General features: G+C 62.8%; 43 protein-coding genes and 1 tRNA gene (2 of these 44 cut by a window edge). 28 read left to right on the forward strand and 16 right to left on the reverse strand.

Features of this window, described 5'->3' with window-relative positions:
* The 8 genes from FIV42_RS19715 to FIV42_RS19750 all read left to right on the forward strand — a co-directional run.
* Positions 1-1,389 carry the 3' portion of a vWA domain-containing protein gene (locus FIV42_RS19715; protein WP_141199348.1) on the forward strand. The gene continues 315 nt to the left of window position 1, outside the view, so 1,389 of the gene's 1,704 nt are visible here — the last part of the coding sequence; its start codon lies beyond the left edge, outside the window; it ends in the stop codon at positions 1,387-1,389.
* A gap of 80 nt (positions 1,390-1,469) precedes the next feature.
* Positions 1,470-2,234, forward strand: coding sequence for an outer membrane beta-barrel domain-containing protein (locus FIV42_RS19720; RefSeq protein ID WP_168210783.1), 765 nt, complete (start codon positions 1,470-1,472; stop codon positions 2,232-2,234).
* Positions 2,235-2,282: 48 nt separating this feature from the next.
* The gene (locus FIV42_RS19725; protein WP_141199350.1) at positions 2,283-3,077 is read left to right on the forward strand and encodes an outer membrane beta-barrel domain-containing protein; all 795 of its coding nucleotides are present in this window, start codon (positions 2,283-2,285) and stop codon (positions 3,075-3,077) included.
* Between the two features lie 109 nt (positions 3,078-3,186).
* A complete protein-coding gene (locus FIV42_RS19730; RefSeq protein ID WP_168210784.1) occupies positions 3,187-5,151 on the forward strand; it encodes a tetratricopeptide repeat protein in 1,965 nt (654 codons plus the stop codon).
* 217 nt (positions 5,152-5,368) lie between these two features.
* Positions 5,369-8,827 carry a tetratricopeptide repeat protein gene (locus tag FIV42_RS19735; RefSeq protein WP_141199352.1) on the forward strand — a complete coding sequence of 1,153 codons (3,459 nt, stop codon included), beginning with the start codon at positions 5,369-5,371 and terminating at the stop codon, positions 8,825-8,827.
* 101 nt (positions 8,828-8,928) lie between these two features.
* Positions 8,929-10,272, forward strand: a complete 1,344-nt coding sequence (locus FIV42_RS19740) for a tetratricopeptide repeat protein (protein ID WP_168210785.1) — start codon at positions 8,929-8,931, stop codon at positions 10,270-10,272.
* Between the two features lie 114 nt (positions 10,273-10,386).
* Positions 10,387-10,644 carry a hypothetical protein gene (locus tag FIV42_RS19745; RefSeq protein ID WP_141199354.1) on the forward strand — a complete coding sequence of 86 codons (258 nt, stop codon included), beginning with the start codon at positions 10,387-10,389 and terminating at the stop codon, positions 10,642-10,644.
* 105 nt (positions 10,645-10,749) lie between these two features.
* The gene (locus tag FIV42_RS19750) at positions 10,750-12,816 is read left to right on the forward strand and encodes an AgmX/PglI C-terminal domain-containing protein (RefSeq protein ID WP_168210786.1); all 2,067 of its coding nucleotides are present in this window, start codon (positions 10,750-10,752) and stop codon (positions 12,814-12,816) included.
* Between the two features lie 85 nt (positions 12,817-12,901).
* Here FIV42_RS19750 and FIV42_RS19755 read toward each other — a convergent pair whose 3' ends face one another.
* Positions 12,902-14,425 (reverse strand): NFACT RNA binding domain-containing protein, encoded by a 1,524-nt coding sequence (locus tag FIV42_RS19755; RefSeq protein WP_141199356.1) that lies wholly within the window; start codon positions 14,423-14,425, stop codon positions 12,902-12,904.
* A gap of 90 nt (positions 14,426-14,515) precedes the next feature.
* Between FIV42_RS19755 and FIV42_RS19760 the strand changes: the two genes are divergently transcribed.
* From FIV42_RS19760 to FIV42_RS19770, 3 genes are all read left to right on the forward strand, one after another.
* Positions 14,516-15,304, forward strand: coding sequence for a tetratricopeptide repeat protein (locus tag FIV42_RS19760; RefSeq protein WP_141199357.1), 789 nt, complete (start codon positions 14,516-14,518; stop codon positions 15,302-15,304).
* A 44-nt stretch (positions 15,305-15,348) separates the two neighbouring features.
* Positions 15,349-17,577 (forward strand): L,D-transpeptidase family protein, encoded by a 2,229-nt coding sequence (locus FIV42_RS19765; protein WP_168210787.1) that lies wholly within the window; start codon positions 15,349-15,351, stop codon positions 17,575-17,577.
* 163 nt (positions 17,578-17,740) lie between these two features.
* Complete coding sequence (locus tag FIV42_RS19770) at positions 17,741-19,192, forward strand: hypothetical protein (protein WP_141199359.1); 1,452 nt, start codon at positions 17,741-17,743, stop codon at positions 19,190-19,192.
* A gap of 21 nt (positions 19,193-19,213) precedes the next feature.
* Here FIV42_RS19770 and FIV42_RS19775 read toward each other — a convergent pair whose 3' ends face one another.
* The 3 genes from FIV42_RS19775 to FIV42_RS19785 all read right to left on the reverse strand — a co-directional run bounded on the left by FIV42_RS19775 (position 19,214) and on the right by FIV42_RS19785 (position 21,777).
* On the reverse strand, positions 19,214-19,891 hold the full coding sequence (locus FIV42_RS19775) for a DNA-3-methyladenine glycosylase (RefSeq protein WP_168210788.1): 678 nt from the start codon (positions 19,889-19,891) through the stop codon (positions 19,214-19,216).
* A gap of 25 nt (positions 19,892-19,916) precedes the next feature.
* Positions 19,917-20,399: a hypothetical protein gene (locus FIV42_RS19780; protein ID WP_168210789.1), complete on the reverse strand. Its 483-nt coding sequence runs from the start codon at positions 20,397-20,399 to the stop codon at positions 19,917-19,919.
* A 232-nt stretch (positions 20,400-20,631) separates the two neighbouring features.
* On the reverse strand, positions 20,632-21,777 hold the full coding sequence (locus FIV42_RS19785) for a hypothetical protein (protein ID WP_141199362.1): 1,146 nt from the start codon (positions 21,775-21,777) through the stop codon (positions 20,632-20,634).
* Positions 21,778-22,006: 229 nt separating this feature from the next.
* Here FIV42_RS19785 and FIV42_RS19790 point away from each other — a divergent pair, with 229 nt between their 5' ends.
* The 4 genes from FIV42_RS19790 to FIV42_RS19805 all read left to right on the forward strand — a co-directional run bounded on the left by FIV42_RS19790 (position 22,007) and on the right by FIV42_RS19805 (position 27,108).
* Entirely contained in the window at positions 22,007-24,517 is a 2,511-nt protein-coding gene (locus FIV42_RS19790; protein WP_141199363.1) for an ATP-binding protein, read from the forward strand.
* On the forward strand, positions 24,510-24,875 hold the full coding sequence (locus FIV42_RS19795; RefSeq protein ID WP_222615273.1) for a response regulator: 366 nt from the start codon (positions 24,510-24,512) through the stop codon (positions 24,873-24,875). Before FIV42_RS19790 ends, FIV42_RS19795 begins: the two co-directional genes overlap by 8 nt.
* Positions 24,876-25,174: 299 nt before the next feature.
* Complete coding sequence (locus tag FIV42_RS19800; RefSeq protein ID WP_141199365.1) at positions 25,175-25,873, forward strand: DUF1641 domain-containing protein; 699 nt, start codon at positions 25,175-25,177, stop codon at positions 25,871-25,873.
* A gap of 47 nt (positions 25,874-25,920) precedes the next feature.
* A complete protein-coding gene (locus tag FIV42_RS19805; protein WP_141199366.1) occupies positions 25,921-27,108 on the forward strand; it encodes an NAD(P)/FAD-dependent oxidoreductase in 1,188 nt (395 codons plus the stop codon).
* 259 nt (positions 27,109-27,367) lie between these two features.
* Here the strand turns inward: FIV42_RS19805 and FIV42_RS19810 are convergent.
* Both FIV42_RS19810 and FIV42_RS19815 read right to left on the reverse strand, forming a co-directional pair.
* Positions 27,368-27,441, reverse strand: a tRNA-Arg gene (locus FIV42_RS19810).
* Between the two features lie 89 nt (positions 27,442-27,530).
* Positions 27,531-28,820 (reverse strand): HEAT repeat domain-containing protein, encoded by a 1,290-nt coding sequence (locus tag FIV42_RS19815; protein ID WP_141199367.1) that lies wholly within the window; start codon positions 28,818-28,820, stop codon positions 27,531-27,533.
* A 175-nt stretch (positions 28,821-28,995) separates the two neighbouring features.
* On the opposite strand from FIV42_RS19815, the gene FIV42_RS19820 reads away from it, so the two are divergent.
* Positions 28,996-29,868, forward strand: coding sequence for a PEGA domain-containing protein (locus FIV42_RS19820; RefSeq protein ID WP_141199368.1), 873 nt, complete (start codon positions 28,996-28,998; stop codon positions 29,866-29,868).
* A 5-nt stretch (positions 29,869-29,873) separates the two neighbouring features.
* Here the strand turns inward: FIV42_RS19820 and FIV42_RS19825 are convergent, their stop codons facing one another.
* Positions 29,874-30,083, reverse strand: coding sequence for a DNA gyrase inhibitor YacG (locus FIV42_RS19825; protein ID WP_141199369.1), 210 nt, complete (start codon positions 30,081-30,083; stop codon positions 29,874-29,876).
* Positions 30,084-30,353: 270 nt separating this feature from the next.
* On the opposite strand from FIV42_RS19825, the gene FIV42_RS19830 reads away from it, so the two are divergent.
* Positions 30,354-30,992, forward strand: coding sequence for a hypothetical protein (locus tag FIV42_RS19830; protein WP_141199370.1), 639 nt, complete (start codon positions 30,354-30,356; stop codon positions 30,990-30,992).
* A gap of 254 nt (positions 30,993-31,246) precedes the next feature.
* On the forward strand, positions 31,247-32,749 hold the full coding sequence (locus tag FIV42_RS30550) for a hypothetical protein (protein ID WP_174769517.1): 1,503 nt from the start codon (positions 31,247-31,249) through the stop codon (positions 32,747-32,749).
* A 93-nt stretch (positions 32,750-32,842) separates the two neighbouring features.
* Here FIV42_RS30550 and FIV42_RS19840 read toward each other — a convergent pair whose 3' ends face one another.
* A complete protein-coding gene (locus FIV42_RS19840; RefSeq protein WP_141199371.1) occupies positions 32,843-34,114 on the reverse strand; it encodes an NAD(P)/FAD-dependent oxidoreductase in 1,272 nt (423 codons plus the stop codon).
* A 209-nt stretch (positions 34,115-34,323) separates the two neighbouring features.
* Here FIV42_RS19840 and FIV42_RS30260 point away from each other — a divergent pair, with 209 nt between their 5' ends.
* Both FIV42_RS30260 and proB read left to right on the forward strand, forming a co-directional pair.
* The gene (locus FIV42_RS30260; protein WP_168210790.1) at positions 34,324-35,259 is read left to right on the forward strand and encodes a hypothetical protein; all 936 of its coding nucleotides are present in this window, start codon (positions 34,324-34,326) and stop codon (positions 35,257-35,259) included.
* On the forward strand, positions 35,256-36,395 hold the full coding sequence (gene proB, locus FIV42_RS19845) for a glutamate 5-kinase (RefSeq protein WP_168210791.1): 1,140 nt from the start codon (positions 35,256-35,258) through the stop codon (positions 36,393-36,395). Before FIV42_RS30260 ends, proB begins: the two co-directional genes overlap by 4 nt.
* Positions 36,396-36,422: 27 nt before the next feature.
* On the opposite strand, the gene FIV42_RS19850 is transcribed toward proB, so the two are convergent.
* From FIV42_RS19850 to FIV42_RS19860, 3 genes are all read right to left on the reverse strand, one after another.
* Complete coding sequence (locus tag FIV42_RS19850) at positions 36,423-36,809, reverse strand: thioredoxin family protein (protein WP_141199373.1); 387 nt, start codon at positions 36,807-36,809, stop codon at positions 36,423-36,425.
* 113 nt (positions 36,810-36,922) lie between these two features.
* Entirely contained in the window at positions 36,923-37,168 is a 246-nt protein-coding gene (locus FIV42_RS19855) for a hypothetical protein (protein WP_141199374.1), read from the reverse strand.
* 79 nt (positions 37,169-37,247) lie between these two features.
* Positions 37,248-37,613, reverse strand: a complete 366-nt coding sequence (locus FIV42_RS19860) for a TraR/DksA family transcriptional regulator (RefSeq protein ID WP_141199375.1) — start codon at positions 37,611-37,613, stop codon at positions 37,248-37,250.
* Between the two features lie 652 nt (positions 37,614-38,265).
* On the opposite strand from FIV42_RS19860, the gene pilM reads away from it, so the two are divergent.
* The 6 genes from pilM (at position 38,266) to FIV42_RS19890 (ending at position 45,861) form a co-directional block, all read left to right on the forward strand.
* The gene (pilM, locus tag FIV42_RS19865) at positions 38,266-39,327 is read left to right on the forward strand and encodes a type IV pilus assembly protein PilM (protein ID WP_141199376.1); all 1,062 of its coding nucleotides are present in this window, start codon (positions 38,266-38,268) and stop codon (positions 39,325-39,327) included.
* A complete protein-coding gene (locus tag FIV42_RS19870; RefSeq protein ID WP_141199377.1) occupies positions 39,324-39,974 on the forward strand; it encodes a PilN domain-containing protein in 651 nt (216 codons plus the stop codon). The genes pilM and FIV42_RS19870 overlap by 4 nt, the downstream gene beginning before the upstream one ends.
* A gap of 57 nt (positions 39,975-40,031) precedes the next feature.
* On the forward strand, positions 40,032-40,619 hold the full coding sequence (gene pilO, locus FIV42_RS19875; protein ID WP_141199378.1) for a type IV pilus inner membrane component PilO: 588 nt from the start codon (positions 40,032-40,034) through the stop codon (positions 40,617-40,619).
* A gap of 57 nt (positions 40,620-40,676) precedes the next feature.
* On the forward strand, positions 40,677-41,423 hold the full coding sequence (locus FIV42_RS19880; protein WP_168210792.1) for a pilus assembly protein PilP: 747 nt from the start codon (positions 40,677-40,679) through the stop codon (positions 41,421-41,423).
* Between the two features lie 171 nt (positions 41,424-41,594).
* Positions 41,595-44,936, forward strand: coding sequence for a type IV pilus secretin PilQ (pilQ, locus tag FIV42_RS19885; RefSeq protein WP_168210793.1), 3,342 nt, complete (start codon positions 41,595-41,597; stop codon positions 44,934-44,936).
* Positions 44,937-45,054: 118 nt separating this feature from the next.
* Positions 45,055-45,861: a hypothetical protein gene (locus tag FIV42_RS19890; RefSeq protein WP_141199381.1), complete on the forward strand. Its 807-nt coding sequence runs from the start codon at positions 45,055-45,057 to the stop codon at positions 45,859-45,861.
* 92 nt (positions 45,862-45,953) lie between these two features.
* On the opposite strand, the gene FIV42_RS19895 is transcribed toward FIV42_RS19890, so the two are convergent.
* From FIV42_RS19895 to FIV42_RS19905, 3 genes are all read right to left on the reverse strand, one after another.
* Complete coding sequence (locus FIV42_RS19895; RefSeq protein ID WP_141199382.1) at positions 45,954-47,699, reverse strand: carboxypeptidase regulatory-like domain-containing protein; 1,746 nt, start codon at positions 47,697-47,699, stop codon at positions 45,954-45,956.
* A 59-nt stretch (positions 47,700-47,758) separates the two neighbouring features.
* Positions 47,759-49,477, reverse strand: coding sequence for a DUF6178 family protein (locus tag FIV42_RS19900; protein ID WP_141199383.1), 1,719 nt, complete (start codon positions 49,475-49,477; stop codon positions 47,759-47,761).
* Between the two features lie 200 nt (positions 49,478-49,677).
* Complete coding sequence (locus tag FIV42_RS19905; RefSeq protein ID WP_141199384.1) at positions 49,678-51,273, reverse strand: lysine--tRNA ligase; 1,596 nt, start codon at positions 51,271-51,273, stop codon at positions 49,678-49,680.
* 283 nt (positions 51,274-51,556) lie between these two features.
* Between FIV42_RS19905 and FIV42_RS19910 the strand changes: the two genes are divergently transcribed.
* The gene (locus tag FIV42_RS19910; RefSeq protein WP_141199385.1) at positions 51,557-51,859 is read left to right on the forward strand and encodes a hypothetical protein; all 303 of its coding nucleotides are present in this window, start codon (positions 51,557-51,559) and stop codon (positions 51,857-51,859) included.
* A 9-nt stretch (positions 51,860-51,868) separates the two neighbouring features.
* Here the strand turns inward: FIV42_RS19910 and FIV42_RS19915 are convergent, their stop codons facing one another.
* The gene (locus FIV42_RS19915; RefSeq protein ID WP_168210794.1) at positions 51,869-54,856 is read right to left on the reverse strand and encodes a serine/threonine-protein kinase; all 2,988 of its coding nucleotides are present in this window, start codon (positions 54,854-54,856) and stop codon (positions 51,869-51,871) included.
* Complete coding sequence (locus FIV42_RS19920) at positions 54,843-56,480, reverse strand: sigma-54-dependent transcriptional regulator (RefSeq protein WP_246099105.1); 1,638 nt, start codon at positions 56,478-56,480, stop codon at positions 54,843-54,845. Before FIV42_RS19920 ends, FIV42_RS19915 begins: the two co-directional genes overlap by 14 nt.
* A 448-nt stretch (positions 56,481-56,928) precedes the next feature.
* Here FIV42_RS19920 and FIV42_RS19925 point away from each other — a divergent pair, with 448 nt between their 5' ends.
* A protein-coding gene (locus FIV42_RS19925; protein WP_141199388.1) for a hypothetical protein crosses the window boundary here: on the forward strand, positions 56,929-57,671 show its 5' end (the start). It continues 2,305 nt past the right edge of the window; only the first 743 of its 3,048 coding nucleotides appear in the window; it begins with the start codon at positions 56,929-56,931; its stop codon lies off the right edge, out of view.

Genomic DNA, 57,671 nt, shown 5'->3' on the forward strand with positions numbered 1-57,671 from the left:
GACTCGGTGGTGCTGAGCAACGGGGCGCTGATGCAGGTCGACGAGCTGCAAGCCCCGTGTGCCGACAGCACCTGCGACGCGAGCAACGGCTTTACCTGCGGGACCGCGCCCGGGCTGGAGTCCTCTAGCACCGACGACATCACGCAGTGCGTCAAAGTCGATCAGGGGCTGACCGTGAAGAGCGAGTCCAGCGCCGTGCAATTTGTCGCCGATAACGACGAGCACCAGGTTTTCGGTGTGCTTCTGGAAAATGCGGGCAGCCTCGACGGCGCCCCGCCTCCCGGCAGCCGCGGCTACTGGGATAAGAACGGCAACGGCGTGACTGGCGACTCCGAAGATCTCGGGACGGCCAGCTTCGCCATTCGCGAAACGGCTACCGACGCTGACTACGAGCGTACAGGCGCGGTCTCCGGCGTCTACACCGCTTGGCAAGAGGCCTACAAGCTGGCCTTTGGCGAGCGCCGCAAGACCTATTTCGGCCTGTGGGGCTTTGACGAGTCGACCACCGCGAGCCCGACCTCCTACATCGAGCAGGCCCGCGGTGGAGGCAGCGAGTGGAGCAACGACAAAGGTGAGATCGAGTCGGCCGTTTACCTCGAGTATTCGGACGCGTCGCCTGCACGTGAGCAGCGCGCCAACGTCTACGAGTCGATCAACTCGGTCATCAACAACCAGTACTCCACCGACAAGATGAACGAACTCGGGTTGGACCGCGCCGATTCGGTCGACAAGCAACTCGTAGTCTTCGTCGACGGTTACGACGAGATGCGCGAGAACGACGGCGTCGACATCGAACAGGTGATCCAGACTGCCAAAGAGAATAACGTTCGTCTCTTCGTCGTCCACCTCGACCCCAAGCTCGAGGATCCGGAGTTGCTTCGCGAAGACCCGATGTATCCCGAAGGTCAAGACCCCTGCTCGGACAACTCCGAGTGCAAGAACTACGAGGAGTGCCGCCAGCCGCGAGGCTACACGGATAACCCGGGTGAGACTCCCACCTCGCCGGGCACCTACGCGATGGATCAGACCTACTGCATCCCCAAGCGTGACGAATTTGGCCGCACCGGCCCCATCCACGACTACTCGCGAATCGCGTGCGAGACGGGCGGCGGCTATATCTACGTCAGCTCGACCAAGTCGCTGCGAAGCCGCATGGAGTGGACCCCCTACGCCCTCGACGGGTTGTGGGAGGCGCGCGTGACCTCGGGTGAGATTTTCCGCGGTAAAGTTCCCTTCGGTGAAGCGCTTCGCGTGCACTCCGACATGACCGTGACGGTCTCGGGTGACAGCCGTACTTACTCGTTCAGCCAGATCGGCAGCTTGGAGACCGGCGGCGACTCGAACGCCGACGATTTCGATACCCGAGGCGTCGTGTTCGCGACTGAGTAATTATCGGTGGTAGTCAGGGCGAACGATTTTCGTTAGTTTTCATGAAGTTACAAGCTCTTCGGCGTAAGCAGGAGAAAGTGGTGAAGTTTCACACCCAGTCATCCAGACTCATCGGCCTGCTCGTTTTCGCGGCCCTTCTTGTCACCCTGTCGCCGGCTTCGGCGCAGGAAGAAGGGGCCAGCGAGGGCGATAGCAGCGAGGCCGCGGCGACCGAGACCTCCCAAGAGGAGGCGCTCGATCCGAACGACCCCGACTACTGGGCCAAGACGCGCGACATCTTTACGGTGCAGAAGCGTCCGTTCCAGAAGCAGGGCCGTTTCGCGGCGACCGTCTACACGGGCATCATCCCGAACAATATCTTCGAGCAGTATTTTCCGGCCGGTGTGCGCCTGAACTACTACGTGCTCGAGAATATCGGCCTGGAGTTGTCCGGCTCGTACGCCTTCAAGGTCGACACCGGCCTGCAGGACACCATCGAGGAGAAGGACGGCGTCGGCGCTCAGCAGGTGCTGATCGGCGACACCCAGGTCTTCCACAGCAACTTCGGCGTGGTCTGGAGCCCGTTTTACGGCAAGACCGCCTTTTACAACACGGTGCTCAACTACTTCGACCTGTACCTGATGGGCGGGGCGGGGCTGGTGATCACCGAGACGCAGACCGACTTCAACGCCGAGACCTCGGCTGACTACAAGCCCGAGGGCGTCCTCGGCGCCGGCCTGGCGTTCTACTTTGGCGAGAACGCTTCGGTTCGCGCCGACTTCCGCCAGTTCGTCTTCCAGAAGACCAACGGCGGCGGCGTCGCCAACCCCTCCGAGGTCAGCCTCGGGTTCGGTTGGTTCTTTTAAAGCTTAAAAGCAATCCTCCACGATAGATTCGCATAAGGGTTTGCAGTAATGATTTCGCTCAATTCCAAACGTCGGTCGGCAAAGGCTTCCGGACGCCTGCGCGCACTGCTCGTCGCGCTGGTCGTGGCCCTCGTGACTCTGGCAGGCGCCACTGCGTCCGCCGAGGACAACAAGGGCGAGGACAAGTCGCTCGACGAGAAGCTCGACACCTACTGGTCGGTCGATCGCGAACTGCCGGCGGTCCAAGAGCGCACTTTCACGCGTGAAGGACGCATTGGCCTCGGATTGTATGCCGGACTGCTCTCCAGCGAGCCGTTCTACTACTACTATCCGGTGGGCCTGCGCGGCTCGTATTTCTTCAATAACTTCCTGGGAATCGAGGTCGAGGGCTCGTTCATGGACGCCCCGGGCGTCCTGACCCACGACACCGAGTTGACCGACTTTCTCGAGATCGCTCGAGAGGACTCGTTCGACAAGGCGATCGACACCGAGGATCGGTTTTTGTGGCGAGCCAACGTGCTGCTGACCTGGCACCCGCTATACGGCAAGCTGGCGTTTTTGCAGCGCAAGCTGACGCATTTCGATTTCAACCTCGCCCTCGGTGCCGGGCTGGTCGGCGTCGACCGTCCGGACGATCTTCGCCAGGACCACAGTTCGTCGGTGGCTCCGGAGCTCGTCTTCGGCGGCGGCATCCAGTTCTTCGCCACCCACGACATCGTGCTGCGCCTCGAAGGTCGCGGCTATGTCTACCAGGGAGCCAAGACGCCCTCGAACGAAGATAGCTTCGTCAAGCAGCTGCAGGTCCCCACCGAGTTTCTGCTCGGTGCGTCGTACATGTTCTGAGAGAACCCCATTCGCCGGCCACCATCGGTCGGCGCCGTTGATACTCGTGCCGCACTCGTCGCCTATGGCGGCGGGTGGCTGTACCTAACGCAAGTCGGGAATGATGTTTATGCGATCGCAGATTCAGAAAGCTGAGACCGGACGGGCCGTTCGTCGGCGGTTTCGCCTTCTCAAGCGCGTGCTGATGTGCCTTCTGGTCGCGGCCATGTGGACCGCTCCGGTGAGCAGCGCGCACGCGCTCGACAAAAACCAGATCATCCAGATGAGCAAGCTCGGGATGGAGACCAATGCCATCAAGGGCGCCATCGATGGTGCTGGCAGCGAGCTCAAGCTCAGCCCCGAAGAGGTTGGCGAGCTGCGCGCGGCGGGTGTCGATGAAGAGGTCATCAAGTACCTCGAGGCGACCGGCCATGTCGAAGGCGGCGATGAAGCCGACGGCGGCGAAGAGGCTCCGGCCCCGGCCGACGACGAGGCCAGCGGACCGGCTCCGGCTCCTGCTCCCGGCGAGGAAGAGGAGTCCAAGGAGTACACCGAGGAGGAGCTCGAGAAGCTCGCCGAGGAAAAGGCCAAGGAGATCAACGAGGAGAAGAAGGCCGAAGAGGCGCGTCAGCGCAAGATTCAGGCCGAAGCTCGCAAGCTCCCACAGGCCAAGCGCGCGGTCGAAAGCGGCGACAACATGTCCGCCGCCAAGACCTACCTGAAGTTCCTGTCGCTCAACCCCGATCCGGAGGGCGACGACTTCTACGCAGCCAAGTTCGGCTTGGCCAAGGCGCTGTACCAGGAAGGCATCTTGTCGGGAGCGGCTAACCCGCTGCTCGACGTGATCATGGCCGGCGCCCAGCGCCCGCACTTCAAAGAAGCCTTCTACATGCTCGAGGAGCTCACCAAGCGCATCGGCTTCCAGCCGCCGCTTCTCGAGGAGATGACCAAGTTCTACGTCGGCGACATGAACGCCAAGTTCAAGAACGACTTCCACTACTATCTCGGGAAGTTCTTCTTCGACTACGGCCGTGGCGACCTGGCGATCGAATATCTGGACAAAGTCGAAAAGGGTGCCGCCGATTATCCCGAGGCGCTGTACCTGAAAGGCGTCGCGCAGCTCGAGCAGCAGAAGCAGGGTGAAGCCCTCAAGAACTTCGAGCGCGCCATCGTCGCCGGTGAGCAGGAGCCGGGCGGTAACGAGGAGATCTTGCAGCTGGGCTACATGGCTCTGGCTCGTGTCTTCTACGAGGTCGGCTACTACGACGTCGCGCTGTACTACTATCAGAAGATTCCGTCCAAATCGGCTCGCAACGCCTCGGCGACCTTCGAGACCGCTTGGACGTACTTCATGAAGAACGACTACAAGCGTGCCCTGGGTACCTTCCACACGCTGCACAGTCCGTACTACTCGGAGTGGTACTTCCCCGACCTCTACATCCTGGAGTCGGCGGTCTACCTGAACCTGTGCCAATTCGACAAAAGTAAAGAGGCGCTGGCTAAGTTCCAGCAGACCTACCTCGACAAGCGCCCGGTGCTCGAGAAGTTCCTGCAGGAGACGACCGAGCCGAAGGCCTACTGGACCGCGCTCACGGGTATCTACCAGAAAGACAAGCCCAAGGCCGCGCGCAACCTGCCGCCGATGTTCGCCAACGCGGTGCTCGACGAACTCGAGTTTTACAACGTCTACGGTGTCATCCAGACGCTCAAAAAGGAGCGCGACGCGCTCAAGCAGAACGTCTCGGCACTCGGCGAGTTCGGCCAGCAGGTGCTCGGCAGCGTGGAGAGTCAACTCGACACCAAGATTGAAGAGGGCGGCATCCTCGTCCAGCAGAAGCTCAGCGAGGTCAACAAAGAGCTGCAGGACTGGGACCTCAAAGCGACCCAGATTTCGTTCGACATTGGCAGCGAAGAGGAAGCCCAACTCGAGCGTCGTCTTCGCAACCAGAGCGTCGAGGAAGAAGGCGTCGAGCAGGGCACCACGTTGCTCATCGTCGCCGACGACTTCACCCCGTGGCCTTTCGAAGGTGAGTACTGGGCTGACGAGGTCACCAACTACCGCAGCCGACTGCGTTCGAGCTGCAGCGCGGAGTAAGGTGGGTTAGCAGACTCCACTTGCGCCAAACCCCCGTCGGACGTCGTTCAACGGGGGTTGGCGCGTGCAGGAACAACATTTCGGAATCGGGCTGCTGCTCAAGGTGTTTCCGAGATGAACATACAGAGAAACCAGAAACCGCAGCGACGACAGGAACCTTACGTCGTGGGCGTGGTCTAACTGGAACGAGTAGCCAAGGCTCCAAGTGTATAGAGCGATGAATTATAGAAAAACCATCAAGCGTACGATCTGCCTCGCATGTGTGGCGGCTGTTACCGGCCTCGCCGGCCCGGCCTTCACCCAGGACGTCTCCAAAGGCCCGCGCAAAGAAGCGGTCTCGAAAGACACCAAGGAAGAGGCGTCCAAGCGTGCGGAGGAACTCTCCAAGCGTCTCGACCAGGACCGCACGAAGAAGGACGGCGGACCCAAGGGGCCTGGTAAAAGCCTCGAGGAGTTCCAGGACGAGCAGCAACAGATGACGCCCGAGCAGATCGATGCGCTCAAGCGCAAGATCGAGGCGAAGAACCGCAAGCTCATCAGCCAGCTCGACAAGCTCATCCAAAATGATCCGTACAACGAGCAAAAGCCTTCCTGGATGTTCCAGAAGGCCGAGCGGATGTGGAAGCTGCGCAACATGGAGTACCTGCGCGCTCGCGCTCAGTACAACCAGTGCTTGGCCGCCTCCGATCAGGGCACGGCCGGCGACTGTGAAGAGCCGCAGCCCGAGTATGGCGAGGCTCAAGAGATCTACAAAGAGATCTTGACCCAGTATCCCGACTACGCTCGCCTCGACGAGGTCATCTTCCGTCTCGGAAGTGGCTTGATCGAAGCCGACAAGGGCGCCCAGGCGGTCAGCTACTTGCAGCGTTTGGTCAAGAACTACCCGAACTCGAAGTACCAGCCGGACGCGAACCTCGCGCTGGCCGAGTTCTTCTTCAAAAAGGAGATGCTCGGAGCCGCGCGCGACAAGTACCAGGCGGTGCTCAAGCACAAGAACAACGACAACTACGACTTCGCGCTCTACAAGCTCGGCTGGGTCTTCTACAACCAGGGCGAGTACCAGAAGAGTGTCGACACCTTCAAAAGCGTCGTCGAGCGCACCAACGAGAAGCTCGGTTTCCAAAACCAGGCGATCAACGACCTGGTCGTGGCCTACGCCGAGATCCCGGACGGCTGGAAAAAAGTCCGCGAGTACTTCCTGAAGAAGCGTGACCTGGAGTTCACCTACAAGAAGCTCGGCCAGATGGCCGGCCTCTATGAGGGGCAGGGTAAGGACGATCAAGCGATCGCCATCTACGAGTACTTCATTAAAGAGCGACCCAACCACAAGAATATCCCCGAGTGGATGGAGTCGATCATCGTCGCCAAGAAGAAGATCAACGACTTCGAGGATCTCGAAAAGACGATGACCACCTATGTCTCCTACCTCGACCCGGATGGAACCTGGGCGAAGAAGAACAAGGAGAACAAAGGTGCGCTTCACAACGCCGGGATGCTCTCCCAGGCGTCGCTGGCCTTCCTTGCGAACACCTATCACCGCAAGGCCCAGAAGCACGACACCACCGAGGACTACCAGGCAGCGGTCAAGTACTACACCGAGTTCATCGAGCGGTTCCCGACGGCGCCGTACTCGTTCGACATGAACTTCTTCGTCGCCGACATCTACCTTCTCGAGCTCAAGAACTACGAGAAGGCCGGCGAGTACTACCAGAAGGTCGTCAACCTCTATAAGGACGACAAGACGCCCAAAGACGCCAAGAAAGAGGACGTCGAGGCGATCGTCAAAGACTCGGCCTACGGTGTGGTCAACGCCTACAACGAGCTGGTCAAAAAGCACCACGAGGACAGCATCCTCGTCGAGATGGCCAAGTACCAGGAAGAGCACGGCGACCGAGAGTTCAAAAAGGACACGGTCGACTCGACCACCGAGTCGAAGCCGAATCCGAAGGTCGACCTGCTCAAGTACGAGAAAGGCTTCGTGGAAGCCTCCGACCAGTACTCGGAGATGTACCCCGACGACGAGATTACCCCGACGATCGACTACGTCGCCGCCGAGGTCTACAAGGCGCGCGGCCACTACGACAAGTGTGTGCCGCGTTACGAGAACATCATCGAGAACGCTCCCAAGCACCGCTACGCCAGCTACGCCGGCGGAAGTCTCTTGGTGGCCAACTACGTGCTCAAGAACTGGGACGAGGTCGAGAAGTGGGCGCGCTACATGATGGAAAAGAAGATTTTCCACGTGACGCCCAAGGAAGACCTCAAGCAGGCAATCGCCCTGGCGATCAACGAGCGCGCCAAAGAGCTCAAGGAAGCAAAGAACTTCGACAAAGCGACCGCCGAGCTGCTGCGACTGGCTGAGGAGTTCCCCAAGTCGGACCTGGCGCCGGGCGCCCTGTTCAACGCCGGCGCCATCTACGAGGCCGGCGAGCAGACCAACAAGGCTGTGGAGGTCTACGAGCGCGTCGTCAAAGATTACCCCAAGAGCCTGCAGGCTCCCGAGGCGCTGTTCGTCATGGGCGCGATCTACAAGACGCGCGCCGACTTCACCACCGCCGCCGATTACTTCGCCCGCATGGGCTCGACGGCCAAGTACAAGAACGCCGAGGGTGACGAGGTCGAGTACCGCGACCACCCCAAGGCTGCCAGCGCCGTCTACAACGCTGCGTTCCTGCGCGAGAACATGGAGCAGTGGGACAAGGCGATCGAGACCTACGACAAGTACGTGAAGCTCTACTCGGACCGCGAGGAAGAGAAAGAGCAGGTCAAGAAGGTCAAGCGCGTGCTTCCGTACCTCGAGATGGAAAAAGAGGACTGGAAAGCCGCTCTCGACCGCTTCAAAGACTACGCCAAGCTCGACAGCGTCGAGAAGAAAGAACACGTCATGCTCAACAGCGAGATGGGCGTCTTGGTCGAGAAGATCGAAGGCCGTCGCTGGGAGAAAGAGTCCAACGACTACTTCGACAAGGCGCTCGAGACGTGGAAGTCGCTCGAGGAGAAGGAGCAGAAGCAGATGCGCTACTACGCCGCGCAGGCTCGCTTCCGCCAGGCCGAGCGTATCTACAATGAGTTCAAAGAGGTCAAACTGCAGTTCCCGATGAACAAACTGGTCAAGGGAATGCAGAAGAAAGGTCAGCTCGAGCAGGATGCCGAGAAGATCTACAAAGAGGTCATCGAGATGGGCAGCAAGAAGTGGCTGGCTGCCGGTGCGTATCGCATCGGTCAGATGTACCGCGACTTCGCCGACCAGCTCGAGAACCTGCCGATTCCCGAAGGCCTGACCGAGCGTCAGCGCATGGACTACGAGTTCACCCTTCAGGACCGCATCATGCCCCTGAAGGACAAGGCGCTGGGCGCCTTCCAGTACGCCGTCAAGTTGGCCCTCGAGGCCCAGGCGTACAACGAGTGGTCCAAAAAGTCGGCCGAGCAGATCGCCAGCATGGAGCCGGACACCTATCCGATCCAGGAGCAGCAAAACGTCGAGACCGAGCACGGACGCATCAACTTCTTCGTGCCCAAGCCGCTGACCGACCTCGAGGCGATCGCCGAGCGCGTCAAAGAGCGCAAGGCGGCCCAGCCCGAGCCGCAGCCGGCTCCGGGCGAGACCGGCCCGGACGGCGCTCCCGCAAAGGACGCGCCCGAAGGTGAAGCCGACGCTCCGCAGGCAAAGAAGTAAGGATACTGGCTCGAAGACGCCGCGCGGCGTAGCCTCGCTCGAGGAGCCAAGGCAAGCCGCCGCGCTCAGTCATAGATCATTGAGAGATGGGAAACACACCCATGAAGATGTTGCTACAATCCAAGAGTCGCCTTCTCCCGAAACTTCTGGTGCTCGTCTTTGCCGCGACCCAGATGTGGGCCTGCTCGACGAGCAAGCCCAAAGAGGACAAGAAGGTCGAGGAAGTCCAAAAGGCTCAGGCCGAAGTGCTCGCTGAAGAGATGGGCATGGACGTCGAGACGGTCAAGACCTTCCAGAAGGCCCTGGCTGAACTCCAGAAGACCAAGCCCGACGTCGCCAAGGCGGAAGAGCTTTTGGTCAGCGTGCTCGAAGCCGAGCCGGACTTCGCCGAAGCCCACTACAACCTGGGCGTGCTGTACTCGAACGCGCTTCGTTACGACGAGGCGACCGAGCATCTCGAGAAAGCCCGCGAGATCGAGCCCGAAGAGCTCGACCACACGGTCGCTCTGGCGCAGGCTTATGCCGTCACCGAGAAGTACGACAAGGCCCAGACGCTCTTTGAAGAGGTCGTGGCTCGCCAGCCCAAGAACCTGACCGCCAAGAACAACCTGGCGGTCCTGGCGCTCAAAGCCGGCGACGACAAGAAGGCTATGGAGTACGTGCGTGACGTGCTTCGCGAAGACTACGAGAACGTCGGCGCGCTGAGCACGCTGGGCCTGATCAACAAAAAGCGAGAGAATATCTCGCTGGCCAAGTTCGCGCTCAAAGAGGCGATCAAGCTGTCGAAGGACAACCCGGATCCCGATCTGCACAACAACCTGGGTCTGGTCTACATGATGGAAGACGACGTGCCCAACGCCGTCGAGCAGTTCGAGAAGGCCAACAAGGCCGGCCCGAACTACTTGGAGAGTCGGCTGAACCTGGGCGCCATCCTCATCGAGTATTTGGCCTACGAGCGCGCCTCTACGCAGTTTGCCGAGGCCGTGCGCATCGCGCCGCAGCACTGTGTGGCGCGCCTGGGTAAGGCGGCCGCAGACTACGGGTTCGGTTCGACGGGCAACGCCGATGCGAACAAAGCTTCGGCCGAGAACTTCGAATACTACCTCGACAATTGCAAAGCGGACGACCTGTCGAGCCACGAGCGTCTGGCGAAGCTCTATGAGACGAAGCTGGGCGATCCGGCCAAGGCCGCCAAGCATTACCGCAAGCTGGCGACGCTGACCGAGGACGAAGAGAAGAAGAACTTCTACAAGGCGATGGCGAACACCATGGAGAGCCAGGCCAATCCTCAGCAGCAAAAGGCGCCCGAGCAGCAGGCTGAAGACGAGACCGAGCCTGCAGAAGGCGAGGGCGACGAGGCCGGCACCGAAGAAGGTGAGGACGTGGGCGCCGAGGATGTCGATGGTGAAACCACCGCCGACGCCGAAGCCGTCGAGTCCGAATAGAGCCACGAAGGTTCTCAGCGCGGCAGGTGAGCAAGACTCACCGCCGCGTTGACGCTCTGCGTGACCCTCTGCTATTTTTGTCTAGGCTTAATTCCAAGCTACAGGAGAAAGACCATGCGCAGAATGATTGGGTTGTTCATCGCCCTGGCATTCGTGCTCAGCAGCGCGAGCGCTTTCGCACAAGACGAGGGCGGCGATACGCGCTCGAAGTTCTATAACTTCGACGACATGCTCGTCGACGGCCAGCTCAAGACGCCGGACCTGATTAAAAACCAGGCCCGCGGCAAGGCCCAGTTCGAGCGTCTGCTCAACCTCAAAAAGAGCTTCATGCCCAAGATCAAGGAGTCGACCGAAGAGGCCGCACTCCAGTAGTAAGCTGCAGACGGGGCGGCCACCGCGTTCGTACGGGGTGGCCACCCGATGCATGCCACCAGCCACACGCTCAGAATCCATACTCCGGACAGGAGTCACATCACGATGAAGATCGTTTGCGGAAGCTGTGGAGCCAAGTACTCCATTGCCGACGAGAAGGTTCAGGGGAAAGTCTTCAAAATTCGCTGTAAGAAGTGCAGCAATGTGATCGTCGTCAAAGGTGATTCACAGCAAGCCGAAGACCACCAGCAGGAAGCTGCCGGTGACTCGAGCATGAGCGCCGCTTACGGCGGCACTTCGGGGGCCTCCGAATGGTACGTCGTGATTGACGGCGATCAGGTCGGCCCCATCAGCCCTGAAGAGATCGAGGCATATTACACTTCGGGCCGAGTCAACGCGGAGAGCTTCGCCTGGCGGGACGGCTTGAGCGACTGGCAGCCTCTGAGCGATCTCGAAGAGTTCGCCCACCTGACCCAGCACGACATGGGCAGTCCCGAAGACGCCACGGCCGTGGTCGAGTCGCCGTTCAACGATGCGGGCGGCGACTATGATGACGGCGGGGGCGAGTTCAACGAGGACGCCACCTCGGTGATGCCTGCCGATGATTTCCGTGCCCAGTTCGAGGAGCAAGACGCGGCGGCCAGCGCCGCAGCCGACGACGGGATGGGCTACGGCGACGATGGTGGCTACGACGCCGGCTACGATGACGGCGGCTATGATGCCTACGGCGACGGCGGCGGCGGCTACGACGATCAGTTTGGCAACGAAGCCGACAGCGGCGCCTATGCCGCCGACGGCGGCCAGGGTGGCTACGAAGGTTTCGGCGGTGCAGACGCCGGCTACGATGACGCTGGTGGCTACGACGACGGTGGAAGCTACGACAGTGGCTACGACGACGGCGGCTACGACAGTGGCTACGACGACGGCGGAAGCTACGACGACGGCTATGACTCGGGACCCTCCAACGACGGCATGTTCGCCTCGTTCGACTCGGGCGCCGACGGCGGCGATTCGGGCTACGACGGCTTTGGCGGCATGGACGACGGTGGGGCCGAGGAGTCGGAGGGCGGCGTCCAGTCGGCCAACGACATGATCGGCCAGCGCAACGAAAACTCGGTTCTGTTCAGCCTTAGCAGCCTCGACTCGGTCGGTGCTGTGGGTGGCGGAGACGACGCTTCGGCAGGCGGTGGCGGCGATAGCGGTGGTGGCGGTGGTGCCGTCACCGAAGGATCGGGTCTCATCGACATCCAAAACCTCGCCTCGGCCCACAAAGCCATGAAGGGCGGCGGTGGCGGTGGCGGCGGCGCAAGTCCCATGGGCGGCCCGGCTGCCGGTGGCGACGACGATCCGTTCGGCGCCGGTACGATGAGCATGCCCGCGCTGATGCCAATGGGCAGCCACAAGTCCAACAAGGGCCTGATCATCGGCCTCTCCATCGGCGGCATCCTGCTCGTCGGCGGTATCGCCGCGGCAGCCGTGCTTCTGCTAAACAAAGACGACAAACCCCAAGAGCCTCAGCAAAAGGTCGTCTACGTCGAGAAAGAGAGCGACGATAAAGACGAGAAGGACGACGAGAAGAAGTCGGCCGACGAAGAAGAAGCCGCCGCGGCAGCCAAAGCTGTCGAGGAGGGCGACGGGGCCAAGAAGGACGGCGAGGAGGCCGAGAAGGAGGGCGAGGACAAGGAAGAGAAAGCCTCCGCCAAGAAGGACGACGACAAGGGCAGTCGCAAGTCGACCACCACTCGACGCAAGAAGGACGACGACAAGCCCAAGCGCACCGCCAAGAAGGAAGAGAAGAAGGACGACGACCTCGGCTCGCTCATCGATGGCATCGGAAAGGGCGGGAGCAAGTCGAGCGGCGGCGGATCGAAGCCCGAGCCCAAGAAGAGCGTGCCTCAAAAGCTGAGCCGCTCGATGGTCAAGAGCACTGTCGCCAAGTACAACGGCCGCATCCACAGCTGCTACACCGGCAGCAACCGCAACAAGATGGCCGGAACCGTGTTCGTTCGCTACACCGTCAAGCCCTCGGGCCGGGTGAGCGCGGCGAGCGTGACCACCGGCAAGTTCAAGGGCACCGACGTCGGCAAATGCGTCGAGCGCGTGGTGCGCCAGATGAAGTTCCCCGAGACGCAGAGCTCGCTGACGGTGAACTACCCGTTCATCCTGAAGTAAGCTTCTCGGTCAAACACCACGAAAAAGCCCCGCACGACTGGTGCGGGGCTTTTTCCGTTCTTGAACTTACACCCTTGGCCGCGAGCTACTTTTCGGTGGCGAGCAGGCGCTCGAGGCGCTCTTTTTCGATGGCGACGCCGATCGTCGAGGCGTCGGCCACAGTCACGCGCCCCGGCGGGAAGCCCTTGGGCTTGCGCACGTATTTGGCGCGCGTGTAGGTCACGTCGACGATCGTGTCGTCCTTGCCGCGCGAGAACCAGGCAGCCAGGGTCGCCGCGTCGAGCATGTCGTCGCTCTTGGGGCTCTCGTCGTTTTTGCGCATGCGCAGGAGCACGTGCGCCCCTGCCCAGTCCCGTGCGTGGAACCACATGTCACGGCCCCGGGCGACGCTCGTGCTGACCGTATCGTTGTCGGCGGCGCCGCGGCCGACCAGGATGGCCGTGCCGTGCTTGCTCTCGAACTCACGGTACGGCTTTCGCTCCTTTTTGCCCCCGCGCGTCTGACGTTGCTTTCGCTCCGGAGGGAGGATCCCCGCTGCCTCGATACGCTCGGCAAACGCTTCCAACGCTTCGAGATCGTCGCGGTATCCGTCCAACTCCTCGAGCGCTTCCTCGACGCGATCGCGGCTCTCCATCGACTCCAGGAGCCGCTCCTCGATCTGCTCGCGGGCGTCTTTGAGGCGATGGTATTCGTGGAAGTACTGCTCGATATTGGCCTGTAGGTCGAGCGCCGGATCGAGCGGAATCTCGACCACGGGCATCGCCTCGTCGTAGAAGTCCGGCACTTCGACCGACTCGGCGCCGCGCTCGACCTTGCCCCAGGCCGACTGGAGCAACTCGCCGCGGCGTTTGTATTCGTCGGCCTCCTCGGCACGTTCGAGGTCGCCTTCGACGTGGCCGATCCGCCGCTCGAGGCGCTTTCTCCGTCGTTTCAGGCGCGATTCGACCTTGCTGAGCAGTTCGTCGAGTTCGCGCTCGTGTTTGGCCTTGCCGTAGTGCGCGGCGACGGCCCGGGAGCGTTCGAAGTTGTCCGCGGGGCGCGCGTCGAGCTCGAAGCGCACTTCCGAGCCGATTGAGGGATCGGGCGGGGGCGGTGGGGGCTCGTATGGTTTGCCTCGGCCGAGCTCGCGCCCGCCGAGCACGGCGTCGTCGAGTTGACCGATGATCATGTCGTGGGCGTCGAGCAAGAACCAGTTGGCGTGGCGGCCGGTCAGCTCGACGACGAGCGCGACGGGCATCCGGGGCGCGCGCTCGTCCTCGTCTTCAGGATCGGGCTCCCAGTCGGGATCGACCGCCTCCAGATCGAAGCGCACAATGCGGTCTTGGCTAAGTTGGCGAACTCCCTCGAAAAGCGCGCCCTCGAGCCACTTGCGCAGCTGCATCGTAAATGCCGACGGCTTGGGCGGCTGGGTCGGGCGGTCGTCGACGAAATGAATCCGGGTCAGATTCGGTTCCGTACACAGAAGCAACCGATGAGTGCGTCCGGGCTCGCGAAGCTGCAAGACGCGCGTCTGCCGGTCAGCCTCCAGTACTCGCTGGATCACCGCGCGGCCCGCCAACGGGCAGATCTCGTCGAGAATCAGCTCAATTTCGGCTCGAGATAGAGTCATAGAACGCAGAAAAGCTTGAAAAGATCGTCAATCGTGCAACAGTGACGGTTGGACACGTATGTACCGTAGCAGTTTCGACCAGGAACAGCGATGAAGTCGATGTGGTTCGGGCGTCTCGTGACGCTACTTCTCTTTTCGGTCATGGCCGCCACCACGGTCACCGTAGGCACCGGTTGTGCCACGACCGGGAAGAAAGAAGAAAACAAAAAGATCAAAGACGCCGACTGGCACTACAAGATGGGCGCCGGTTATTTCGAGTCACGTGAGATCCCGCTGGCGATCCGCGAGTTGCACACGGCTCTGAAGATGAACCCGGACCATTTCGAGGCCCACCACCTCCTCGGGTTCATCTATATGGGGCGTCGCGAATATCCCAAGGCGATCCAGCACTTCAAAGAGACGCTGCGGATCAAGCCGGATTATCACTTCGCCAAGAACAATTTGGGCACGGTCTACTTGTCCATGGAGCGCTGGAAGGAGGCGGGCGAGATCTTCTCGCAGCTTCTCGAGGAGCCGCTCTACACCACGCCCGAGCTCGCCCACAACAACCTGGGCTGGGCCTATTTTAACCGTCGGCGCTACCAAAAGGCCGTCGAGCACTTCAAGATGGCGATCTTTTTGAAGCCCCAGATGTGCCTGGCCTACAACAACCTGGGCCGAAGCTACGAGGCGTTGCGCCAGAGCCACAGGGCCGTGCGCAACTATCGCAAGGCGATCGAGAAGTGCCCCCAAAATTACGCCGAGCCTCACTTCCACCTGGCCAAGCTGCTGCAGAGCCAGGGAGATCCGAGCGCGCGCGCTCACTTCGAGAAGTGCCTCGAGATGCAACCCGATTCGAATCTCGGTGACCGCTGCCGTCAGTACCTGCAGGTGCCTTGATGCGTTCGTCGCACCCCCGCCGTAAACGTTTGTCCTCGCCGTCGATGACCCGCTGGACGATCGGCGCGCTGTTATGCGCGTTGATCGGAGCCGGCGCGTTGTCGAGCGGCTGCAACGACTCTGCCCGGGCCACCACGGAGGTGGCCACGCCCGTCGATCCGACACGGGTGTGGGTCGAGAGCTTCTTGCCGAACCTGAACACGGAACTGCGCCGTCACGCCGAGGCTGTGGCAACGGGCAAGGCGCTCAAAACGTATCTGGCCCGCGAGGCGCGCCGCTCGTGGAACGCGCGCGTGGCCGGTGGCATCAAGTACGCCGATCTGTTCGAAAAGCTCTACGACAAGCGCGATTACCACAAGGCCTTCGCCCAGTCCGACGGGATGACCACGCGGGGTGAGGCGATCTTGGAGGTTCTGCTCGACTCGGAGCGTCACGCGCTCGACTCGAGTCCGTATCACGTCGCGCGCATCCAGACGCTCGTGGCCAACCTCGAGCGGGTGACCGAGGGCGAGCCGGCCTGGCAGGGAATCAGCTTGACGGCCGATGAAGCCAACGAGTTGGTCGGGTGGCTCAAGGCACATGAACTCGACCCGGCCGATCCTGACACGCGCATCAAAGTGCTCAGCGCGCTGGTGGGCGCGTCGACCCGTGGGGTGGGCAACAAGGGCGTGCTGGCGAGTCCGGCGCCGCGAATCACCGGCCAGATGGACCAATTTCTCGACGCGTTCGAGAAATCGGCGGAGCTGACCGCCGAGCTCGAGCTGCGGGTGGCCGACGGCGCCCTCCGGTACGCGCGCGACATGAAGCACTTTAACCTCGCCCGGCAGGACTGGCGCGACTTGCGCGACGCCGGTGGTTCCAAGGCGCTGATCTATGGCCGGCTGGAAAAGACGTATAAGGAACTGGGCAAGGCGTCGCCTACGGAGGTCAAGGCGGTGATGGCAGCCTTGGCGCCGAGTCACCCGCAATACGAAAAGCTGCTCGACGTGCTCGCCCGCTATCGCGCGATCGCTGCCGACGGTGGCTGGGAGCGTGTGCGTCCCACCAGCCTCGACATCGGTCACCGCTCCAAACGCGTCGAGGCGCTTCGCCGGCGCTTGGCCGCAGAGGGCTTCTTGCCGTCGGCCGACGAGCAGCACGCCGCCGGTGACAACGGAGGTCGACCCGATCCAGCCAAGCCCGGCGCGACTGGAGCGCGGGCGGCTCGAGCCAACGACGATGCGGCTGCAGAGCCGGCTGCCGAGGCTCACGCGGACGTGGAGACCGACGCCACCGACTCGCCGCAGGAACCGGACCCGCAGGTCGTCGACGAGCAACTGGTCGAGGCGGTCAAGAGTTATCAGGAGACGCACCAGTTCCGCCCCGACGGTGATCCGACGCCCGGGGTGTGGCGCAGCCTCAACTTGCCTGTCTCGCGCCGCATCGAGCAGATCGAGCTGGCCATCCAGCGCTGGCGTGAGTCGCACTACCAGGGCGAAAAAGACTTCATCATGGTCAATATCCCCGACTTTCACGCCGAGGTCTTTCGCGGCGGCGAGCGCGCGATGCGCTTTCGAGTGGTCACGGGGAACAAAAAGCGCACCTGCAATGAAGAGACCGGCAAGTGGGAGTATCCCAACGCCACCCCGATACAGATGGCCGAACTCGACCACGTGATCGTCAATCCGTACTGGTACGTGCCCCAGCGGATCGTGCGCGAGGAACTCGAGCCGAAGATGAGCCGAGACCCGGATTACCTCGAAAAGAAGAACTACGAGAAAGTCATGATGGGGGGCAAGGAGACGATTCGCCAGAAGCCGGGCGACGACAACGCGCTGGGACGGGTGAAGTTCATCTTCCCCAACCCGCACAACACCTACATGCACGATACCCCACAGAAGAAGTATTTCGACTACCCGGTGCGCGCCTTTAGCCACGGGTGCATGCGCGTGCACAAGCCGTTCGAGCTGGCACGCCACCTGCTCGAAAACGATCCCAACGGCAAGGAGTACGACTTCGACGAACTCCTCGAAAAAGAGCGCCAGAAGTATATCGAGCTGGCCGCGAAGATGCCGGTCTTCGTCGAGTACTACACCGTGCGCGTCGACGATCAGGGACGCCCGCACTTTTTGGCCGACATCTATCGCTACGACCGCGCCCGCCTGGTCGATGATCCCGAGGAGGCCGAGAAACTGGCCGACTGCCGCGTTCGCACCCGCAAGCGCAAGGCCGTCGAGGTTGAAGAGGGCTCCGACGAGCAACCCGAAGGCGTCGACGAAGATCTGGGCCCGTAAGTCTCCTCCCGGCACGTGGGATTTCGCCCCCCTTCGGGGAGCAGGATGCATGTGCGGCGAATATGGCGCCGTGTTACCCGCAAAACACAGAGTTCGGTTGATGATACGCGCTTGACGGGGTATTTGTGGGGGAGAACGATTTTAGAGTAGGTCGGACCACCGAATGTTTCATATCAAGACCGACATCCGGCAGTACAAGTGTGAAACCACTGCCAAAGTCGAGCGCCTGATCCGCAACTGGGTCATCCGCCCCTCCGATCTGATCTACAACGCCGACGAGAAGACTTGGAGTCCGATCGGCCAACATCCTGCGTTCGACGATATCTTTGCAGTCATCGAGCAGGAGGAGGCCAACGAGCCCGACACGATCGTGACCGAGGCCCCCTCTGAAGTGGGAGCCGAGCACGAAGTCGAGCCGGGCGCCGAACTCGAAGGCGATCTCGAAGCAGACGGGGGCGGACTCCACGCCGACAGCGAAGAGATCACCAACGTCACCGAGGCCCCCTCGGAGCCCGCTGCCGACGACGACGAGACCACCGATGTGCGCGAGGATCCGCGTGCAGCCCATACCGACGAGCAAGACGCAGTGCCGGCGCCTCCGGAGGCGCCCGAGGACGTCGAAGGGCTCATTCGTGATTCCGACGAAATCACGATGATGACCGACAAGACCCTCGAGATGATGCGCGAGGAGGCCGGAGAGCCTGCGCTCGAAGAGGAAGAGGCGGCCGAAGAGCCGACTCAGGTCGTCGATTGCGACGAGGTGCTCGAAGAAGACAGCGAGCCGGCCGAGGCGTCCGATGACGCCGACGAGCCCGACGAGACCGCCGAGGCCGTCGAGGCTGAAAAGTCGACGGGCAAAGGCCGGCATGGCCTGCCCGAAGAGGTCTTCGTTACCGACGAAATCCCGCGTCAGAATGTCCAGCAGGCCGTACTCGACGAGCTCGGCGAGCTCGAAGAGGAGGTCGACGAGGACGTCGAGGACGACGAGGTCACCGAAGTCGTCAACCAGGAGGAGAAGCGGCCTCGCTGGCGCATCGTCATGTCAGACGACGTCGACGACGAGGCCGAGTCTGACGAGGATTTCGAAGAAGACGAGTCGGGCGACGCTGTCGAAGAAGACGAGTCGGCCGACGAGGCGCTTGAAGACGACGAGCACGAAGAGACGCTCGAAGAGGAGAGCGACGAAGACCTCGACGAGATGCTCGACGAGGCAGCCGAACTCGTGGGGTTGGGCGAAGATTCGGAGTCCGACCCGGTCGATATCGACGGGGTGGACCTCGAGCCAGTGGAGGACGAGCCGCGCGAGCGCGCCGAGACACCGGTCAAGGCGGTGGAGGTCGAGGAGTTTGTCTCCGAGGGCTATAAGCTGCCGCTGCCCGTCGATATCAGCCCCTCGGCCGAGGATATTCGTCTGGGCCTGAAGCACTCGCGAGTGGGCAAACGGGCCAAAGACGCGGTCTTCCCGTATCCCGAGCCCAAGAAGAAGGGCGAGGTGGCCAAGCGTGTCTTCGATCTCGACCCCGAGGATCCGAAAGATCACTCACTATTTATCGTGGCCGCCTTCGTCATCGGCATGCTGGTCTTGATCGTCGGCGCGGTGACGTTCTTCGGTTGATCGCCGCCAGATTTACCCCCCCTAGAGCGGTCGCGACAGAAACTTCGACCCGCGCACTGCGTATCGCCACGGCCACTCGGCCGACTCGCCGACCGTTTTGGGGTTGAGTCCGATGCGCGACCCCCTCCCGATTTCGAGAGCATCGAGCCCACGCACCGGTACCCCGTGGGTCAGCATCAACTCGCCACCGTCGAGCAGACTCTCGTTGAATGAGCAGTCGATACCCATCGCCTGGCAGATCTTGCCCGGGCCGCTGAGCAGATTCTTTTGCACCGTTAACGGCATCGAGTCGTCATAGCGATCGAAAAGCCCGCGGTCCTTGGCCATCTGATCGAGGCCCTCGAGCGGCTGCAGCGCGCGAATCAGCAGCGCCGATGGCCGCTGGTCGGCCGGGGCGACCACGTTCAAGCAGTGGTACATGCCGTAGATCTTGTAGACGTAGGCACTCCCCGGCTCCCCGAACATCGGCGCGGTCCGCTCGGTGGGCACGCCGGTGTTGGCGTGGCTGGCAGGATCTTCGGCGTAGCCATACACCTCGACCTCCAAGATACGCCCGGTCAAGCGCTGCCCGCCCGGCAACACACGCACGATGTCGCGGCCCAGCAGATCGTGGGCCAACTCGTGCGGATCGCGTTGGTAAAAGTGAAGCGGCAGTGGGCGCAGGGTTCGTTCGGAGACCTCGGCAAACGTCGACTTCATGGGCTCTCGGGTTTGCGGTTGGATATCAATCGTGCTGGAAACGACCGGACACATCGACGTATTTCGGCTCCTCGTCGGCCCGGTCGTCCGCTTTATCGGTTGTTCGACAGCGCAACCGCCCCTCGAAGCTCCCCACGCGAACATCTCTGCTGAATCGCTCGAGTGTCACTGCAAAGTAGGCGTCCTCGCCGTCGGTCGAGCAGCGAAGCTTCTCGTCGGAGAAGGTGGCCTTTGCGAACGCAGCCTCCACGCGGCCTTCGTGCCCGTATTCGATGTCCGGCAGATGGAACGTCACGCCTTGGTGGAACCCGCCTTTTTGAGGCTGATACAGAAGGCGCATGTGCAGCGCCTTGTCGAGATAGCTGTAGGCGGCCGAGTGGCCTTTTTTCTCGAATGCGTAGGGTCCGCTCATTTCGAGCGTCCACTCGGGGGACAGCCGCTCTTGGGGCGCATTCGGCTCCTCGCGCTGGTCGGCCGTGGTTCGTGGCGTCGCTTCGGTTCGATTCAAGTCTGTTTGAGTCAGGGGGGCTCGTGCCGTTGTCTGCGCGCTGGGCGTTCCGGAGGCTTCCTTCTCGCAACCGGACACGGCGAGCGCCGCAGCAAACGTTAGGAGCACCCCGGCAAGATAAGATCTGGCCATGGTTTCCTCCCGGTATCAAGTAGGATCCGGCCCTCTCTCCGCAGCTCAGACGCATGGGTAGCGAGGGCCTTGTCCCGGGAGTTTAATAATCTGTGCAGAATCAGTCAAAATGCCTGCCGAGCCCATGAAAACCGGGGCCGGGATTGGCGCGGTTGGGGATGCCAAAGCCGCGCTGGAGGTCGCGTCCGAACGCGTCGCGTCCGAAATATCCGGGCGGGTGGCGAAACGGAGAGAAGACATCCTCGGGGTGAGTCTGGAACATGTCTTGGTCGAACTTGGCGTCGAACACGTCGAGGGGACCGAAGAAGCGGCGTGCCTGCAACCGCCGAAAACGGAAGAGATCGACGTCGAAACGGTCGAAGCGGTCGAAACGGTCGAAACGATCGAAACGGTCGAAACGATCGAAACGGTCGAAGGGACCGTAGATGTCGAAGCGCTCGGCGAAGGTCGGATAGTAGCCGTAGCCGTAGTCATACGGCGCGTAGTACATCGGGCAGTCGCGGCAGCGCTCGGCTCTGGAGAGCGGAGAGCGGTCGAAGCGGTCACGTCGCTCGTCCCGGTCCTGATAGCGCGTGGGAGATGGCTGCATGCCCGCCCCGCCCACAGCCGTCGGCGGACTTGGAGCGCGGTAGACGACAAAGCCGCCGGTGGTCTCGACGCTCTCTGGCTGGGCACGTGCAGCCGCCTCGAAGCCGCGCTCGGCGGTGTAGAATGGCTGCTCGTCGACCCGGCGCTCGAAACGAAGCCCGACGCGGGCGTCTGTCTTTTGCCAGTCGACGGACGCGTCCTGCACGGGGACGATCAGCGGACGCTCACACACGTAGCCCATGCCGGGGGCGAGCTTGCCGCCATCGCTGGCTGCGACGAGGCAGAGGCCGAGCTCCGAGACGTCCGTGCTGATCGCATCGGTGAAACTGGCCGCGGCCTCGGCCTTGCGGATCTGCTCGACGCGCCGTAGGCGCCACGTCCCTTCTTCACCCCCGCGTTCGTAGGCTGCCAGCCACAGGTTCAGGCCAAAGTCTTGGGCCCACTGCCAGTCCTGAGTATCGAGTCCATAGGTCACCTCGAGGCCCTGGACCGGACCGGTGACCCGGATCCGCTCGAAACTCAGGTCGATCTGGGGGGCCATCAAGACCTGCTGGGCGCTCAGTCCACCGGCGCCCAGCATGATCGCGACAAAGATACATGCGCCCAACAGGCGTGCTCGCCACTGGTGCGCGCGACGGTTCGTGGTTGCCTCATGCATGACTGCCTCCCCACTTCGGTGACTCGATCGACTCGGCGACTCGATCAGCTCGCTTCCCCAGATCGGAATCTAAGAGCAGACAGGCCTCGGTGTAGAGTAAGTCCCGCCGCGCAGCCGTATTGGATTTTGTTTCTATGTTGTCTATCATAAACGGGGTTTATGACGTCAAAATGGGCTTGGAGGTAGAGTGTTGGACTCGTTGCTGTCCTTCTTTTCCGGGGAGCATTTCATGCCGCACGGGCATTGCTACCTCTGGGAGCCGGCGTTGGTTTGGATCCAGTTATTGAGCAACTTGGCGATCGGGTTTGCGTACGTCGCTATTGCCATCACGCTGGTCTATCTGATCCGACGCATCGAAGACCTGCCGTTCAAGCTGGTCTACGTCTGCTTTGCCATCTTCATCATCACGTGCGGGTTTACGCACTTCATGGATGCCTACGTCATCTGGAATCCGGTGTATTGGCTCGACGGTGGATTGCGAATCGTGACGGCGATCGCGTCGGTGGGCACCGCGGTGTTGCTTCCGCCGCTGGTCCCGGACATCTTGGCGCTGGCGCGCGGCGCGCGTGCGGCACACCGACGCGGGGTCAGGCTCGAGTCGATGGTCGACGAACTCGAGACTCTCTACGCGCAGACCAAAGAACTCGAGCGCCAGAAGACCGCCTTTTTCGCCAATGTCAGCCACGAGCTGCGCACTCCGCTGCAGCTTATCTTGGGCCCGGCCCAAAAATTGGTGGCCTCCGACGACTTGGGCGACGAGGACCGCGAGCGCGCCGAGACGATCGTGCGCAGCGGGCGAACGCTGCTCAAGCACGTCAACGACCTGCTCGACATCGCCAGCCTGGAGGCCGGCCAGCTCGAGCTCAGCTACGCCCAAGTCGACCTGAGCGCCTACACACGCCAGCTGATCGCCAATTTCGAGACGCTCGCCGAAGAACAGGCGATTGATATGAGCGTGGAGGTCGCCGAGGGCCTCGAGGCCCAGCTCGACCCCGAGAAGTATGAGAGCATCGTGCTCAACTTGTTGTCGAACGCCCTTAAATTCACACCTGAAGGTGGCACGGTTCGGTGCTCGTTGAGCAGCGTGGATGCAGGCGCGGGCCGGCATATGGTGTTTACCGTGGCCGACAGCGGGCCGGGCGTGCCCGCCGAGCAGCGCGAAGCCATCTTCGAGCGCTTTCGCCAGCTCGACCACGGTGCCACGCGCCGCTTCGGGGGCACCGGGCTGGGCCTGGTCGTCACCCGCAGCTTCGCCGAGTTGCATAACGGGAAGGTTCGCGTCGATGACGCGCCCGAAGGCGGCGCGCGTTTTACGGCCGAGTTGCCGATGACCGCCCCCGATGGGACGCACGTCGAGCCTCGGCCTGCCCGGGCGCCGGCTACCGACTCGAAGGCCGACCGAGAGCGCGCCGAGTTGACCGCCGCAGCAACGGACGCCGAGCGGCGAGCACGCCAGCCGTCATCGGAGCACTCCACCGCAGAGGTGGTGCAGGCAACACAACACGACACCGACAACGAGGCTCCGCTGGTACTGGTCGTCGAGGACAACCACGATATGAGCGAGTTTGTCGCTCGAACCCTGCAGGCCGACTACCGGGTCGCGTCCGCCTACGACGGCAAGACGGGTCTCGAGGCGGCCCTCGAATTGCAGCCCGACTTGATCATCAGCGACATCATGATGCCCGAGATGAGCGGAGACGAGTTGGTGCGCGCCGTCAGGGGCGAGCCGAAGCTGGCGTCCGTGCCCATCTTGTTGTTGACGGCCAAGGCCGACGACGAGTTGCGCGTCGAGCTTCTTCGAAGCGGCGCGCAAGACTATGTCATGAAGCCTTTCGAGACCGAGGAGTTGCTCGCCCGGGTCGACAACCAGGTCTCCATCGCGCGGACTCGAAAGGTGCTCCAGTCCGAACTCGAGAGTACGCAGCGCGATCTCGAAGCGTTGGTCGGCGAGTTGGCGGCCAACCGGCGCGAGCTCGAGCGCTCGCTGCAAACCACTCGCGTGGCTCTCGAGAAGGCCGAGCGGGCGAGCCAGGTCAAGAGCAACTTTTTGAGGCTGGTCTCCCACGAGCTCCGCACGCCGGTCGCCGCGCTCCAACTCCAACTCGCCGTTCTCCAAGAAGACGACAGTCTCGGGGAGACGAGCCGCAAAATGGTCGAGCGCATGGGCTCCTCGATGGAGCGGCTGACTCGCCTGATCGATTCGCTTCTACAACGGACCAGCATCGAGAGCGGAAACCTCGTGACCAACTATGCGCAGGTCGATCCGAGCGAATTGGTTGCCGATCTCGTCGACGAAATGGCTCCCGACGCCCATAGACGCGGGCTCGAGTTGCGCTTCGAGCCCTCACCCGAGGCCTCGTCCGTGTATACCGATCCGCATCTGTTGGAGCTGATCTTGTCCAACCTGATCGGCAATGCACTGCGCTACACCGACGAAGGTCTTGTCGAGATCGGTGTCGTCGAAGAAGACCGAGAGTATCGCTTCTGGGTGTCGGACACCGGCCCGGGCATCGCCCCCGAAGACCGCGTCAGGCTCTTCGAGCCGTTCGAGCGCGGTGACGAGAGCCGAGAGCGCCAATTGCCCGGCGCGGGGCTGGGCTTGGCGTTGGTCCGAGACATGACCGAAGCGCTCGGGGGAAGGATCGAACTCGACTCTGAGGTAGGAACGGGGAGCACGTTTACAGTCGTGCTGCCGTCGGAGCATGCAAGCGAAAGCAGTGAGGTCGAGAATGATGACTAAGCCGATCCTCATCGTCGAAGACGAGATCGACATTCGGGAAACACTGATGTCCTTTCTGGAGTTGAAGGGCTACACGGTGACCACGGCGTCGAACGGCCGAGAGGCTTTGAAGCGACTCGAAGAAGGGCTCGAGCCGTGCCTGATTCTGCTCGATCTGATGATGCCCACCATGGACGGCTGGGAGTTTCGCACGCGTCAACTCGCCGACCCCGACTTGGCCGACATTCCCGTGCTCGTGCTCACGGGCGCCCACTACACCAGCGAGGAAGCCGCCAGCTTGCAGGCCCTCGACGTGCTCTCCAAACCCATCGACATCGGCCGCATGCTGGACCACGTCGCCGGCCACGTCAGCTCGTAGCCCGAGCTCGACCGCGGTAGCGGTCGCTTGAAACAAAATGTTTCATTTTTGTTTCATCTGTTGAGAGCGCGTGCCTCTTTCCCCACTCAGCCATCCTCTGCGCAAACGTCGTTCCGGGTCCGCTGGTGGCCCTGTAAACACGTCTACACCGGTGTTCAACCCCCCTCGGTCCCCATCGATCCTGAAATTGCGTCTTCGTGGCATGTGTTTTGCTCCCAGTGACCAGTGAGGAGGCCTTGCTCCAAAACCTTAGCCGCGGCCAGGAGACAACGATGGAGAGTCAGGTTCAGAGAAACGGAATGTCGCGTCGATCTTCGTCGAACGACGCGAACTTGCAGGAGACCCTAGCTCGACTAGACGCTCGCTTGGCGCGTATCGAGTCGGCGCTCGGCGGTCTCCAGCAGGCCACCGACGCCGCCCCGGACGTGCTGGCGACGGTGACCGACATGACCGATGCATGGATTGCCCAGGCCGCCGACAAGGGGGTCGACGTCGACGCGCGACTGCGTCGGCTGGGCAAGTTGGCGCTGGATGCGACCGACCCCAAGGTGCTCGACACCGCCGAGATGCTCGTCGAGCGGATCGACCTGGTCCAGCAGGCGATTGTGGCCGCCGACCAACTGCCCGGATTCGTGGCCATGGTCACCGATATCTTCGACGAGCACGCCGCCAACGCCGCCGAGCGCGGCCTCGACCTCCAAGAAATCTCACGGCGCATGGTCGGCGCGGCGAGAAGCTTCGCCGAGTTCGTCCAGGGCGAACAATTCACCACGCTGCTGGAGTCGGGGGTCTTGGACCCGCACGCCATCGAGGTCATCGGGCGGGCCGGCCGAGCGCTTGCCGACGTCGCCGAGACCAAGCCCTCGCGCACCGGCTTGTTCGGCATGGTCCGCGCCGCCGGAGACACCGACATCAAGCGCAGCATCAACTTCATGGTGCGCTTTGGCAAACGCTTCGGACAGCTGCTTCGCACCCAACTCACCAGCGACAAGCGCTGATCGCTGCCAACCCTTTAGGCTCACGCTAACAACTCGAGGAGATGATTATGTCGACGCATCATCAAGTGCTTATCGTTGGCGGCGGCACCGCCGGCATCACCGTCGCTTCCCAGCTCTGTGAACTGGAGGACGCCCCCCAGGTCACCATCGTGGAGCCCAAGAGCGTCCACTACTACCAGCCCATCTGGACGCTGGTCGGCGCCGGGGTCTTCGACAAAGAGATCTCGGTCAAGCCGCTCGAAGATTATATCCCGCACGGCGCCGAGTGGATCCAAGACTACGTCGACGAGTTCGACCCGGCCAACAACGCCGTGACCCTCCAGAGTGGCGAGTCGCTCACCTACGACTACTTGGTCGTCGCCGCCGGTATCCAGCTCAACTGGGATGCGATCGCCGGCCTCGAGGAGGCGCTGGGCAAAAACGGGGTCTGCTCGAACTACTCGTACGAGACGGTCGACAGCACCTGGGAGACCCTGCAGAATTTCCGCGGCGGCAACGCCGTGTTCACGTTTCCCTCCACGACCATCAAGTGCGCCGGGGCGCCCCAAAAGATCATGTGGCTCACCGAGCACTACCTGGAGCGAAACGGCCTGCGGGACAAATCGCAGGTGATCTACGCCTCGTCGACCGCCGGCATCTTCGGCGTCGACAAGTACAAGCGCGCGCTGCAAAAGCTCGTCGACAAGCGCGACATCGTCACCCATTTCAAGCGCAATCTCGTCGAGGTGCGCGCCGACAAAAAGCAGGCGGTCTTTGAAGATCTCGACGGCGGAGACCAGTTGGTCCTCGACTACGACATGCTCCACGTCACCCCGCCACAGGGCCCGCCCGACTTCATCAAAAACAGCCCGCTGGCCAACGACGGCGGCTGGGTCGACGTCGACAAGTACACCACCCAGCACGTCGAGTACCCCAACGTCTTCTCGCTGGGAGACTGCTCGGGCCTGCCGACCTCGCGCACCGGCGCGGCGATTCGCAAAGAGGCGCCCGTGACCGTAGCCAACCTGGTCGCCCAGATGAACGGCAAGCCGCTCGACGCCAAATACGACGGCTACGCTTCCTGCCCGCTGGTCACCGGCTACGGCCGACTGATCTTGGCCGAGTTCGACTACGACGGAAACCCCACCGAGAGCTTCCCGTTCGACCAGTCGCGCGAGCGCTACAGCATGTACGCCATGAAAGCCTACGGGCTGCCCGAGATGTACTGGCACGGCATGCTCCGCGGTCGGGCATGAGGGGGAGTAGGAGAGGAGAACCGCAAAGGGCGCGAAGGTCGCTAAGGCAGCAAAGAAAGCGATAAAGCTAAGAAGCTAAGAAGCTACTCGAAAAGCAAAACGCCCCGAGCTGATCGGACGATCAACTCGGGGCGTTTTGCCTTATAAGGCCGCCGGCAGTTCTCGATTTCGAAAAATAGCCTGCTGAAAATAATCGGGTCGTTGACCGGAGTGGCCGACATTCGCGACGGGAGCGACTCCGGTCACCGACCCAAAAAAGTACGCGAGAGGGGATTCGAACCCATGACCTTCGCCTCCGGAGGGCGACGCTCTATCCAGCTGAGCTACTCGCGCATGCACCAAGGAGAACAACTTCAAGCGGCACGTTGTTCCCTGAACTCTCTAGCTAGCAGTCACTGGCCGACCCGGTCAAGCCTGAAGCCTCACTGCTCGGCCTCTTTGATCTGGCGGAGCACTTCGTCGGCGACCTCGCGGATGCGCCACGGCTCGGCCGGGTCGTTGACCAGGCGCTGGAACCACTCCCGATGTTTGAAGGCGTCGGTGTTGGCCACGATCTTGATGAGCTTTTCGCGGAAGCTGTCGCCCAGCACGATGTAGTACTGCTCGTTGTCGTAGTCGGTCCAGATGACGTGCTCGCAATCGCCTTCGCCGGCCTCCTCACCGCTCTGGGTGCGTTGGAATTGGCGACGCGCCCACATCACGTCCTCTTCGGTGGCGACCAGCTTCATCGTGTCATAAGCCGCGCAGCGCTCCAGGCCGGTGGGCTCCGAGTCGATGATCTTTCGGATATGCGCGCGCGCCTTTTTCGAGCCGATCTTGCGCAACGCCCAGTGGGCATGAGTCATGACCTGGTCATGCTCCGATTCGGTCAACGGAAGGATCGCCTCGACGGAGGCCTCGTTGGCGAGCAGGCCCAGCCCGCGAAGCGCGCCGACCTGGGCGTCGGGGGCGTCGGCGTCGCGCGCGAGGGTCTCGAGCGGCTCGAGCGAGGTCTGCGGGTCGTCGATCTTACCGAGTGCGATCGCGGCGGCGTGCTTGTCCGCCGCACTCGCCTCGCCTTCGAGCACGTCGATGAGCTTGTCCTGGGCGCCGATGATCTTCATCAGCCCCGCGGTCCAGTAGGCGCGCTGGCGCACCTCGGCGTTCGGATCGTCGAAGGCGGCGACCACGGTTTGCTTGAGGGCCGGGAGCTCCCAGATCTCGTAGTTCATCGGGTCGGCGATGTCTTCGAGCGCGGCCAGACGCTCCGCGGGGGCCTCAGCGCGCAAGCGCACCCGGAAAAAGCCCTCGGTGTGGTAGCGGTCCAAAAAGCCGTCGGCCGCCCAGTTGATCACGAAGGCGTTGGCGACCACCGCCAGGAGCAGCACAATCATGAACTCGGCGCTGTGGTCCTCGACGGTCACCTTGCCGTCGGCCGGCGTGCGCCCCAAGATCACCTGCTCGCGCCAGGGCCCCGGAAAGAATAAATCGCCGATGAGCACCGTCACAAGATACGAGGCGACGAGAAGCAGCATCATCATCGCGGTGATGATGAGCATGTTGAGCACCACCGAGGAGCTCGTCTCGAACATATAGTCGGCCGCCCACAGCCCGGCGGCGTAGGTGGCGCCCAGCGCCACCGCGCTGGCGGCCACCAAGCGCCCGCGCGACTTGGCGAAGCTGCGAAACAGTCCGTATTCGGCGACGTTAGTGACGAGTTGGATTTTGGGCATGACGACCTTGGTCGACGCAATGTGGCGGAGTTTCGACGGAAAACGGCCCTTGCAATAAGTTGCATTACACTAAGACAATTCCTACGCCAACTTGTTCCTTGGCGTACTTCAATCGTTGGGGCCCGTCCCAGTGAGGCTGGAGCCTGCATCGTGAGCAGAACTTGAAGGTGGACCTATGAAGACACGAGCGCGCACAAGCATCTACGCAGCCATGGTAGCCCTGTTGGTCCTGGCGACGAGCCTGCCTGCGCTGGCTGGTGAGGAGGACCAACAAGGCGAAGAGAAGATCAACGCTGCCTGGGAGTTTGCCCGAGCCAACCGCCTGGCCTCAGCCGGCGCGGTCACCCGGTCGATTCCGCACTACGAAAAAGTGCTGATGGCCGCTCCCGAGCAGTATCCGCAGGCGCACTTCAACTTGGCCGAGGTCTACCGATTCAAGAAGAATTGCCGCAAGGCAGTGCTCCTGTACAACGCCTACCTGACCTTCGAGCAAGGCGAACAGAACCGCGCCGACGCGATGAAAGGCATCTCGAAGTGCTCGGCCGACGAAAAGACCGGCACGCTGTCGGTCGAGATCGAGCCCACCGCGGATTCGGAGATTCGCATCGAGGGCTATGTGCTCGGCAAGAGCGGGGTGGACAAGGCGGTGTTGCTCGCCGGCAAGTACGCCATCGAGGCGCGGGCGACCGACCACGTCTCCAGGCAACAAGAGGTCGAAATCGAAGAGGGAGAGAGCGAGGAGGTCAGCTTTTCACTCGACAAAAAGCTGTTTCACGGCACGGTACGCGTCAATGTGTCCCAGGAGGGCGCGACCATCAAACTGGAGCCCAAAGAGCTCGATTCGCCCAAGGCCAAGTCCGAGGTGATCACGCTGACCTCTCCGATGGACAAGCCCCAAAAGCTCGCCACGGGCAAGTACTTTTTGGAGGTGACCAAATCGGGCTACGACCGCTGGATTCGCAACATCTACATCAAGCGCGACGAGCAGACGGGGGTCGACGTCAACATGTCCAAGGCGCTGCCCGAAGCGATCCGGACCGACAACTGAGCAGCTCAACCCCGACCCGAGCCCGAGTCGGGTTCTTCGGTCGACGACAGGCTACGCTCGGTGGAGTCAGGGCCCAGGGGCATGCGGTATTCTTCGTTGAGCCACTTGCCCAGGTCCTCCATTTTGCAGCGCTTGGAGCAAAACGGGAAGAACTCGTTGTCGGCCAAAAGTTCGACCTCTTCTCGACAGATGGGGCATTTGGGTTTTCGAGCCATGACACAACCTCGAGGCAGATGGGGAGTTGTTCGAGCCGCCAACCTAAGCCATAGCGCGACGACCGGGGATCACTCAACAGAGCAGTTGGTAGGCTTCTTCCAAGCCCACCGTGCGATTGACAACCAGATCGGCGCTTCCTACTATCCGTTACTACTTTGAAGAGGATTTTTGCCGGATTTGATAGTGGTTGATGACGATGCGAGGTCCCTGTGCTTTTCAGAGCACGCCTCGCAACCTGTCGAACGAAATGTGCACAGAGAGGAGCACTCATGAAGTTTTCGCTGAAACTGTTTTGCATCATGTTGATCGCCGCAGGCCTGGCGCTTCCGGCTTGCAAAAAGAAAGAAGAAGCCGCCGACGAGCCGGCCGCCGCTGAAGAAGCCGAGACGGAAGGCGAAGCTGCCGAAGAAGAGCCGGCTGAAGAAGAGGCTGCCGAAGAGGAGCCGGCTGAAGAGGAGGCCGCCGAAGAAGAAGGCGACGCTGGCGCCGAGGAAGAAGGCGACGCTGCTGCTGAAGAGGGCGACGCTGGCGCCGAAGAGGGCGCGGCCGCCGAGGGCGAAGAAGAGAAGAAGGCTGCCAAGCCGGCGCCCAAGACCCCGCCGATCACCGGCACGGTCACCGGTAGCGTGGGCGGCGGTGGCATCACCGACGGCCAGCTCAAGCTGACCATTCAGGACGATTACGATGCCAAGGGCTCGCTGACCGGCAAGCGCGAAGGCAAGCGCTTCGTCATCCCGCTCGAGGGAACCGTGCGCAAAGGCAACAACGCCATTGCCCTGACCGGCAAGGGCCGCGGCAACAGCAACGCGCGCCTCAGCGGCAAGGTCAACAAAGGCGGCGTGTCCGGTGAGATCAGCGGCAAGATCCACGACAAGAATTTCAAGACGCGTTTCACCATCAGCCAGTAAGCTGACGGGATAGCGCGACATTGCCGAACCCGACCAGCGGGGCCGTTTTGCGGCCCCGCTTTTTCATGTCGGGCATTGTCAGGCAATATGTTGTCGCCACTAAGAGAATGTTATATGGTACTTTTCGTCTCGAGACCCCCGGCGCGACAGCCGCGCGTGAGAAGATCCAGCGGAAATGTCGACCGGGACTTTTTTTCGTTCCTGCCGCCGCCAGCCGATGCGGAGTAGGTACTCTCGGAGGAGGACCCATCCAAATGCGTTTCTGCACGACCTGTGGACGAAACTTCGAAGCCTCGGTCACCGAATGCCCCCACGACGGTACGCCGTTGTTCGACATGCACGGAGGTGACAGCGAGGAACCTGAGGAGCAGGCAGAACTGCAGGCTGACGGTGGAGCAGCGTTGGAAGAAGATGCCGCAGCCGCCTTGGAGGCTGCCGCCGCTGCTCCGCTCACTCAAGAGGAAGAGGGCGATGTCTCCGCCGACGAGGCGTTCGACGATGCTGTCGATCCTTTCGACGGTGACGACGCCGTGGAGCCGGAGGCAGACGAGGCTGATGCGCCCGCCGAAGAAGAAGCAGAGGCGGACGACGAGGCCGCGGCGTTCGACGAGGTCGACGACGAGGAAGAAGAGGAACTCTTTGCCGCCGATGACCCGGTGAGCGAAGAGGCAGACGAAGAGGAAGACGCCGATCCGTTCGAACCCATCGAGGAGCCGGAAGCCGAGGCTCCCGAGTTCGAAGAATCGGAGGTCGAAGAGCCGGAAGCCGAGGCTCCCGAAGTCGAGCAGCCGGAGACTGGAGCGGCGGACGAAGAAGCCGCCGTCTTCGACGAGGCCGACGATGACGTCGAAGACGACGAAGACGACGAACAGACCGATCTGGCCGCCGAGTTGTTCGACGACGAGGATGATGAGCTGGAGGTCGCCGATGAGGCGCCGTCCTCCGATCGCATCGCCGCCGACATCGAGGATGTGCTCGACGAGTTCGAAGACGAAGACGATCACGAGGCTTCCGAGCCGGTCGACGAGGCATTCGAGCCGCAGGGTATCGATGAGCCGGTCGCAGCCAAGCCCGCCGCCAAGTCCGAGAAGAAGGGGAGTGGCGCGCTGATTGGCATCGTCGTGCTCGTGCTGATTGCCGGCGCAGCCGCCTACTTCTTCATGGGCCCGGGAGCCGGCGGTGAGAACGCCGCGGGTGGTGAAGCTGCCGCCGAGTCGAAGGACGAGGGCGCGAAGCAAGACGACCAGCCTGTTTCGGACGAACAGCCTGCTTCTGACGACCAGGCAGCCAAGCCCGAAGAGGGCGATGAGGCTGCCGGTGGCGACGAAGCTGCCGAGTCGGCGGGCGATTCGGCCGCCAAGGAAGATGAAGGCGCGAAGGCTGGGGCCGACGAGGAAGCCGCTGGCGCAAGAGAGGCGGCGACCGAAACCGACGGCGCCTCGGCGGGCGGCGAAGAAAAGTCGGAGCCGGAAAAAACAGAGAAGCCGGAGCCGAAGCCCGAGCCGAAGAAGGTCGTAAAGCCGGAGCCGAAGCCCGAGCCGAAGAAAGTCGTAAAGCCGGAGCCGAAGCCCGAGCCGAAGAAGATCGTAAAGCCGAAGCCGAAGCTCGAGCCGAAGAAGGTCGTAAAGCCGGAGCCGAAGCCCGAGCCCAAAAAGGAAGAGCCTGCGGCCGAGAAAGAAGAAGCCAAGCCGGCTGAGGAAGGCGGCGAAGAGGTCGAGAATGAGCTGCAAAAAGAGCTCGAGATGCTCAAGCAGTAGGTAATCCGAAGCTCGACGCCTCACCCATCAAGAACGAAGAGAGCCGCCAGCAAATTGGCGGCTCTCTTCGTTCTTGATGAGTTTAGCGGGTGACTATTTGGGGGCTTCCGATTCGAGTTGGGCGACCTCGCCTTCCGCTTCCAAGAGGTTCCAGGGGCGGGAGGTGCGTCGGAAGCGCGCGAAGAGCCACTCTTTGAGGAGCCCTGCCTTCTTGACGCCGGTCGGTATCATGGCCATGTGGATGAGCCGGTAGAGCGTGCGTGCTCCCCGGCCCTCCAACGGAGTCTCGCCAACCCAGGCGATCGCGTGCTGGCGGCCGAGCGTGACCAAGTCGCCGTGGTGGTGATACTCCCATGTGCGTCCGGCTCGCCCCGAAAGGTCCGCCACGATATTTCGTGCGGCGAATGGGGCCTGTTGGGAGGCGACGTGGGCCGACCACGGCACGTCTGCACGCAAGCCGGCGACGTCGCCGATGGCATAGACGCCGGCGAGGCCGTGGGCCTGCAAGGTGTCGTCGACGGCGATGCGCCCCTGGATGTCGATCTCGAAGCCGGCGTCGGTCACCAAATCGGGCGCCCTTACGCCGCCGCACCACAAAAAGTTATCGGCCACAATGATTTCGCCGGTGGATAACTCGACTTCGTCCGCGCTGCGGTCGACGACCGCGGTGCCCACTCGAAGCTCCATTCCCAGCGAGCGGAGGTGGTCGCGCGCCAATGCCCCCAACTCGGGAGGCATGGTGGGCAACAATCGCTCTTGCTGCTCGACGAGCACCACCCGAAAGGCGCTCGCTACCGCGTCGGAGACCACGGCGGCGACTTCAGTTTGGAAGGTCGTCATGATTTCGGCGGCCAACTCGACACCGGTGGCGCCGCCGCCGCCGACCACAAAGGTCAGCCGGCGCTCGCGCTCCTCGGTCGAGTCGAGCTCGGCTGCCTCCGAGATGGCGCGGGTGATCTCCTCGCGAAGGCGCACCCCGTCTCGGGCGCTCTTGCAGGTCAGCGAATGGGCGCGCCACTCTGGATGGTCGCCCCAGTTGGTCTGGCTGCCGCAGGCGACCAGGAGGTAGTCGAAGGCCACGTCGGTCTTGGCTCCGCGCAACACCCGTTCATCGAGGTCGATCGCCTCGATCGGCTCGATGAGCACTTCGGTGGACTTGTCGAACGCCGCTCGAATGGGGAAAGTAACGTGAGCGACATCGAGCTCGCCGGTGGCCACGCTGGGTAGCAGTGGCGTATATAAAAAGTGGGAGCGATCGCTGACGACGGTCAACTGGACGCGGCGACGGCCGGCGAGGGCTCTTTCGAGCTCCCGCGCTGCCTTGAGGCCGCCGAATCCACACCCGAGTACGACGATTCGTCTCATGTGCAAAGGGTCCTTGCGAGGGCTGGCGGAGACGTAAATAACGCAGACGAAAACTACCTATCGAGCTTGCGCGCTCGCCCCGGATCAGGTCAAGTCGCAATCATGCGAGCACCACCGGGGGCGATGCTCAGGAGTCGACCATCGCTGATGCACAACAATCGGGTCGGACGGGGAAATGGCAAGTCGCGAGTGCACTGTGCGTGTTCGCTGTGCTGACGCCGCTCTGCAGCGCGTGCGACGGGGCGAGCGGGGCGGCGAGTCTGTTCGAGGAGACCCTTCGCGAGCAAGCCTCCACCGAGTCCAAGAGTGGGGTATTGCGTGCTCTGCAAGTCCGTCAGCGTGCGCAGCAGGTGGCCGAGCGAGTCGCCGCGCCAATGGTGCCGGCCTGCGAACTCGAGCTCTCCGCCGACACGGCTTATCGATACCGATGGGCGCTCGAGCTGACACGGAGTAGCGCGGCGGGGGTCGAGGAGCGCTGGAAAGAGACGCGTGTGCTGCGTCGCGACGGGGACGGAGACTTGGCCCTCGAGATGCAGGCCGATTTTCGCACCGAGCTTGGCCTCGAGGGGCGCCGAAGCCCGCGATGGCTCATTGTGGGCGATCAGAATTACGTGAGCGACGACGGCCGCGCCTACTATCGCCGAGCCGTGCGGGCGGACGAGCGCGAGCGCGTCGTGGAGGCGGCGAGTAGCGCCGTGCAGACGCTCCTCGACGCGGTGTCGAACGGTTGGAGTCGGCAAGAAGCGCTCGAGGGAGGGGGCGAGGAGGCGACCTTTCGTATCGGCGGCAAGCCGTTGATCTGCGGACCACGAGCCGACTCGCAGACCGGATGGCTCCGTCGCTTCGAAACCCGTGCGACCCCACTTCGTGGCGAGCTTCAGGTCCGAAACACGGGCGGCCGACGCTCGCGCACTCTCGAGATCCGCTGGCAACTCGAGGATGGCTCGACCTTGGCGGCCAGCTTTGCGGACCAACTCTCCGTGGAGTCGACGCCAGTCGAAGCGCCCGACGACGACGCGATCGTGCACGTCGAGCGCGACCGCAGTCTCCACCGGATCGAACAGGCGCTCGCGGAGATGGCCCGCGCGCAGCTCATCGAGCGAACGAATTCATCAACCAAAGACGTAAAAGACGAAAACCCATGAAACGAAGCGATTGGATCAGCAAGGCCGAGCATTGGGTGGTCAAGATTGGTAGTGCGGTCTTTTTGCGCGATGCGCGCCGCCTCGACCGCCCGGCCTTCGCCGCGCTCGTCGAAGACGTCGCGTCGCTTCTGGCGCGCGGAAAGCGAGTCACGTTGGTGTCTTCGGGAGCCGTCGCGCTCGGACGAGAGCACATGGGCTGGCCCGATGAGGATCGCAGCGATATCCCGAGCTTGCAGGCCTACGCCGCCATCGGCCAGTCACGGCTGATGCAGATGTATGCCGACGAATTTGGCCACCACGGCCACAAGATCGCGCAGGTCCTCTTCTCGCGCGGGGACCTCGATGACCGCAGACGCTTTTTGAACGCGCGCATGGCGCTCAATCAACTGCATCGGCTCGGCGTCGTGCCCATCGTCAACGAGAACGACACGGTGGCCACCGAAGAGCTTCGCTTTGGCGACAACGATCGCCTGGCGGCGATGACCTGCGGACTCGTCGGCGCGGATCTGTTGGTGATCCTGTCGGACGTCGAGGCGGTCTATGACGTGGAGACGGACGACGAGGGCACGCGCCGGTTTACCGAGCCCATCTCCCAAATCGATGCTGACGACCCCTATCTGGAGCAGGTCGCCGGCCCGTCGACCTCGGGGGTGGGTCGCGGGGGGATGCTCTCGAAGGTCCAGGCCGCGCAGACGGCCGGGCGTATGGGTGTTCCCACGGTGATCAGCGCAGGCAAGCGCAGAGGGATTTTGACCGAGATCGCCGACGAGGATGAAATCGGCACGCTGATCACGCCGGGAAGCGGCAGCGGACTGGCAGGCAAGAAGGTCTGGTTGGGCGCAGGTGCGCGGCCGGTCGGCCGACTCCTATGTGACGAAGGCGCGGTGCGTGCGCTGACCCAGCGCGGCGCGAGCCTCTTGCCCTCCGGAGTCAGCACCGTCGAGGGCGACTTTCCTGAAGGGAGTGTCGTCGAACTCGCTGATCGTGCGGGCAAAGTGTTCGGGCGTGGGCTGACCGTGTACGGCTCCGAGGAGATTCGGCGCATTGCGGGCCACCACAGCGACGAGATCGAAGCCCTGCTCGGCTACCGTGTGCTCGACACAGTGGTCCACCGCGACAGCCTGGTGATGCTGTAGTTGGTGGGCCAGCAGGGCAGGGCGGGGTTACATCGGCGGCCAGTACTGGCGGATGACCTCGGGGCCCAGGTAGAGCATCACGCCCGTCGAGATCAGGATGAAGAGCACCAGAAAGGGGTTGAGGAAGTTTTCGACGCGTACGCGACCGCTGTGGACGACTTCGCCGTCGATATTGACCTCGCAGGTCGGGTTATAGCCGATCAGCGAGAGCAATTCGGCGTCGACGTGATACACCTCGCCGTCATTGTCCTCGACGATCGCCTGCAGCCGTGGGCGCACCCGCGGTCCGCTGGTTCGATCGACAAACTCCCCATTGATACGCAGTTCGTAGGTCGGCGCCAGATACAGCCAGCGCCAGGTCCAGTTGCCGGAGACCTCGAGGGTATGCCCCTTCCATTCGACTTCGAGCGCCATCAGCTGCCTCGGGTGCATGCGGGTCATCGTTGGATGCAGCGTAGGCTCGCCAGTATAGCGGTTTCACGCCGGCGAGCCAATCGTCCCGCCTGCATGACGCTCGGTCGGAGTCCTCAGCCCGTGGGAGTCTCTTTGGAGATCTGCTCTTCGCCCACCAAGATATAGTGCTTGCGCACGTGGTGAGCGATCTCGCAGTTTTCGGCCAGCGACTTGTCCGTGTAGGGCGCGTGACGGCAGTCGAGCACGTCGGTCCAGTCGTGGACTCCCGGCGGGAACTCGACGTCGCCGCCGCGGCCTCGGGCCTCGCCGAAGCGGGCGCAATCTTCGGTGGTGTACAAATACAGCTTACTGCCGGCCATGGTCTCTCCGGACATCACAAACAACGGTGAGGGTGGCAGAGGCGGCCCCAAAGTCTGAGGAGCCGCCGCCTGACCTGAATCATTCGGCGAAGTGGCGCTCGCGACGCTCTTGGTCTTCTTTGCACGCGATGCACATGGTGGTCACCGGGCGTGCTTTGAGGCGCTTGACCGAGATCTCTTCGCCGCACATGACGCATTCGCCGAACTCACCGGCGTCGATGCGCTTGAGGGCCAGATCGATCTTGTCGATCAGCGAGCGCTCACGGCCCCTGAGTCTGAGGCTCAGGTTCTGGTCCGTCAAGGCACTCGCCAGGTCCGCCTCGTCGGCCATATCCTCTTTGCTCAGCTCGATTTCGTTTTTGAGGGTATGCATCGCCTTGCGAAGGAGGGTCTTTTTCTCCTCGGCAAGCATCTGTCGAAATTCCTCGAGCTTATTCGCTTCCATCGATAAACCTGTGTCTATGTGGACGAGTTTGTTGCCATCCGTCGCCCAAGGGCGTTCAAAATGGCCCCGAAAATGTCGGTAGACGCCAAAAGTTGCAAGGGGGATTTCAGGTCCCCGAGACTCCAGCGCGCTGGATGCGGCACCACCGACTCACCTATAGAGCTGTGTTGAAGCGCCGACCTTGTACGTCAAATGCGCGCGTCGAGCAACACCCGGTTGTCATTTCTGCTGTGTTGCCTTGAATAAAGACACAACCTGCAGAACAACAACCCTCTATCGAAACACGAATCGAGCGGCAGTATTCACGATCCTGTAGGCCGCACCCGATCATCATTTTGCCGTCAACCGAACAGCTATCCGCCCCAAATTAATTCCCAGACGGCCCCAAACGGGGGAAGATGGGGCCGGTGAAGAATTTTCTCACAAAAAACTTTGGCACTGATAAAAGTGATGTATAAAGGAAGTGAACCTGGAGCGATCGCCCGTAGGATGGGCCCACAAGCCCGATTTCGGGACCACTTCGCTGACGGCGAGGTGACGCAACCGGTCGTATTCTGAGCCGAATTGGACGGCTAGGAATTCTTGACACTGCTCTGAGGCGCGTGGCACCATGCGCCTAGAACAGAATTTTCCGCTGTAAGAGGATGCACGCATGGCGAAGGGACGAAACTGCGTCGGTCTCGATATCGGGTCGAGTGCAGTCAAACTTTGTGTGCTCAAAGAGACGAAAAAAGGCCTGCAGTTGCAGGCGTTTGACCACACAACACTCCCCCCGGAGACAATCGTCGACGGGGCCCTGATGAACTCCACGGTGGTCGCCGATGCGATCGCCGAGCTGCTCGACCGTAATAAGGTGCGCTACAAAGAAACCGCACTGAGCGTGTCGGGCAACACCGTCATCATCAAAAAGATCACCTTGCCCCTGATGACTCAAGAGGAACTCGAAGAGTCGATTCAGTGGGAGGCCGAGCAGTATATCCCGTTCGACATCCAGGACGTGTTTATCGGCTTCGAGGTCCTCGCCCCGCGCACTGAGCAGGGCCAGATGGACGTGGTATTGGTGGCGGCCAAAAAGGAGATGATCAACGACTACACTGCCGTTTGCCACGAGACCGGCCTCAAGCCCATCGTGGTCGACGTCGACGTGTTCTGTATGCAGAACATGTACGAGGTCAACTACGGCTACCACGAAAACGAGACGGTCGTTCTTCTGGATATCGGCAACAGCGTGGTGTCGATGAACGTGGTCACCGACGGCATGACCGTCTTTACCCGCGATCTGTCGATCGGTGGCAGTGACATCACCGAAGAGATCCAGAAGCAGCTCAACATCACCTATCAAGAAGCCGAAATGTACAAGATGGGCGGCACGCCTGGCGGCGGCACCGACGAGGTGCTTCCCCAGGAGGTCGAGTCCATCATTCAAGATAAAGCTGAGGATATGGCCAACGAGATCCAGCGTTCGCTGGACTTCTACGCCGCTACTGCTGCCGACAGCCACATCGACAAGATCGTGGCCTCGGGTGGCACGGCGGCCATCCCCTCGCTGATCCGTACGATCGCGCGTATCAGCGGCGTACCGGCCGAGGTGGCCAACCCGTTCCGCAACATCAGTTATGATGAGCGGCAGTTCTCGCCCGAGCGTATTCAGAGCTGGGCGCCGATCGCCGGCATTTCCGTCGGCCTGGCGCTTCGGAGGACGAACGAACGATGATTCGCGTAAACCTACTTCCAATCAAGAAGGCCCGGAGGCGCTCGGCAGGGCGCACCCAGCTCATCGCCTTTGCGCTGCTGATCATTCTGGAGATTGCCGCCTTTGCGGCGGTCTACATGGCCGAGTCGAGCCGTCTCGACGAGCTCAAGACCGAGGTCGCCCAGAACCAGCAAAAGGTCAAAAAGGCCGAGCAAGAGGTCAAGAGCGCCAAGCAGCTCGAGGCCAAGCAGCAGGAGCTGCAGCAGCAGGTCCAGATCCTCGACGAGCTCGAGAAGAAACGCACCGGTCCGGTGCGCGTGCTCGACGAGGTCCAGGCCATGCTCAGCCCGCCGCGCAACGAGGAGGACCGCCACGCCCAGTCGCGCAAAAACTGGAACGTGGAGTGGGACACTCGTCGCCTGTGGATCAAGTCGCTCGAGGAGACCGAGGGCGACTTCGAGATGCTCGGCTCGGCGATGAACGCCGACGACGTGGCCGAATTTCTGCAGCGCTTGACCACCGCCGAGCACTTCGACGGTGTTCAACTCGACTACGTCAAGGCCACCGGCTCCAAAGGTGCCAAGGTCAAGCTGGTCGAATTTCGGGTCACCGGAAAGCTGTCGTATACCACAGTACCCAAAGACGATGGGGCCAAAGACGGCTCCTAATCGCGGTCGGGCCTGCACGGACAACCGCCGTTTGAGATCATCGGGACGTAAGAGCTCATGAACGATTTCATCGATAAATTCAACCAGGTGCCCATGGCTCAGAAGGTTCTCCTTCTGATCATCTTGCTGGTTGGTCTGGCCGCCGGATTCTGGTTCTCGATCTATACGCCCATTCAGGACGATATCGAGTCGAACAAGAATCAGTTGAGCAAGCTCGAGCAGGAACAGAAGCGACTCGAGCGCCTCAAAGAAAACCAGGCGCGCATGCGCGCCAAGATCGCCGAGCTGCAACAAGAGTTGCTCATCGCTCGCGAGAAGTTGCCCGAGACGGCCGAGATCCCGAGCCTGCTGCAGCGCATTCACAACCAGGCCAAGACCGCTGGACTCGAAATTCAGAGCTTCCAGCGCCTGGAGAGCAAGCCGCAGCAGTATTACCTGGAGATCCCGGTCAACATGGAGCTTGTCGGCACCTTCGACGAGCTAGCCAACTTTTTCCAGTACGTCGGTCGCATGACGCGTATTGTCAACGTCAAGAACCTTTCGATGAAGCGCCAGAAGTCGGGGCTGAACCAAAACGGCGACCTCGTCGTGACTGCCCAGGCGACCACCTTCCAGCTCAAGCAGAAGCAGGGTGGCGGCAAGTAGTCATCGTGGAGGGACCGCATCTAACGGGTCCGCACTCAAGCAATGGATCGCAAGCAAGTGAACACACGTAGTCACAACATCTCTTCGGCCCGCGCCACCGTCGTACTCCTGGCGTTGCTTATGCTGGGGACGTCTGGCTGTGAGTTTCTGGGGCTCGACGGTTCTGGTGGCCAGCAGGCTCAAAACGCCCAGCAAGCCCAAAACCCGGGCGCCAATCAGGCCGCCCAACAGCAGGCGGCGACGGCGAGCGAAAAAGAAGAGGAAGAAGAGTACGAGCGCCCCGAGTATCCCGACCAGGTGCGGCGCAACCCGTTTTTGCCCGACCTGGAGATCTTCCAGCCCAAAGAACAGCTGGCAGATGGGGACGTGCGTCCGCTCGAGCCTCTCGAGAAGTACGGACTCGGCCAACTTCAACTGGTCGCCATCATCAGCGAGGTGGCCGTGCCCAAGGCGATGTTCTTGGACCCCGAGGGCTTCGGCCACGTGGTCAAAGAGGGCGATCGCATCGGGCAAAACGGTGGCACCATCGCCGACATCCGCGACAACGAAGTCGAGGTGCGCGAGATCACCGACGAGGAAGAGACCCAAACCCGGCTGACCACCCTCGAGCTGGCCAATGACGAGCTCGAGGTCCGCCAGGAAGAAGGCTTGAGCGACGAAGAACGCGAGGCACTGCGCCGGCTTCTTCAGACCGACGAGGGCCGCAAGGCCGTCCAAGAGTCCTTCGATCGCAGGGCACCCGGGGCTGCGGCCTCCGAGCGCCAGCAGAACACGCGCCGCGGCGGTTTGCCGCCCCGGCGTTGACGATTGCCATATTGAGGATGCGACGGAGGAGTCGCGCCACAGTCACTCTGAACGCTTCGATCTGGAGCTTGTAATACGATGCAACTGTTGAGCGAACATGACAGTTCACCGCTGGGCCACACTAATTGTCCAGGTCGGGCTGATAGCTCAGTGAGACTTAGGAGTCATGCCATGAGACGGAAGTTTTCTGTCGTTTTCCTGTGTGTCTTGATGGGGCTGAGCGCTCCCGTCTTCGCCCAGGGGACAGGAAAGACGAATAATCACGCCGCGGCCAACTCGGTTGGTTCGCTGGAGATCAACGAAGCCCAAGACGGCACTTATATCCGTGTTCACGGCACGAGTGACCCGACTTTTTCGGTCTTCAAATTGACCAACCCGCTTCGGCTCTTCGTCGACATCTCGGGCAGCCAGCTCGACGGTGACGCGATCACCAAGCGCGTGGGCAACGGCGTGATTTCGAAGGTCGCTCTGATCGACTTCGACGAGAATTCGCAGTCGGTCGCCCGTCTGATCATCGGCTTCGACACCGCGGCGCACTACGACGTCAAAGCCGACGGCAACGACGTGATCGTCTTCGTCGACGGCGACAAGCGGCGCAAGAGCCCCAAGAATGTCGCCAAGCTTCAAGACAAGCTCGACCAGGTCGAGTCGAAGTACCGCGCCAAGCTCGCCAGCAGCGAAGACCGCTACAACCAGGCGATGAGCAAGCTGGGCAACACGCGCAGCGAGCTCGAAGCCACCGAGCAGAAGCTCGAGCAGCTTCGCGCCGAGATGACCAAGGCCAGCGGCGAGCAGCGCGACCGACTCGCCTCCAAGATCGCGCGCCAGAGTGACCTGCTCAAAGAGACCAAGGCCGAGATCACCCGGCGTGAAAAGAAGGTCGCCCAGCTCAAAGGCGACCTCGGCCAGCTGCGCACCGAGCGTGACAAGGCCCTCCAGAAGGTCCGCAAGCTCGAGCGCGAGCGCCAAGCCGCGCTGGCTCAGGCCGAGAAGGCCCAGCAAGAGAGCACCCAGGCCCGCAAGCGCGCCCAGAAGCTCGCCAGCGAGCTCGACACGACCCGTCGTGCGCTCGACTCGGTGGCTTCCGAAAAGGACCAGCTCAAAAATCGCCTGGACACCATGGCCCAGCAGGCCAAGCAGTCCTCGCAAAAGGTCGACGCCCAGCTCGCCAAGCTCGACGCCGCCAAAGAGCGTCAGCAGCAGCTCGAAGAGCAGCTCGCCTCGCTTCGCAACTCGCTGTCGAAAGGCAACGAGTCGGTGCGCGGCGAACTCGAGAAGATCGAAAAAGAGAAAGTGCGCTTGAGCAAGCGCCTCGAGGGTCAGCTCGCCTCGCTCGAGAAGGCCCGCAAGGAAGCCAAGAGCGCCAATGAGCGCGTCGCCTCGCTGCAACAGCTCGTCGACGCTCGCGAAGCCGAGGTCGCTCAGCTTCGCCGCGAACTCGAGCAGGCTCGCACTCAGCGCAGCAACGACGAGGCCGCGCAGAACACCGCCGAGTTGGCTCGCCTCAAGCAGCTTCGCGCCAAGCTCGAAGCCGAGCAGAAGCGCGTGGCCAGCCTCGAGCAAAAGCGTGTGGCCGAACAAGAGCGTCTGTCCGAGCTGGCCCAGCGCCGCGAGCGCGCCCAGCAGGAACTGAGCGAGACCGAAGGCCAGATCGAAGCGCGCCGCAAGGAGCTCGAGGGCATTCGCACCCGCGAAGATCTGCCCGCCGCCAAGGCTGTGGCCATCAACCCCAACGAAGCCAACCACGTGCGCGACATCCGCCTCGAGACCGCTCAGGGCCGCTCGCGCATCGTCGTCGAGCTCGACCGCCCCTCGAATTTCGAGACCCTTCCCTGGAAGGACAGCCGCGCGGTCATGATCCTCAACGGCGTCGAGCTTCCCGAGAAGCTCCAGCGCACGCTGGCTCCCGACGCGCAGGGCGGCGCAGTCCGCTTCGTGTCGAGCTACACCGACGAGAGTGGCAAGGTGCGCATGGAAGCCGAGCTCGGCGAAGATGCCTCCGAAGTCATCCGCCAGGAAGGCAACAAGGTCGTCTGGGAGTTCGCTCCCCGAATGGCTGCTAACGCGCCGACCCAGAACAGCCAGATGGCCGCCAACGGCCAGCCGCGTCGCACCGACGACGGCCAGAGCTTCACCTCGGCCCCGCCGAACTACCCGCGCACCGTCGCCGACCCCACCAAGGTCAACACCGTGCCGGGCATGAAGCGCAAGCGCCTGACCATCGACCTTCGCCAGGCCGACATCCAGAACGTGCTTCGCCTCCTGGCCAAAGAGGGTGGCGTCAACATCATCACCGGTGACGGCGTCGACGGCTCGGTGACCATGCGTCTTCGCAGCGTCCCGCTCGACCAGGTCTTCCTGACCATCCTGCAGTCGCAGGGCTTGGGCTTCGAGGTGCGCGGCAACGTCATTCGCGTCGCCCCGCAGTCGGTGCTCATCGAAGAGGAGAAGAAGCGCGCCGAGGCTCGTGCCCGCGCAGAGAAGCTCCAGCCTCTGGAAGTCTTCTTGCTGCCCGTCAACTACGCCGAAGCCGGCCAGATGCAAGCGCAGGTCCAGGGGCTCCTGAGCCCGCGCGGAAGCGTCACGGTCGACGAGCGCACCAACACGCTCATCATCAAGGACCTCCCGGACAACCTGGCCTCCATTCGCGCGCTGGTCGAAAGCCTCGACTCGCAGGTGCCGCAGGTGCTCATCGAGGCTCGTATCGTCGAGACCAACGACACCTTCGACCGTCAGCTCGGTATCCAGTGGGGTGGTGACTTCACCTTCTCGCAGGGCAACGGCAACCCGACCGGACTGGTCTTCCCGAGCGTGCTCGGTGTGGCCGGTGGCGCGACCGACGGTCAGACCCCCACGGCCGGTACCGCCAGCAACCCGAACTTCGCGGTCAACCTGCCCGCGCCGGCTGGTACTGGCGCTGGTGGTGCGATTGGCCTGACGATGGGTAGCGTGGGCGGCAGCGTCAACTTGAACCTGCGCCTGTCGGCTCTCGAGTCGCAGGGCCACGCCAAGTTGGTCAGCTCGCCGCGCATCCTGACGCTGGACAACACCGAGGCGACTATCTCGCAGGGTACCAGCATTCCCATCAGCGTGGTCAGCGCCGCCGGCGTCCAGACCGTCTTCGTCGACGCGACCCTGGAACTGACGGTTCGCCCGCACGTGACTCCGGACGGTAATATCCAGCTGCAGATTTCGGCCTCCAAGAACGAGCCCGACTTCCAGAACACCGGTGCCAGTGGCGACCCCACCATCATCCGGAAGCAGGCCGAGACCGAGTTGCTCATCAAGGATGGCGACACCACCGTCATCGGCGGCATCTACACCCGTAACTCGGGTTCGAGCCTGTCGGCGGTGCCGTTCTTCCACAAGATTCCGATTCTGGGCAACCTGTTCAAGACGACCTCGACCAGCGAGCGTCGCACCGAGTTGCTCATCTTCATCACCCCGCGCATCGTCAACCGTGCCCAGTCGCTGGGCACCCAGTCGGGCGCCGGGGCGGTGACGACCGAGTAAGAATCTTGGTGATGGATTTGACGTAGGCTGAGATTTCCGTCTCAATAGAAGTATAGCCACCAGTTGGTCGAGAGGTCGTGGCTCCAGGCCATCGAGAACCCTCGAGGAGAGTAGATAAATGAAAAGCTGGACTAAAAATATCGCACTTCTTACGTGTTCGCTGCTGCTCGTAGGAGCCAGCGCGTGCGTCGAGCAGGAGCCGAGCATGTCCCTTCAGGGCAGTGTCCTGTTCGAGGGGTCCATCAGTGATGACGGCACGCTGACGTGCGAGGCCACGGTCGATCCCGGCTCGGTCGAGAACTTCTCGCCGCGCGGCCAAATCGACATTCGTGAACTCAAGGAGGCCGGTCAAGTCGGCCCCCCCTTCACCACGGGCGCCTCGCACCCCTCGTTCGTCTTCTGGGCCGCCATCCAGAACCTGCTCGAAGAGAGCACTCAGGTCGGCGCCGGCGGTGGCGGCGGGGACAACTTCGAGGGCCTCAAAGAGGACCAGAACTACATCATGGTCACCGGGGCCACGGTGCGCTTCCCCTCCGAGCTCAACAAGTTCAACGGCGCCGAGTTCGCCACCACGCTCGAGAAGAAGGAGCTGTTCACCTCCGTGCTTCCCAGCAACGAAGGCGGCGTAGTTGTGAGCTTCCCGATCTTCGGCCAGCGCGAGATCCAGGCGCTCGAAGACTTCTACTCGCAGGCTGTCCAGGCGGCCGGCTACCCCGCCGACGCCTCCAAGCCCATCGTGCCGCTCATCGCCGAGATTCAGATCGAAGGCGAAACCTTCAGCGGCCGCGAAGTCGAGTCGAACAAGTTCCAGTATCCCATCGATATCTGCCTCGACTGCACGCCGCCGGCGAACTGGGACAACGACCCCGATAACGACGAGATCGACACCTTCCAGACGACCGGCACCTGCTTCCTCGCTGAGTAATCGGAAGAAGGCGCCAGACACAAAAAAGCCGCCGGCGATTCGACGCCGGCGGCTTTTTTCGTTTCTTGTGTCGGACTCGGCCGACGCCTCGCTCACACTCTCCGGCGCGACAGGCCCACCAGACCGAGCGCGACAAGCAGCGCGGCGAGGCCGGAAGGCGCGTCGGAGGGAGCCGACGAGCAGCCACCCTGGACGCCGCGAGACGGCTTGACCAGCGGGCCGAGGCTGCTGTTGCGCTCGCCGCTCGCGTCGCCGCCGATATCACCGCCGCTATTGCTTCCGGCGTCGGTCACGACACCGGCGTCGTCCAATCCTGCGTCATCGCTCGAACCGCCCGTGTCGGCCACCGTGCCCGCGTCCTGCGAGCCGCCGGTGTCATCACCGCTCGACGTGCCCGGGACGAGCTGGATGCTCCCCCAGTTGGTCGCGCCGCTGACCAGGTCCTTGGAGCGCGTCGCCGTCTCGTAACCGCTCTTGGTCGCCGTGATGTCGACCGAGCCCAGGTCGACGCGCACTGCGTCGAAGCGGTACTGCCCCGAGGCGTTGGTCGCCGTCGACTGGCCGTCGCTCAGCGCGATGGACACGTCGGCGACGCCGCTTCCGCTGATATCGTCCGCATCTGTGTAGGCATAGCCGGTGAGCACGACCGACTCGGGGCCGGTGGGGCCGAGTTCTTTGATTTCGAGGTTCGGCTGGTAGTGCGCCAGCATCCAGGTGTAGGTCTTTCCGACCTCGCCCCAGCTCGCCGCGCCCCACTGGCAGATGCCGCGCACCAGGCAGCGGTCGCTCCCCGACACGTTCGGGTGGTCGGCGTGGCCGGCGCAGGAGTTGTGGCCGCACCAGCTTCCCACACACGAGCTCACCGACGGGTTGTCGGGCACGATGGCGTTCTGGTGCTCGGGGCGGGTGCCGTTTTTGCCGCAGCTCGCCGCGTACTCGTACTTCTCGATATTGTTCGGGTTGCTCTTGTCGACCAAGATCTTGCTCGCCACGGCCTGGGCGGCGTTGGTCGTGATCGTCATGCGGTCGTCGGAGTAGCGCTGGTTGCAGGCCGTGTCGTCGATGTGAAACCAGGTCATCCCGTCGACGGTGCGGTTGAGCGTGCGCCGGTTATTCGGGCCATAGTGGACCACGAAATACAGCGCGTAGCTCTTGGCCGCGATGGCAAACGCCTTGTAGACCTCCGAGGCGCCCGGCAGGTTGCGAAACACGCCGATCTCGGGCGGCAGCACGCCTTTGACGTACTCGTCGAGGGTCATCTCGTCGATACCCACGATGGGATTGGAGCTGTCGGTGCAGCCCTGCTGGCCGGTGTGGTCCTGGCGCCGCCCCACGCGGATGGTCGGGTTGGTGTCCGACGGGATGGTCAGCCCGAGCGGGTTGGCCTCGGCGCCGAGCACGTCGGTGATGGGAATCGAGCCGCCGCCTTCCTCCGGAAAGCTGCCGCTGAAGCTTGGCAGCCCCACGGCGTGCTCGAGGCGCTCGTGGCCCTCGTCGAGGAAATGGGTCGTGTAGACCCGCGGCGTGCCCTGGCGTCGCTGGGGGACGCGCTGGTTGACGTATCGCGACTCGAAGCGCTCGTCTCCGAGGGTCGCCTCGATGGACAGCTCGTATTTTCCGGGGGCGACGTCGAAGGCGTAGCGGCCCTGGGCGTCGGTCTGGACGACCTCGTTGGTGCCGAGCACCTTCACGGTCGCGCCCGCCACGGGCACCCCGGTGGCCGCGTCGGTCAACTGACCGGACAGCTCATCGGCTTGGGCGCCCGCAGGGGCGATGCTGAAGAGGAGGGCAGCGCAGGCTGCAGTTGCGCAACTCGACCAACGATGCAGCGAATTCATGGGAGGCCTCGCGTGTGGCAAAATGTGCGTGTCACGCGAGGACTATAGTGAACTCCGGCCTACTTCGCCACCAGCAACACTTCCTGGAAGACCGCCGGATTGTCGATGGCGGTCACGCTGCCAAACTCGTGCTCGAGGCGCTCGAGGGCCTGGTTGATCCAGCGGATGAACAGCCGGTTGGAGGCCACGGGAATGCTCTCGGAGACGCGCTCCAACAGCGGCTCGAAGAACGCCTTGCCGTCTTTGTCCCACGGCGCCTCACGCACGACCTTGGTGAGTCGCTTGAGTCCGCCGGGGCGAAGGGGCCGAAGCGAGGCTTCGCCGCCGAGCAAGAAGTTGGCCAGCCAGGTGGTCACAAAGGTGTCAAAGGTCACCGCGACCGCCTGGTTGAGCGTGTCCTCGGCGTAGACCAACTCGGCGAGTGTGTCGAGCGTTTGGCGCTCGACGGCGAAGAGCCAGACCTGCTTGAAGGCGATCATGCCGATGCGAAACGCCGCCGAGTCGAGCTGGTCCTGGGACTTGAAGATCTCGAAGGTCACTTCGTCCCACGCAAACGTCGGCCGCGGGCGCGACAGCGAGTCGGCCAGCGCGCGCTCCGAGCCGTCGAGCAGCGAATAGCGGTCGCCCTCGACGATCGACAGGGTGGGGCGGTGCTCCAGAGACTCGAGCCGGGCCTGCAGCTTGCGGGGCAGCGAGAAGCCGACCTGGAAGATGCGCTTGATTGGCAGCTCGGCCAGGTGGCCGGCGGCCACTTCGATATTGGCGCGGCTCAAGAACTCGAGCCCCAGGCTCAAATACCCGAGCGTGCGTCGGATGACCTCGCGGCCACTCTCGACCTCGCCGGGCTCGATGCCGTCGGCGATCATCGTGCGGTTCGTCAGCGAGCCGACCTGGTAGACCACGCGCTGGACGACCTCGGGGTCGTCGACCTTGGCGAGCGCGCGCACCGCGTAGAACTCCTCGTCGTCGAACTCGTCTTCGAGCACGGCCGGCAAGTCGAGATGTTCGGGCTGCAGGCGCTCGACATGCTCGTCGGGGTTGGCGCCTGACTCGACGCGCTCGCGGTAGCGCTGCGGGTCGATATACGAGTAGACCTCGACGGCCTCCTCACGGGTGACGAAGCCAAACTCCTCGAGACGGCTGTTGCGCCACTTGTACGCAAACTCCTCCATCTCGCTCATCAGCTCCCAGCGCACCGCCTCCAAGAGCGTCCAGGCGAGCACGCGGTCGGCGGCGTAGAGCCGGTCGATGAGCGTGCGAAGCAGGGCGGCCTTGTCCTCGTCGTCGGGCAGCACCAGCGCGTACACCCCGTCGGGGCTCGTGGCGATATTGCCCTCGAGGTGGTCGGGGATGCGCCCCTCGTCCATCTCCTCGACGTGCAGGTGCGTCTTGAAATAGATCGAGAGCACCTCCGGGTCGAGCTCGCGGCAAACCTGCTTGAGCTTGGCGTCGCTCGCCTCGGACACCAGCGCCACGAGCCACTTGTCCATCTTGTCGGCGATGAGTCGGTCGCGCGTCCAGCAGTCGAAGTCGACGAAGTTCTGGATCTGGCGCGGCGTGGCGTAGTGGATCAGGTCGTAGGTCTGGTCCCAGCCGGCGCTCTTGATGAGCCCGTAGAACACCTGCGCGTCCAACTTCTGCAGGTAATCGACCGGATCGTCCATCTCCATGATGGCCTTGACCTGGTCGGCCGGCTCCCCGGGCGGCAGGCTGCGCTCGATATGGTCGAGCGGGGAGTTCTGGCGGTGCTTGTCGAGCTTGATGACTTTGTCGCTCATAGTGTGTATCGGCTGTGAAGATTGTGCTCTTTTTGGCGTCTCGGTTCTCGAAGGCCTGCTACATAAGCAATTAAGGACATAGGGGCAGCGAACCGAGACCATATGGCAACTCGCAACCCTTATGTCCTTAATTGCCTAATTAGAGGGCGCCTCTAACTCTGCAAGGCTTCCAACGATTTGCAACGCCTACAACGAACGACTCAAACGCCTTCTTCCAATCGCTCGTCGATGAGCGCCAGCGTCTCGTCGACGCCGTAGACGCTGACGAAGGTGCCCACGCGCGGGCCGCGATCCTGGCCGAGCAGAAGCCGGTACAGGGTGCGGAACCACTTGCCCAGGCTCACCTCGTTCTCCTTGCCCGCGCTGTAGCACGCCGACTGGATCTCCTGGGCGTCGTTGCCCTCGTAGCCCTCCAGGAACTCACGGAACTGCTCGAGGGCGGGCATCATCTCGTCGGCCGGCAGTTCGTACTCCTTGGTGGGCAGCACGAAGTCGCGGTAGTAGCGAAGCGCCCGGTCGATCATGTCGTCGATGATCTCTTTGTTCTGGTCGGCGTCCTCGTCGTAGCGCTTGATATACTTCCAGACGACCTCTTTGTCGTCGGTGTTGAGCACGTTCACCAGGTTCAAGAGCATCGAGTACGAGATGTCGGCCTCGTAGCCGACGTCGTCGCCCGCCTCGACCTTGTCGTGCTCGACGAACCAGGTCGGGTTGTCGAGCTGCTCTTCGCCCTCGGTGCGGCCAAATTCCTGGCGCGCCTCCAAGAACTTGTCGACGCTGCGCGGGATCACCTCGAAGTACAGCTTCTTGGCCTTCTGCGGGCTCTGGAAGATGAACCAGCCCAGGCTCTCGAGCGGCCCGTAGCGCAGCCACTCGTCGATGGTGAGGCCCTTGCCCACGCTCTTCGAGATTTTCTGGCCATTTTCATCCAGGAACATCTCGTAGAAGAAGCCCGCCGGCGGCTCGCCGCCCAGCTTGCGCACGATCTTCGCGCTCAGCTCGGCCGACTCGATGAGGTCCTTGCCGTACATCTCGTAGTCGACGTCGAACACGTACCAGCGCAGCGCCCAGTCGACCTTCCAGCCGACCTTGACGTTGCCGCCGGTCACCGACATGCGCCCCTCGTGGCCGCACGAGTCGATGTTGCGGAAGCTCTGGTCACAGGCGTACGAAATCTCGCCGTCCTCGGGGTGAATGTCGGTCACCCGCGTGGTGTAGACCTTGCCGCAGCTCTCGCAGATGGGGAAAAACGGGCTCCACGCCTCGCGGTTCTCCTTGCGAAGCGTCGGGGTGATCACCCCGCGCACGGCGTCGTAATTCTCGAGGATCTTGACCAGGCCCTCGTCGAACACCCCGCCGCGATACTGATCTTTGGACGACTTGAACTCGTAGTCGAAGCCGAACGAGTCCAGAAAGCCGCGCAGCTTGGCGTTCATGTAGCCCGAGAAGCTGTCCTCTTCCTCGAACGGGTCGGGGATATCGCACAGCGGCTTGCCCAGATGCTCCAAGATCAGGTCTTGGTTGGGGATATTCTCGGGCACCTTGCGCAGCCCGTCCATGTCGTCGGAGAAGGCGTACAGCTTGGTCGGCAGATCCGAGAGGTGCTCGAAGGCGTGGCGCACCCAGGTGGTACGCGCCACCTCGGCGAACGTGCCGATATGCGGCAGCCCGCTGGGCCCGAAGCCAGTCTCGAGCAGCACATGCTCGTGTTTGCGATTGGTCGCCTCTTCGCGCTCGATCTTCTCGAGAATGCTGCGTGCTTCTTCAAATGGCCAGCTGGTCAATTCGTCAGACATATGCTTCCTCTCGCATTGCAAAGGGGCGATTCAGGCAAAGGTACCCGCCTTTTATGAGCACACAGGTGTGTGAGTCAACCCCACACGATGTCGCCTCTGGCGCACGAGCCTGTGGATGCGCGAGTAGCCGACTCGAATTTCTTTACGGGGTAGCACTGCGCCATTAATCTGAGCGCGGGTCGCGCGTGGCGGTCGCCTCGCATCTGCATAACTCGGCGTGGCCGCGCTAAGACCCACTGAAGTGTATGTTTGAATGGATATCTGTTTGCCTCAAGGACATGTCATGCCCATTACCGAGTTGGATTCTGGTCCCTTCGAGATTCGCCTGCGAGACGATGCCAGCGACGCCCGCGTCGGCTACACCTGGGTCGAGCACGCCGAGGGCAGCTCGACCTCTTATTACGTGCTCCTCGATAAGGTTCCCCTTCCGCTTCCCTACGGCCCGACGGTGATCTTCGAGCCGGTCGCCATGTCCGGGGTCGATAATTCCAAGGCCTTCTTGGAGTGGGTCCACAAAAATGGGGAACTCGGGCCGGATATCCACCGTGCCAAGATCCAAGAGAACTACGAGCCTTGGGAGGAGTGAGTCACTGCATCAGCGCGCGTGCTCGTCGAGCATGCGCGCGAGCTCGGCGGGACTCAGGATTTCGAGGCGCAAGTGGTCTCGGTTCTCCGGAGTGTTCGCCAGGTGGTGCTGGACGCGCTGCTCGGCCCACGCAGGAAGTGTGTCGAGGTGCTGGGCGACGAGCGCGATTCCCTGACAGGTGATGCGCTCGAGCGGGCAGGCGGCGAATTGGGCGAGGATCTCGGCGCCCTCGGCGGTCGCGCCACGACGAGACGACCAGCTCAGCGCGCTCGCCAACAGCGCTCCCCAACGGTGCTTGATATCTGCCCATCGCCGATGGGCGAGGTCGGCGAAACGCGCCGCGGTCGCCAGATCGCCGCTTCGCCACGCAATGGCGGCCTCGAGGAGCCCCACCAAGCCCGAGATTTTGGGCAGGCCGAGGAGTTCGACCGCGTCGACCCATCCCTCGTCGACATCGAGCGGCCGGCCGAGCCGATAGAGGCTCGCACGCTGCAGGTACTCCAAACGCGCCTGGTAGTGCACGTGGTTGACTCTCCGTGCCAGCTCGAGGTGCTCGCTCGCCAGCTCCAAACAACGCTCGTAGTCGAGCTGCTCGAGTCGCGCGGTCGCCTCGGCGATCATCGACGCCAGTCTCGCGGTCGGACGGCTCTTCGTCGCCGCCGCCCGGCGGTGACATCGAGCTGCCTGCTCGTATCTCCCCTCGCGAAAGTGAAGCATACCCATCCAGCCGGCGTAGGTCCCGTGGACTTCGCGCTGGTCGACCTGTTCCACCCACGGCTCGATGTCGGCGAGGGTTTCTTCGTAGCGCGCCGTCGAGCAGGCGGAGGCCACGCGCACGCGGTACATCTGCCGGCGCAGTTCGAGTTGCCAGTCGTCGAAAGCCTCGAGTTGGTCGATACGGTCGAGCACTTCGGGCGATGGGCTCCGGCACCCTAGCCGCGCCAGGTACACCAGCTCGTAGACCTTTGACGACTCGAGGTGGTCTGCTCGCCAATGGTCGGCCGAGCGCAGCCAACCCTCGAGTTTCTGCGGTTCACCGGTCGCCAGGGCGAGCGTAGCCCATTCGTCGAGCAGCCGCCGAGCCGGCGCTACGTGGCGTGCGCGCTGCAACATCGCCAAACTCTGCCTGAGCACGGCGATCGCCCGCAGCGTGTCGCCGCGGCGATCATAGTGCCGGGCGACCAGCGGGCCCTCGGCAGCGATGGCGTCGACGCTGTCACCGCAGAGCAGGTGCCAGAACCGCTGCGGGCTTCCCGGCTCGATCGCGCCGGCCAATGTCTTGTGGATGTGCTGGAGGTTCGCCGAGGTCACCGTCATCTCGCCGAGAGGATCGTAGGCCGGCGCCCGCGAGCCGTCGGGCTCGACGCGCACGTAGCCACGTTCGAGCAACGTCTCCAATTCCGCCTCCACTCGCCAGCGCGCCGCGCCCAGCCAGCTCGCCAGTTGCTCGTCAGACGCACGACCCGCGCCCAGGTGCAGCCAACGCATCAACTCGAGGCCGAACTCGCCCACCTCACTCTTCGGCGGAAGCGGGGGCAGTGGGGCCGGAGCCAGAGGTTCGCGCATGTGGTCGAGCGACGCCGGGCTCACCTCACACTTGTCGTGGCGCCAGAAGACAAGGCCGCGCCGTTGCCAGCGCGCGAACTGGCGCACCATTGCGTCGATATGCCCGCCGGTCTGCTCCCATAGAATTTGTGCAGCCCGGCTCCGCACGCGGTGGAGCCGCTCCGGTCCGTCGAACAAGTCGACGAGTTGCTCGGGCCGAGGGGGACGGGCCTCGACGCTGGCCTCGTCGGCGTCGAGCTGGATGCGCACGACTCCGCAGTGTCGGTCGAACTCGTCGACCAGCCGCCCCGTCCAGGCGTCGACTCCTGGCTCGACGAGGACGCGTCCGTCGTTCGCCAACAGCTCGGCCAGGTGGGCCCGATACGTCGCGCGCGCCTGGTCGAGCGTTGCCCCCGGGTCGAGAGCACCCTGCAGCTCGGCGGGCATGCTCCCGAAGGGCATCTTCGAGGCGCCGAGCGCGACGACTTGGCAGCCGCAGGATGCGAACGCTTCGGCCAGCGCGCGACGGCAGTCCCCCGGGCGGCACCCGTGTCGAAGTCCCAGGCGTACCCGACGTTGGGCCTCGATGTCTCGGCGCGCCTCGGTCACGAAGGGCAAGCTGCTCCAGAGCTTGCGTACCGCACTCGAGGGGCAGGCGGGCGGGGAGCGCCGCAGGGCGTGAAGACTCTGGAGCCGCTCGGCGGAATTGGCCGACAGCAACCCTCGCACCGCGTCGAGCACCGCCTGGGGTATAGCCGGATGACGGCACTCCAGCGCGGGCGAGGGGGTGCGCAGCCGGGCGCGCATCAGCTCGGGCAACGACGCGGTTGGGTGGGGCTTGGCGCCGCTGAGGGCTTCGTAGCACATCACTCCAAAGGCGTAGCAATCGCAGGCCACGGTCGGTTTGGCCCCCCGAAGTTGGGCGGGCGACATGTACGCGGCCGTTCCGTGCAGTCGGCCCACACGGGCGAGCTCGTCGGTGTCTGCGGTCCAGTTCGACAGTCCGAAGTCGAGCACGGTGGCTCGATGGTCCCGGTCGACGAGCACGTTGGCCGGCTTGAGGTCGCCGTGGACGATGCCGGCCGCGTGGATTTGGACGAGGGTCTCGGCCACCTGGTTGATCACGGCGACCAACCCGTCGGCCGCCGAGGTCTCGTCGGCATCCTGGTGGCCCGGAAAGTCGACGCCCTCGACCCACGGGGTCACCAAATAGCTTCGTCCTTGGGCGATGCCTTCGTCGAGGAGCTGGACGATGCCCGGAACTTGCAGTCGGCGCAGGATCGCCGCCTCTCGCCAACGCTCGGTCAGCGCGGCGTGTTCGAGCGTCGCAATCTTGACGGCCACCCGGCGGCCGGTGTGTCGGTCGTATCCCCGCCACACCTCCGCGTCGTGACACGCCACGAGCTTCTCTTCGAGTGCGTAGCGTCCGTCGAGTTCGTCAGTCGGCTCCACGGTGTTTCGCCTCCTCGGACGCCAATGGGCCCATCGCGTGCACCTGTGCCTCGCGGCGCTCCAGCGCGGCGATGTCCTCCTGGGCCTTGCGATAGCGACGGTAGTGGTTCTTGTGTTCGACCAGATTGCCCAAACCGACCAGGTCGAAGGCCTTGGCCTTGCTCGGCGAGCACTTGACGGCCTGGTCGAGCACGTGCCCGGCGAAGGCGTCGGCTAACTCCAAATTCAGGGGGCGGCCGTGCCCGTCGCCGGTGAGCGCGAGTTGGACGAAGGCGTGGGCCGCACGCCTCAGATGGTCGCTGATCGACGGGGCGGTAGGGTTCTCCATGGCCAACGCGCGCAGCACGTCGGCGCGGGTCACCGCCGCTTCTCCTCCTCGCGCACGTGCCATGATGTGGGTGCGTCGCACGACGTTGTCGAGTTGGCGCAAGTTGCCCGGCCAAGACTGCTTTTCGAGCTCGAGCAGCGCCGACTCGCTGAACTTCCAGTCGCCTGCGTCGAGTTGCTGGCTGCAACGCGCCAGCATGAACCGGGCCCAGTCGGCGATCTCGTCGCTGCGCTCGTCGAGCGCGGGCACCTGCACCGGAAGCACGTGGATGCGGTAGTACAGGTCGCGGCGAAACCGCCCGGCCTCGACCTGGCTCATCAAGTCGACGTTGGTCCCCACGATGAAGCGCACGTCGGCGCGTCGGTCTCCCCCGTTGTCTCCGAGCACCCGGTAGGAGCGGTCTTCCAACAGTTGCAGCAGTCCGGCTTGGGTATCTGCCGACAGCTTGTCGATCTCGTCGATGAACAACGTTCCCCCGTGCGCGCGGCTGACGGCGCCGTCGACGTTGCTGGTGGCGCCGGTAAAGGCCCCGCGCTTCCAGCCCATCAACCTCGCCATGTGCATCGTCTCCGGGATGGTCATCAAGTCGAGCACCTCGAAGGGCCCGTCGGCGCGCGGGGACTGCGCGTGGCACCAGCGCGCCAGCCTCGACTTGCCCGTGCCCGTCTGGCCCGACAGCAACAGCGTCTCGCCGTGGCGGGCGAAGGCCGCCAGAAGCTCGAGCACCGGCGTCATCGTCGGGCCGGCCACCGGCAAGAGCTCATCGGTCTCGAAGCCTTGGTTGGCTCGCGGCGGGCGAGTCAGCAGCCGCGGCGCGGCGGCGTCGACGACCGTCTGCAACGTCTCGACGAGCGCTGGTGGCGGAAAGACCTCGCCGATCTGGTCGGCGGCGTCGAACTCGAGGGTGACCATCCCTGCCAGAGCCTGGCTCAGGTCGAGCAGCGGCAGCACCAGAATGTGGGAGGCCTGCTGGTCGAGGTAGCGGCGCACGCTGGCGGTCAATTCGATGTCGTCATGTGACGCGTCGAGGTCCATGCGCTCGCCGTCTCCGCTCGGGATGATTACCTGCAGCAAGGCCGTGTCGATAATCAACGCTCGCCGCCATCGGCTTACCCAACTCCACAACTCCGCCGAGCGCACCACATCTCCGGCCTTGCCGCCGGTTGCGAAGGCGTGGGGGATCAGGCGCCGGTAGGCGCGCGAGGAGCGCAGGTGAACGCTGCCATGGACGACCTCGGCGCCCCTTGGCGCCTCCAAGTCGTCGTTGTTGCGGCAGAATCCGGCGAGGGCCTCCATCAGTTCCACGGAAGCCTGCTCGAAGCTGGATGCGTTTGCGACGCGCTCCAGCAATTGACGTAATCTTGCGTACATCGCCGGTACACCCGATGGAAAAGTGCTGCCGTTCGCGTGCCGAAGTCGACCCGCCTGACGGCTGGATTGGAGGATGTCGAACGCCGCCGATTGTGCAGTGGTGGCGCACTCGGTGCAAGAGCCAACCCTGAAAACGAGCGTCATTCGCCGACAAAGTGAGTGTCATTCGATGACACTCGGGCGTCGGTGGATGACGCCGTGAGCCGGCCGTGGGGCGTCGTCGATTCGCCCCGTGATTTCTTTTTGCAGGGGTAACGGATTGGAAATGCAGGGGAAAGTGTGGGGTTCGGCGCGCGCCGCAGCGCCTTGGTATGCGGATTGCTCTACAGGGAAGCGCAACGAGAGAAACCTCACCAAACCGATGGAGAATACGATGTCGAAAACCGTATCAATGTCGCCCGTTCGTACCCTGGAGAAGCGCGCCTCGAAGCTCGGCGCCGACAAGGCGCTCGCCGCGCCCAGCCTCAAAGAGATGCTCGCCGCCATGAAGGGGGCGCCGACCACCAACCGCTGGGACGTGGTCACCTCCTATTCGGAGGACAAGCTCAACCAGGTCCTGAAGAGCCAGTACGACGCCGACAAGCTGCTCACCGAGGTCGTCATCCACACCGAGGGCGTCGACCCGTTGACCGACAACAAGTTCCCGCTGGTCGTCACCCTCGAGCTGGGCGCGCCGCTCATGCAGTTCGTCCCGGGCCAATCGGGATGGGCGAAGCTGACGATCCCGGTCGACTCGGGCAACTACAAGATCGCCAAAAAGGACCCCAAGCCGATCCCGGACAACGTCTATAACCTGGAGGTCACCGTGCCGCTGGCCGCGCTGGACGGCTCGACCGGCAAGGTCGACCACGGCGGCGATGTCATCGCGTTCGTCGAGGGCAAGGAAGAGCAAAAGCATATCATCTTGCACTTCAACAACTCGGCCCAGAGCACCTACAAGCTGCAGAAAAAGGACGACCAGCCTCGGCCGATCGATGACATTCTCAACGTCTACGTGCTTCCCAAGCTCAAGGCCTATTTCGCCGAAAACGTCGACCAGGTCGAGTACGCCTTGACGAGCGTGTCCAACAAGAAGCCGCACGGCGACGTCATCCTCCAACCCAAGTCGTTCGTGTT

The sequence above is a fragment of the Persicimonas caeni genome, assembly GCF_006517175.1.
Taxonomy (GTDB): domain Bacteria; phylum Myxococcota_A; class Bradymonadia; order Bradymonadales; family Bradymonadaceae; genus Persicimonas; species Persicimonas caeni.

Coding starts and splice junctions, on each gene's coding strand:
- FIV42_RS19770 (WP_141199359.1), top strand. CDS start 17,741: ATGTTTCATATCAAGACCGACATCCGGCAGTACAAGTGTGAAACCACT.
- FIV42_RS19735 (WP_141199352.1), top strand. CDS start 5,369: ATGAATTATAGAAAAACCATCAAGCGTACGATCTGCCTCGCATGTGTG.
- FIV42_RS19775 (WP_168210788.1), bottom strand. CDS start 19,891: ATGAAGTCGACGTTTGCCGAGGTCTCCGAACGAACCCTGCGCCCACTG.
- FIV42_RS19920 (WP_246099105.1), bottom strand. CDS start 56,480: ATGGAGGCCCTCGCCGGATTCTGCCGCAACAACGACGACTTGGAGGCG.
- FIV42_RS19890 (WP_141199381.1), top strand. CDS start 45,055: ATGAAAAGCTGGACTAAAAATATCGCACTTCTTACGTGTTCGCTGCTG.
- FIV42_RS19765 (WP_168210787.1), top strand. CDS start 15,349: ATGACCCGCTGGACGATCGGCGCGCTGTTATGCGCGTTGATCGGAGCC.
- FIV42_RS19755 (WP_141199356.1), bottom strand. CDS start 14,425: ATGACTCTATCTCGAGCCGAAATTGAGCTGATTCTCGACGAGATCTGC.
- FIV42_RS19760 (WP_141199357.1), top strand. CDS start 14,516: ATGAAGTCGATGTGGTTCGGGCGTCTCGTGACGCTACTTCTCTTTTCG.
- FIV42_RS19740 (WP_168210785.1), top strand. CDS start 8,929: ATGAAGATGTTGCTACAATCCAAGAGTCGCCTTCTCCCGAAACTTCTG.
- FIV42_RS19900 (WP_141199383.1), bottom strand. CDS start 49,477: ATGAGCGACAAAGTCATCAAGCTCGACAAGCACCGCCAGAACTCCCCG.
- FIV42_RS19855 (WP_141199374.1), bottom strand. CDS start 37,168: ATGGCCGGCAGTAAGCTGTATTTGTACACCACCGAAGATTGCGCCCGC.
- FIV42_RS19745 (WP_141199354.1), top strand. CDS start 10,387: ATGCGCAGAATGATTGGGTTGTTCATCGCCCTGGCATTCGTGCTCAGC.
- FIV42_RS19910 (WP_141199385.1), top strand. CDS start 51,557: ATGCCCATTACCGAGTTGGATTCTGGTCCCTTCGAGATTCGCCTGCGA.
- FIV42_RS19815 (WP_141199367.1), bottom strand. CDS start 28,820: ATGCCCAAAATCCAACTCGTCACTAACGTCGCCGAATACGGACTGTTT.
- FIV42_RS19725 (WP_141199350.1), top strand. CDS start 2,283: ATGATTTCGCTCAATTCCAAACGTCGGTCGGCAAAGGCTTCCGGACGC.
- FIV42_RS19850 (WP_141199373.1), bottom strand. CDS start 36,809: ATGGCGCTCGAAGTCGAATGGAAGGGGCATACCCTCGAGGTCTCCGGC.
- pilM (WP_141199376.1), top strand. CDS start 38,266: ATGGCGAAGGGACGAAACTGCGTCGGTCTCGATATCGGGTCGAGTGCA.
- pilO (WP_141199378.1), top strand. CDS start 40,032: ATGAACGATTTCATCGATAAATTCAACCAGGTGCCCATGGCTCAGAAG.
- FIV42_RS19840 (WP_141199371.1), bottom strand. CDS start 34,114: ATGAGACGAATCGTCGTACTCGGGTGTGGATTCGGCGGCCTCAAGGCA.
- FIV42_RS19820 (WP_141199368.1), top strand. CDS start 28,996: ATGAAGACACGAGCGCGCACAAGCATCTACGCAGCCATGGTAGCCCTG.
- FIV42_RS19805 (WP_141199366.1), top strand. CDS start 25,921: ATGTCGACGCATCATCAAGTGCTTATCGTTGGCGGCGGCACCGCCGGC.
- FIV42_RS19750 (WP_168210786.1), top strand. CDS start 10,750: ATGAAGATCGTTTGCGGAAGCTGTGGAGCCAAGTACTCCATTGCCGAC.
- FIV42_RS19860 (WP_141199375.1), bottom strand. CDS start 37,613: ATGGAAGCGAATAAGCTCGAGGAATTTCGACAGATGCTTGCCGAGGAG.
- FIV42_RS19830 (WP_141199370.1), top strand. CDS start 30,354: ATGAAGTTTTCGCTGAAACTGTTTTGCATCATGTTGATCGCCGCAGGC.
- FIV42_RS19785 (WP_141199362.1), bottom strand. CDS start 21,777: ATGCATGAGGCAACCACGAACCGTCGCGCGCACCAGTGGCGAGCACGC.
- FIV42_RS19730 (WP_168210784.1), top strand. CDS start 3,187: ATGCGATCGCAGATTCAGAAAGCTGAGACCGGACGGGCCGTTCGTCGG.
- FIV42_RS19825 (WP_141199369.1), bottom strand. CDS start 30,083: ATGGCTCGAAAACCCAAATGCCCCATCTGTCGAGAAGAGGTCGAACTT.
- FIV42_RS19905 (WP_141199384.1), bottom strand. CDS start 51,273: ATGTCTGACGAATTGACCAGCTGGCCATTTGAAGAAGCACGCAGCATT.
- proB (WP_168210791.1), top strand. CDS start 35,256: ATGAAACGAAGCGATTGGATCAGCAAGGCCGAGCATTGGGTGGTCAAG.
- FIV42_RS19790 (WP_141199363.1), top strand. CDS start 22,007: ATGCCGCACGGGCATTGCTACCTCTGGGAGCCGGCGTTGGTTTGGATC.
- FIV42_RS19895 (WP_141199382.1), bottom strand. CDS start 47,699: ATGAATTCGCTGCATCGTTGGTCGAGTTGCGCAACTGCAGCCTGCGCT.
- FIV42_RS19800 (WP_141199365.1), top strand. CDS start 25,175: ATGTCGCGTCGATCTTCGTCGAACGACGCGAACTTGCAGGAGACCCTA.
- FIV42_RS30550 (WP_174769517.1), top strand. CDS start 31,247: ATGCGTTTCTGCACGACCTGTGGACGAAACTTCGAAGCCTCGGTCACC.
- FIV42_RS19870 (WP_141199377.1), top strand. CDS start 39,324: ATGATTCGCGTAAACCTACTTCCAATCAAGAAGGCCCGGAGGCGCTCG.
- FIV42_RS19795 (WP_222615273.1), top strand. CDS start 24,510: ATGACTAAGCCGATCCTCATCGTCGAAGACGAGATCGACATTCGGGAA.
- pilQ (WP_168210793.1), top strand. CDS start 41,595: ATGAGACGGAAGTTTTCTGTCGTTTTCCTGTGTGTCTTGATGGGGCTG.